Origin of the sequence: Phenylobacterium sp. (assembly GCF_037968635.1) — a bacterium.
In the GTDB taxonomy this organism is placed as follows: Bacteria; Pseudomonadota; Alphaproteobacteria; order Caulobacterales; family Caulobacteraceae; genus Phenylobacterium.
The window spans coordinates 1-51,637 of sequence record NZ_JBBKVV010000003.1 but is presented as its reverse complement, the minus strand read 5'-3'; the positions used below and the strand labels follow the sequence as shown (position 1 = coordinate 51,637).

General features: G+C 68.0%; 50 protein-coding genes. 16 read left to right on the top strand and 34 right to left on the bottom strand.

The window, feature by feature from the left end; genetic code table 11:
* The 4 genes from AAC997_RS00300 to AAC997_RS00285 form a co-directional block, all read right to left on the bottom strand.
* A partial coding sequence (locus tag AAC997_RS00300; RefSeq protein ID WP_340643698.1) for a hypothetical protein occupies positions 1 to 200 on the bottom strand: 200 nt, incomplete at its 3' end.
* 84 nt (positions 201 to 284) lie between these two features.
* Entirely contained in the window at positions 285 to 695 is a 411-nt protein-coding gene (locus tag AAC997_RS00295; RefSeq protein ID WP_340643695.1) for a hypothetical protein, read from the bottom strand.
* Positions 696 to 772: 77 nt separating this feature from the next.
* Positions 773 to 1,582, bottom strand: coding sequence for a YwqG family protein (locus AAC997_RS00290; protein ID WP_340643694.1), 810 nt, complete (start codon positions 1,580 to 1,582; stop codon positions 773 to 775).
* Between the two features lie 1,225 nt (positions 1,583 to 2,807).
* Positions 2,808 to 3,401, bottom strand: a complete 594-nt coding sequence (locus AAC997_RS00285; protein ID WP_340643693.1) for a thioredoxin domain-containing protein — start codon at positions 3,399 to 3,401, stop codon at positions 2,808 to 2,810.
* 159 nt (positions 3,402 to 3,560) lie between these two features.
* On the opposite strand from AAC997_RS00285, the gene AAC997_RS00280 reads away from it, so the two are divergent.
* From AAC997_RS00280 to AAC997_RS00265, 4 genes are all read left to right on the top strand, one after another.
* Positions 3,561 to 4,430 (top strand): alpha/beta hydrolase, encoded by an 870-nt coding sequence (locus tag AAC997_RS00280; protein WP_340643692.1) that lies wholly within the window; start codon positions 3,561 to 3,563, stop codon positions 4,428 to 4,430.
* 89 nt (positions 4,431 to 4,519) lie between these two features.
* Complete coding sequence (locus AAC997_RS00275) at positions 4,520 to 5,227, top strand: response regulator transcription factor (RefSeq protein WP_340643691.1); 708 nt, start codon at positions 4,520 to 4,522, stop codon at positions 5,225 to 5,227.
* The gene (locus AAC997_RS00270; RefSeq protein WP_340643690.1) at positions 5,224 to 6,534 is read left to right on the top strand and encodes a FecR domain-containing protein; all 1,311 of its coding nucleotides are present in this window, start codon (positions 5,224 to 5,226) and stop codon (positions 6,532 to 6,534) included. Before AAC997_RS00275 ends, AAC997_RS00270 begins: the two co-directional genes overlap by 4 nt.
* 59 nt (positions 6,535 to 6,593) lie before the next feature.
* A complete protein-coding gene (locus AAC997_RS00265) occupies positions 6,594 to 8,705 on the top strand; it encodes a CHASE2 domain-containing protein (RefSeq protein ID WP_340643689.1) in 2,112 nt (703 codons plus the stop codon).
* A 49-nt stretch (positions 8,706 to 8,754) separates the two neighbouring features.
* Here AAC997_RS00265 and AAC997_RS00260 read toward each other — a convergent pair whose 3' ends face one another.
* From AAC997_RS00260 to AAC997_RS00245, 4 genes are all read right to left on the bottom strand, one after another.
* Positions 8,755 to 9,231 (bottom strand): hypothetical protein, encoded by a 477-nt coding sequence (locus AAC997_RS00260; RefSeq protein ID WP_340643688.1) that lies wholly within the window; start codon positions 9,229 to 9,231, stop codon positions 8,755 to 8,757.
* Positions 9,232 to 9,469: 238 nt separating this feature from the next.
* Entirely contained in the window at positions 9,470 to 9,823 is a 354-nt protein-coding gene (locus AAC997_RS00255; RefSeq protein ID WP_340643687.1) for a hypothetical protein, read from the bottom strand.
* Positions 9,824 to 10,002: 179 nt separating this feature from the next.
* Positions 10,003 to 10,395 carry a hypothetical protein gene (locus tag AAC997_RS00250; RefSeq protein WP_340643686.1) on the bottom strand — a complete coding sequence of 131 codons (393 nt, stop codon included), beginning with the start codon at positions 10,393 to 10,395 and terminating at the stop codon, positions 10,003 to 10,005.
* Positions 10,396 to 10,583: 188 nt separating this feature from the next.
* On the bottom strand, positions 10,584 to 10,766 hold the full coding sequence (locus AAC997_RS00245) for a hypothetical protein (RefSeq protein WP_340643685.1): 183 nt from the start codon (positions 10,764 to 10,766) through the stop codon (positions 10,584 to 10,586).
* A gap of 325 nt (positions 10,767 to 11,091) precedes the next feature.
* Between AAC997_RS00245 and AAC997_RS00240 the strand changes: the two genes are divergently transcribed.
* Both AAC997_RS00240 and AAC997_RS00235 read left to right on the top strand, forming a co-directional pair.
* Positions 11,092 to 12,195 carry a cell wall hydrolase gene (locus AAC997_RS00240; RefSeq protein ID WP_340643684.1) on the top strand — a complete coding sequence of 368 codons (1,104 nt, stop codon included), beginning with the start codon at positions 11,092 to 11,094 and terminating at the stop codon, positions 12,193 to 12,195.
* A gap of 101 nt (positions 12,196 to 12,296) precedes the next feature.
* Positions 12,297 to 12,881, top strand: coding sequence for a DUF1003 domain-containing protein (locus tag AAC997_RS00235; protein WP_340643683.1), 585 nt, complete (start codon positions 12,297 to 12,299; stop codon positions 12,879 to 12,881).
* Between the two features lie 23 nt (positions 12,882 to 12,904).
* On the opposite strand, the gene AAC997_RS00230 is transcribed toward AAC997_RS00235, so the two are convergent.
* Positions 12,905 to 13,843: a GlxA family transcriptional regulator gene (locus AAC997_RS00230; protein WP_340643682.1), complete on the bottom strand. Its 939-nt coding sequence runs from the start codon at positions 13,841 to 13,843 to the stop codon at positions 12,905 to 12,907.
* 83 nt (positions 13,844 to 13,926) lie between these two features.
* Between AAC997_RS00230 and AAC997_RS00225 the strand changes: the two genes are divergently transcribed.
* Complete coding sequence (locus tag AAC997_RS00225) at positions 13,927 to 14,613, top strand: DJ-1/PfpI family protein (protein WP_340643681.1); 687 nt, start codon at positions 13,927 to 13,929, stop codon at positions 14,611 to 14,613.
* 3 nt (positions 14,614 to 14,616) lie between these two features.
* Here the strand turns inward: AAC997_RS00225 and AAC997_RS00220 are convergent, their stop codons facing one another.
* From AAC997_RS00220 to AAC997_RS00210, 3 genes are read right to left on the bottom strand one after another with little or no spacing between them, the layout of a single operon-like run.
* Entirely contained in the window at positions 14,617 to 16,155 is a 1,539-nt protein-coding gene (locus AAC997_RS00220) for a DHA2 family efflux MFS transporter permease subunit (protein WP_340643680.1), read from the bottom strand.
* A 10-nt stretch (positions 16,156 to 16,165) separates the two neighbouring features.
* On the bottom strand, positions 16,166 to 17,299 hold the full coding sequence (locus AAC997_RS00215; protein ID WP_340643679.1) for an HlyD family efflux transporter periplasmic adaptor subunit: 1,134 nt from the start codon (positions 17,297 to 17,299) through the stop codon (positions 16,166 to 16,168).
* A gap of 37 nt (positions 17,300 to 17,336) precedes the next feature.
* Positions 17,337 to 18,806, bottom strand: coding sequence for an efflux transporter outer membrane subunit (locus AAC997_RS00210; RefSeq protein ID WP_340643678.1), 1,470 nt, complete (start codon positions 18,804 to 18,806; stop codon positions 17,337 to 17,339).
* 111 nt (positions 18,807 to 18,917) lie between these two features.
* On the opposite strand from AAC997_RS00210, the gene AAC997_RS00205 reads away from it, so the two are divergent.
* A complete protein-coding gene (locus AAC997_RS00205) occupies positions 18,918 to 19,553 on the top strand; it encodes a TetR/AcrR family transcriptional regulator (RefSeq protein ID WP_340643677.1) in 636 nt (211 codons plus the stop codon).
* Positions 19,554 to 19,568: 15 nt separating this feature from the next.
* Here the strand turns inward: AAC997_RS00205 and AAC997_RS00200 are convergent, their stop codons facing one another.
* From AAC997_RS00200 to AAC997_RS00180, 5 genes are all read right to left on the bottom strand, one after another.
* Positions 19,569 to 20,552 (bottom strand): NADP-dependent oxidoreductase, encoded by a 984-nt coding sequence (locus AAC997_RS00200; protein ID WP_340643676.1) that lies wholly within the window; start codon positions 20,550 to 20,552, stop codon positions 19,569 to 19,571.
* Positions 20,553 to 20,654: 102 nt separating this feature from the next.
* Positions 20,655 to 21,500 (bottom strand): carboxylating nicotinate-nucleotide diphosphorylase, encoded by an 846-nt coding sequence (gene nadC, locus AAC997_RS00195; protein ID WP_340643675.1) that lies wholly within the window; start codon positions 21,498 to 21,500, stop codon positions 20,655 to 20,657.
* Positions 21,497 to 23,047 carry an L-aspartate oxidase gene (locus AAC997_RS00190; protein ID WP_340643674.1) on the bottom strand — a complete coding sequence of 517 codons (1,551 nt, stop codon included), beginning with the start codon at positions 23,045 to 23,047 and terminating at the stop codon, positions 21,497 to 21,499. The genes nadC and AAC997_RS00190 overlap by 4 nt, the downstream gene beginning before the upstream one ends.
* Positions 23,025 to 24,107, bottom strand: coding sequence for a quinolinate synthase NadA (gene nadA / locus AAC997_RS00185; protein WP_340643673.1), 1,083 nt, complete (start codon positions 24,105 to 24,107; stop codon positions 23,025 to 23,027). Before nadA ends, AAC997_RS00190 begins: the two co-directional genes overlap by 23 nt.
* 153 nt (positions 24,108 to 24,260) lie before the next feature.
* Positions 24,261 to 26,636, bottom strand: coding sequence for a PAS domain-containing protein (locus AAC997_RS00180; RefSeq protein ID WP_340643697.1), 2,376 nt, complete (start codon positions 26,634 to 26,636; stop codon positions 24,261 to 24,263).
* Positions 26,637 to 26,855: 219 nt separating this feature from the next.
* On the opposite strand from AAC997_RS00180, the gene AAC997_RS00175 reads away from it, so the two are divergent.
* Positions 26,856 to 27,965: a cell wall hydrolase gene (locus AAC997_RS00175; RefSeq protein WP_340643672.1), complete on the top strand. Its 1,110-nt coding sequence runs from the start codon at positions 26,856 to 26,858 to the stop codon at positions 27,963 to 27,965.
* On the opposite strand, the gene AAC997_RS00170 is transcribed toward AAC997_RS00175, so the two are convergent.
* From AAC997_RS00170 to trxB, 4 genes are all read right to left on the bottom strand, one after another.
* Positions 27,962 to 28,447, bottom strand: coding sequence for an N-acetyltransferase (locus AAC997_RS00170; protein WP_340643671.1), 486 nt, complete (start codon positions 28,445 to 28,447; stop codon positions 27,962 to 27,964). The two genes, AAC997_RS00175 and AAC997_RS00170, sit on opposite strands and share 4 nt — an antisense overlap.
* A gap of 17 nt (positions 28,448 to 28,464) precedes the next feature.
* A complete protein-coding gene (locus AAC997_RS00165; protein WP_340643670.1) occupies positions 28,465 to 29,292 on the bottom strand; it encodes an AraC family transcriptional regulator in 828 nt (275 codons plus the stop codon).
* A gap of 505 nt (positions 29,293 to 29,797) precedes the next feature.
* Positions 29,798 to 31,099, bottom strand: coding sequence for a UDP-N-acetylglucosamine 1-carboxyvinyltransferase (locus AAC997_RS00160; RefSeq protein WP_340643669.1), 1,302 nt, complete (start codon positions 31,097 to 31,099; stop codon positions 29,798 to 29,800).
* 66 nt (positions 31,100 to 31,165) lie between these two features.
* Positions 31,166 to 32,176 carry a thioredoxin-disulfide reductase gene (gene trxB / locus AAC997_RS00155; RefSeq protein WP_340643668.1) on the bottom strand — a complete coding sequence of 337 codons (1,011 nt, stop codon included), beginning with the start codon at positions 32,174 to 32,176 and terminating at the stop codon, positions 31,166 to 31,168.
* Positions 32,177 to 32,372: 196 nt separating this feature from the next.
* On the opposite strand from trxB, the gene AAC997_RS00150 reads away from it, so the two are divergent.
* Together AAC997_RS00150 and pseI are read left to right on the top strand one after the other, a co-directional pair.
* Entirely contained in the window at positions 32,373 to 33,896 is a 1,524-nt protein-coding gene (locus AAC997_RS00150; RefSeq protein ID WP_340643667.1) for an MFS transporter, read from the top strand.
* 67 nt (positions 33,897 to 33,963) lie between these two features.
* Positions 33,964 to 35,025, top strand: a complete 1,062-nt coding sequence (gene pseI / locus AAC997_RS00145; protein ID WP_340643666.1) for a pseudaminic acid synthase — start codon at positions 33,964 to 33,966, stop codon at positions 35,023 to 35,025.
* On the opposite strand, the gene AAC997_RS00140 is transcribed toward pseI, so the two are convergent.
* The 6 genes from AAC997_RS00140 to greA all read right to left on the bottom strand — a co-directional run bounded on the left by AAC997_RS00140 (position 35,022) and on the right by greA (position 40,387).
* Entirely contained in the window at positions 35,022 to 36,308 is a 1,287-nt protein-coding gene (locus AAC997_RS00140; RefSeq protein WP_340643665.1) for an FAD/NAD(P)-binding protein, read from the bottom strand. The genes pseI and AAC997_RS00140 overlap by 4 nt on opposite strands.
* Positions 36,309 to 36,382: 74 nt before the next feature.
* Entirely contained in the window at positions 36,383 to 37,444 is a 1,062-nt protein-coding gene (gene pseG, locus AAC997_RS00135; protein ID WP_340643664.1) for a UDP-2,4-diacetamido-2,4,6-trideoxy-beta-L-altropyranose hydrolase, read from the bottom strand.
* A gap of 66 nt (positions 37,445 to 37,510) precedes the next feature.
* Positions 37,511 to 38,275 carry an SDR family oxidoreductase gene (locus tag AAC997_RS00130; protein ID WP_340643663.1) on the bottom strand — a complete coding sequence of 255 codons (765 nt, stop codon included), beginning with the start codon at positions 38,273 to 38,275 and terminating at the stop codon, positions 37,511 to 37,513.
* A gap of 96 nt (positions 38,276 to 38,371) precedes the next feature.
* Entirely contained in the window at positions 38,372 to 38,836 is a 465-nt protein-coding gene (locus AAC997_RS00125; protein WP_340643662.1) for a GNAT family N-acetyltransferase, read from the bottom strand.
* A complete protein-coding gene (locus AAC997_RS00120) occupies positions 38,833 to 39,825 on the bottom strand; it encodes a mitochondrial fission ELM1 family protein (protein WP_340643661.1) in 993 nt (330 codons plus the stop codon). Before AAC997_RS00120 ends, AAC997_RS00125 begins: the two co-directional genes overlap by 4 nt.
* 88 nt (positions 39,826 to 39,913) lie before the next feature.
* Complete coding sequence (greA, locus tag AAC997_RS00115; RefSeq protein WP_215341421.1) at positions 39,914 to 40,387, bottom strand: transcription elongation factor GreA; 474 nt, start codon at positions 40,385 to 40,387, stop codon at positions 39,914 to 39,916.
* A 247-nt stretch (positions 40,388 to 40,634) separates the two neighbouring features.
* Here greA and AAC997_RS00110 point away from each other — a divergent pair, with 247 nt between their 5' ends.
* Positions 40,635 to 41,264 (top strand): glutathione S-transferase family protein, encoded by a 630-nt coding sequence (locus tag AAC997_RS00110; RefSeq protein WP_340643660.1) that lies wholly within the window; start codon positions 40,635 to 40,637, stop codon positions 41,262 to 41,264.
* Between the two features lie 50 nt (positions 41,265 to 41,314).
* On the opposite strand, the gene AAC997_RS00105 is transcribed toward AAC997_RS00110, so the two are convergent.
* From AAC997_RS00105 to AAC997_RS00085, 5 genes are all read right to left on the bottom strand, one after another.
* Positions 41,315 to 41,815, bottom strand: coding sequence for an ATP-binding protein (locus AAC997_RS00105; RefSeq protein ID WP_340643659.1), 501 nt, complete (start codon positions 41,813 to 41,815; stop codon positions 41,315 to 41,317).
* 10 nt (positions 41,816 to 41,825) lie between these two features.
* On the bottom strand, positions 41,826 to 42,626 hold the full coding sequence (locus tag AAC997_RS00100; protein ID WP_340643658.1) for a glucose 1-dehydrogenase: 801 nt from the start codon (positions 42,624 to 42,626) through the stop codon (positions 41,826 to 41,828).
* 210 nt (positions 42,627 to 42,836) lie between these two features.
* Positions 42,837 to 43,016 (bottom strand): hypothetical protein, encoded by a 180-nt coding sequence (locus AAC997_RS00095; protein ID WP_340643657.1) that lies wholly within the window; start codon positions 43,014 to 43,016, stop codon positions 42,837 to 42,839.
* Between the two features lie 173 nt (positions 43,017 to 43,189).
* Entirely contained in the window at positions 43,190 to 46,477 is a 3,288-nt protein-coding gene (carB, locus tag AAC997_RS00090; protein WP_340643656.1) for a carbamoyl-phosphate synthase large subunit, read from the bottom strand.
* 227 nt (positions 46,478 to 46,704) lie between these two features.
* On the bottom strand, positions 46,705 to 46,911 hold the full coding sequence (locus AAC997_RS00085; protein ID WP_340643655.1) for a cold-shock protein: 207 nt from the start codon (positions 46,909 to 46,911) through the stop codon (positions 46,705 to 46,707).
* A 247-nt stretch (positions 46,912 to 47,158) separates the two neighbouring features.
* On the opposite strand from AAC997_RS00085, the gene AAC997_RS00080 reads away from it, so the two are divergent.
* From AAC997_RS00080 to AAC997_RS00065, 4 genes are all read left to right on the top strand, one after another.
* Positions 47,159 to 47,578, top strand: coding sequence for a cupin domain-containing protein (locus tag AAC997_RS00080; RefSeq protein ID WP_340643654.1), 420 nt, complete (start codon positions 47,159 to 47,161; stop codon positions 47,576 to 47,578).
* Between the two features lie 71 nt (positions 47,579 to 47,649).
* A complete protein-coding gene (locus AAC997_RS00075) occupies positions 47,650 to 49,212 on the top strand; it encodes a methyltransferase domain-containing protein (protein ID WP_340643696.1) in 1,563 nt (520 codons plus the stop codon).
* A 280-nt stretch (positions 49,213 to 49,492) separates the two neighbouring features.
* On the top strand, positions 49,493 to 50,047 hold the full coding sequence (locus tag AAC997_RS00070; protein ID WP_340643653.1) for a sigma-70 family RNA polymerase sigma factor: 555 nt from the start codon (positions 49,493 to 49,495) through the stop codon (positions 50,045 to 50,047).
* Positions 50,044 to 50,757: an anti-sigma factor gene (locus AAC997_RS00065; RefSeq protein WP_340643652.1), complete on the top strand. Its 714-nt coding sequence runs from the start codon at positions 50,044 to 50,046 to the stop codon at positions 50,755 to 50,757. The genes AAC997_RS00070 and AAC997_RS00065 overlap by 4 nt, the downstream gene beginning before the upstream one ends.
* On the opposite strand, the gene AAC997_RS00060 is transcribed toward AAC997_RS00065, so the two are convergent.
* Together AAC997_RS00060 and AAC997_RS00055 are read right to left on the bottom strand one after the other, a co-directional pair.
* Entirely contained in the window at positions 50,754 to 51,095 is a 342-nt protein-coding gene (locus tag AAC997_RS00060) for an antibiotic biosynthesis monooxygenase (RefSeq protein ID WP_340643651.1), read from the bottom strand. The two genes, AAC997_RS00065 and AAC997_RS00060, sit on opposite strands and share 4 nt — an antisense overlap.
* Before the next feature lie 8 nt (positions 51,096 to 51,103).
* Positions 51,104 to 51,637 (bottom strand): isocitrate lyase/phosphoenolpyruvate mutase family protein (locus AAC997_RS00055; protein ID WP_340643650.1); only part of this gene is annotated, 534 nt, incomplete at its 5' end.

Here is a 51,637-nt window from a genome sequence, read left to right as displayed (position 1 = left end):
CCCAGCAGCACCTGGTCGCGCTCCTTGCCCTCCAGGCCGGCGACGAGGTCGGCGATGGCGGTGGGCTGGTCGCCGGCGGGCTCGTAATCGCTGACAAGCTTGAAGCGGCGCCCGCCCTCGGACTTCTGCGGGCGGTCGGGACGGTGCGGGACCCAGACGACCGGGCCGGCGGACTCGTCGTAGTCGAACACCGCCGACATGTCGGCGACGCCGGGCGCTTCGGCCGGGGCGGACTTCGTGGGACGGGGCATGAGGTCGAATTTAGGGTGCATGACCCCCGATGACTAGGGCGCCCTGGTGACAGGATGTGGCAGCAGGCGAACGCGCGGCGCGGCGGACGGGTTCACCGCCTTGCCGGGCTTGGCCGGCCGGGCCACAGTCGGTCGCATGAACACCTCCCGCCTGCTGGCCCTCGCCCTCCAGACCACGCGACGTATCACCTGCGCCACCAGGTCCGGCTCCGTCTGGGCGATGGCGTGACCGGACCGGGTGGCGATCACCGTCTCGCTGTCCGTGGACAGCGCCGCCAGCCGCGCCTGGCCGGCGCTCCAGCCGTCCTCCATCCAGGCCTGGGGCCCCGTGAAGGGCTTGCCGTGGGCGATCACGGCCAGGGACCGGTCGCCGAGGCCGCCGGCCACGCGCTGCTCTGGTGGGGCCAGCTCATAGGCCTCCACCTCGCCGGGGAGGGCGGCCATGTAGGCCGGGTGACGCCCTGGCCCGCGGAGCCGTGCGCTAGGGCTGTGGGTTTATTCGTCCCATCCTCGGGAACAACTTAGTTGGACTGCAGGATCACCCAGACCTTCGAGAAGTCTCCGGCTCTCGCGTCCTGTTCTCGAATCCAAAAGTAGAGCGATCCCACATCGTACCACATCATCCCTACGTCCTCGTCCGTGTCGAGTTGCAGCAGCAGCCGCCAGTCCGCAGGATCGCCGCCGCCATGGCCTAAGCGCCGGGCGATATTCTCGCATTCCGCCTCCATGTCGTCGCTTTGGACAGGAGCCGGATAGCCTCCGATCTGGTGCGCCGGGGCGGCGGGAGCCAAGTTCACCAGAGCCTCGTCCAGCGTGTCGGCCGATGCTGTGTTGAGGCGGCTCCAGTCGATCGCCGCTCTCTCCCCGCTCGGGTAGGAGGCGGTTGGCGCAAAGGTGATCGGGTAGGCTGGCAACTTGGCGTCGTCCGGAAGGTCGCCTGGCTCCGTTGCGGCGATTGGCGAACCCGCCTCATGGATCACGACCGCGCTTTCGGCGTCCTTCTCATCAAGGCCCCACGAGCCGTGCTCAAGCTCATAGAAAAACAGCAGGCGCCCGTGTCCAGGCAGCCATTCCGGCCCTCCAGCGGCTTGGATCTGGGCCAGATCCAGTTGCGCGACGCATGAGAGTGGTCGTCCTTGGTATCGCGGCCAGACGCCGGCCACCTCCGGCGTACCGCCAAGTCGTGACCGACCGTCGCCGCCCGAAACGAGCCGTAGGCACGATCGCGCCTGGGCCTTCAGCGCGGCGATGGACTCCGCCACCATCGGGGATATCCCGTCGTCGGGCGCGGCCTCAGGTCGTTGGCGAAAAAGCTTCCACAAGAACCGCATGCGCCAATCCCAGTTCGATCTGCCCAAGCCCACAGGTAGAACGAAAGGGAAACGTTGGTCAACGCTCCATGCCTTGAGGCAAGTGTTCACACGCCGCATTCTTGGTGTGTGCTGCCCGAGGCCATCTAGTCGGCGGCGGTGCATGTCCTAGGCAATGAGATCCTTTGGTAGCGGGTCATCGTCGCTAGGAAGCCCTGACATGTCATTCCAGAAGTGGATGGGCGTGTCGGTTCTGATGCGTCCGCTAAGCACTCCGGTCATGTTTGGTATCCATCCAAGTATTCCAAGCCCCCGCATGGTGGGAAAGCGGACAGCCTTCGATGAATTTGCCGGTGGCTCCACCCTGCCTCCGAATGCGCGGGCTATGCTGGAGCGACGTCCAAATCGTGCGTGGTCGCCGTTAAGTCGGTGTTGGGCCTTATGTTCATCGGGATGCATAGGCTGGATATTGTTCAGAGTATGGGTCCCGCCGTCGGCCACCGCTTTCGTGTGCGCCACATCAAAGTTGCGGCCGCCCGAAGTCTTCGGCCAGGGCCTCCCCTCTGCGCGTTCCCACTCACCGCGAAGGCGGCGATGGTGCGGGTTGACGATTTCCTGGAGGTCGCCGTCTTCGAGGGCTGCGGCGCTTTCCGGAAGGAACTCGGGGTAATCAGAAACCTCGGGCTCCATCGTGATCGGAAAATTGTCCGATCCGGAGCGCACGGTGCGAAAGCCGCCACGCCCGTCCGCGATCCAAAGTCTGTCATCGCGACCCGCAGCGAGGGGGCGTGCTCTCTCCGTGGATTCTCCGGCGGCAACGCGCCCGTTCACGCTCTGCCCGCGGCCGAAGAAGACCTGTTCGCGCCGGGCCTTCGGCCGCCTGTCGCTGCCGTTGAATTTCGTCCGGCGATCGCGAGTACCAGCGCCTAAGGGCTTCTCCATCCAGGCGCGCGGGATCGATCTGACGCTCAGCCATGCAGGCCTCCGTTCAATGAAAATTGTGCCCGGTCCGTAAACTCAGACGGGGCGATGACGCGGGGTTGGAAAGGGGATGAGCCCGGCGGGCCGAGCAGTCGCTCGGCCACGAGGGGTTACTCACCGTGCAGATATATTCACACGGATCAGGCCGAATGCAAAGAACAAAACAAGAACATTTTCAGCCTCGGACCTGGCGAGGTTCGCGGGCGGAACGATGCGAATCAGGGGCTGCCCTGCTGAGCTCTTCAGTTTTAGTCGGGGGATGACGCTAGCGCGTCTTCTTTCCCGCCGCCGCGATGGCCTTGTCGAGGTCGGCGAGGTCGACGCCGTCCACCTTCACGCCGTTGACGAAGAAGAACGGGGTGGAGTCCACGCCCCGGGCGACGCCGGCGTCCACCCGGGCCTCCAGGGCCTCGCGGTTGCCGGTGTCGGCGACGCAGGCGGTGACCTGGGCCTCGGTGAGGCCGGCGGTCTTGGCCACGTCGAGCAGGACGGGGCGCAGTTGGCCGGTGTCGAAGATTTCGGCCTGGCGGCGGAACAGGCTGTCGACCACCTGATAGTACTTGTCGGCCCCGGCGCAGCGGGCGGTGATGAAGCCGATGGCCGCCACGTTAACCGGCTCGGTGAGGAACTCATGCAGGGTGTAGCGGACCTTGCCAGTGTCGATGTACTTGGCCTTGAAAGCCGGGAAGACCTCATTGTTGAAGTGAGCGCAGTGATTGCAGCTCAGGGAGGCGTACTCCTCCACGTGGATCTTCGCCGTGGCCTTGCCCAGCGACAGGTCGCCGGTGGGATAGGCCGGCGCGGCGCCGGCGGCGCCGGCGAGGAAGAGCAGGGCGAGGCTGAGCAGGGCGTGACGCACGGGGGGAACTCCTGACGCGGGACGGCCTCAGGACACCGCCTGGCCCTCGCCTGTCAACTGAGGCGGTTGGCGTCGGGGCGCGTGAGCCGTCATAATAGGCGCAGGCGGGACTCATTTCCCGCCGATGTCATTTCAGTCGCGTAGATTCTTGGGGATTTCATGTCGGTTTCGACCGCGGCCGAACAGGTCGCACCGCCGCGCTGGCCCGACGGCTTCTTCACGGTCAAGGACGGGACCCGCCTGCACTATGTAGAGGCTGGCCAAGGCGTCCCGGTGATCCTGATCCACGGGGCGCGGGGCAGCGCCATCGGCAACTGGTTCTCCAACGGCATCGCGCCGAAACTGGCGCAGACCAACCACGTCTACGCCCTGGACATGCGGGCCCACGGCCTGTCGGGCGGATCGCGGCACAGCCACTTCAACATGGCTGACGACGTGCTGGAGTTCATGGACCAGATGGGCGTCTCCCGCGCCCATATCGCCGGCTACTCCATGGGCGGCGGGGTCACCCTGCAACTGCTGGCCCGGGCGCCGGAGCGGTTCATCACGGCCTGCTTCCAGGGCTCGGGGATCAGCGAGGTCGGCGAGTGGAAGGACAAGGTCCCGCCCGACGTCACCGGCGAGGCCCCCGACGAGGCCGCCGCCAACGCCCAGGTCAAGGCGCGACGGCAGGCCAAGGGCGAAGAGGTCGGCAACGACTTCGGCGACAGGATCCGCGCCAAGGTCCAGGCCGTGGCCGGCGCGGGCGCAGTGCGCAAGATGGAGGACATGGCCGGACGCATGATGGCGACCCTGACCAAGCTGGACCTGGCCAAGGTCGAATTCCCGGTGATGGCGATCAATGGCGAGTACGACCGCCCTAATGCCCGCACCCATCGAATGGCCCGCGAACTCGCGGATTTCACCAACCTGGTCCTGCCCGGCAAGGGCCACCTCAGCGCCATGATGGCCGGCTTCATTCCCGACGAATATGTCGACGGCTACGCCGCCTTTGTCGTCCGGAACAATCCGCCGGAGGCGAGAACGTAAAGGAATGTGACCGGGAGACGAATCCACGGGCCGGTTGGAACAGCGAAGGCTAAGCTTCCCGGCAATCGATTTGGGTGAGGGCCTAAGGCATGAACATCGCCGTCCTGGACGATGACCAAGCCCACAATGACCTGCTCGCGGCCATGCTGCGTCAGGCCGGTCACCGCTGCACTATCTATGAGCGCCCGCCGGCCCTGCTGGCCGACCTTCGCCGCCAGACCTTCGACCTGCTGATCATGGACTGGAACATGCCGGAGATGACCGGCATCGACGTTCTGGCGCGGCTGCCGGAGCTGCTCTCCACCACCCTGCCCGTGCTGCTGGTCACCAGTCGCTCTGTGGAGAGCGACGTGGTGCAGGGCCTGAACGCCGGGGCCGACGACTATCTGGTCAAGCCCTTCGAGCCCTCGATCCTGATGGCCCGGGTCGCGGCCCTGCTGCGCCGGGCCTATCCGGCGGCCCCGCCCACCAGCGGCGAGACCCACGAGGGCTGGACCTTTGACCCCGCCGCCGAGACCGCGAGCCGCGACGGCAAGACCGAACAGCTGACCTCCAAGGAGTTTCAGCTGGCCCTGACCCTGTTTCGCAACATGTCTCGGGCGCTCAGTCGCGACTACCTGCTGGAACGGGTCTGGGGGCATCGCGCCGATCTCGAGACCCGCACCCTGGACGCCCACATCTCCCGCCTGCGGGGCAAGCTCTCCCTGCGGCCCGCCAGCGGCTTCCGGCTTGTGACGGTCTACGGCTTCGGTTACCGCCTGGAACGCTGCCAACCGGTCCTGGAGGACGCTTCGTGAAGCTGCTGGCCCTGCTGCTCGCCCTCGCGCTTCCGAGCGCCGCCCTGGCCCAGCAGGCGCCGCCGCCCAGTTCGCCGGACGCCCGCTACGTGGTGCGCAAGGGCGACACCCTCTACACGCTCGGAACCCGCTACTTCGCCCGGCCCGGCGACTATCGGACCGTCCAGCGGCTGAACAAGATCCCGGACGCCCGGCGCCTGCAGCCGGGCTCGACGTTGGTTGTGCCCTATCGGTTGATGCGGACCAACGCCATCACCGCCGAGCTCGTGGCCTTCTCCGGTGCGGTGCGCATCGAGCGCAATGGCCAGCCGGTGGCGCCGCGCGTCGGCCTGCCGATTGTCGAGGGCATGCGGCTGACGACCCTGGCCAACGGCTTTGTCACCATCGAGCTGTCCGACGCGAGCCGCATCACCCTGCCGTCCAATTCCAGCGGCCTGGTGCGGCGCCTGCGGGAGGTCCCCATGACCGGCGGCCTGCTGCGGGTCTTCGACCTGGATCAGGGGCGCAGCTCCACCTCGGCGACCCCCAGTGACAATCCCAATTCCCGCTTCCTGATCCGCACGCCGCTGTCGGTGTCCGCCGTGCGCGGCACCGAGTTCCGGGTGGCGGCGCTGAGCGATGGTCAGGCCACCACCGAAGTGCTCAAGGGCCTGGTCGGCGTGGCGGGGAGCAAGACCGAGGTGGCGGTGGCCGAGACCTTTGGGGTCAGCGTCACTCCCGCCGCCGTGGGCGATCCCACCAAGCTGCCGCCGACGCCGAAACTGGTGCGCGGCGGCCGGGACCAGGAGGACGCGGTCGTGGCCTTCGAGGTGGAGCCGGTGGCTGGCGCGGCAGCCTACCGCCTGCAGTTGGCCAATGACGCCGGCTTCATCGACATCTTCAACGAGACCAAGACCGACAAGACGGCGGTCACCTTCGACAACATCCCGGACGGCGCCTATTTTGTCCGCGCCACCGCCATCGACGCTTTGGGCCTGGAGGGCCTGGCGTCCAACTACGGCTTCGCCCGCGACCTCAACGTGCTGGAGCCTGGCCAGGCTGCGGTGGAGCGGTCGGGCAAGGTGCGCAAGTACCTGTTCAAGTGGACGGCCACCGGCCAGGGCGCGCGCACCTTCCGGTTCCAGATGTTCGCCGACCCGCAGGGGCGCACCGCCCTGGTGGACCAGACAGGCCTGGAGGCGCCGCAACTGGTGCTGACCGACCTGCCGCCCGGGACCTATCACTGGCGGGTGACGGCGACGCGGCTCGCCAAGGGCAAGATCACCGAGAAGGTGGGCGGGCTTCAAGAACTCAACGTCGGGCAATAGCCGTGCCGGCTGCGGGGCGATCGCCGGCTGGCCGACGACTGCTCCTGGAGTGGCTGCTGGTGGCCGTGCTCGCCACCGCGGCGGCGGCTGGCTCGGCTGGTAGCGCGTTGCTGGCCCGAGCCGACGGCGCCGTCTATGACCTCCTCGCCGGGTTGAATGGCCGGCCCGCCGATCCCTCGATCATCATCATCGCCATCGACGACCGCAGCCTGGCCGAACTCGGACGCTGGCCCTGGCCGCGCGCACGCCACGCGGCGCTATTGAACACGCTCGCACCGATGCGCCCCGAGGCGGTGATCTACGACGTCCTCTTCACCGAGCCCGACCCGGCCGACGAAAGCCTGGCCAAGGCGATGGACGCGCTGGGCTCTGTCTTCCTGCCGGTGCTGGTGGCGCCGGGGCTCAATGGCGCCGACCTCAACCAGGTTCCACCGGCCGGTCCGCTGGCCCGCGCCGCCGCCGGCCTCGGTCAGGTGATCATCCGCCCCGACCCCGACGGGGTGGTGCGTCTCCGCGAACGTTGCCCCGCTCCGACCGCACGGCCGCTGGCCGAGGCGGTGCTGGGTCTGACAAGGCCGCTTCCAACGGACTCCTGCGTCGGCGAGCTGATCCCCTTCGCCGGGCCGCCTGGCGTCTATCGGACGGTGAGCTTTGGCAGCGTCCTGCGCGGCGAAGCGCCGGCCGAGTTCTTTGCCGGAAAACGCGTGCTGGTGGGCGCCATGGCGCTGGGCATGACCGACCACTTCCAGACGCCGTTGGGGGGCATGTCGGGGGTGGAACTGCAGGCCAACATCCTCGACGCACTGGATCGAGGCGTGACCCGCGCCGAGGCCGGCAAGCCCTTGCGGCTGGCCATCGCCATCCTGCCCTTGTGGATCCTGATGGCGGGGTTCCTGTTCCTCAAGCCGGCGCAAAACCTCAGCCTGGCCATCGGCCTGGGTGCGGCGACCATAGGGCTCAGCGCGGCGCTGTTTGGACTGGCGCACGTCTGGCTGTCGCCGGTGACCACCCTGGCCATCCTGCTGCTGGTCTTCCCGCTCTGGGGCTGGCGGCGCCTGGCCATGGCCAGCGACTATCTGAAGGCGGAGTTTGAGCGACTGGGTGGACGGTTGGCGGAGCCCGTGGCCAACGGGCCGGTGGCCGATGTGGTGGCGGCCCAGGCCCGCGCGCTCAGCGGGGCCATCTCGCGGATGGACGCGCTGAGGCGCTTTGCTGACGACATCCTGGCCAGCCTGCCCGACGCCACCCTGGTCACCGACGCCGACGGGATCGTCATCCAGGCCAATGGACCCGGCGAGGCGCTGCTGGGGTCAGACCTGGTGGGGGCGCGGGTCATCGACCTTCTGCGGCGCCTGGAGCCGATCGGGGACGCCAGTCTGACGGGGAGTCACCCCTTGGAACTGCGGGACGGCCGCACCCTGCTGTTGATGACTGCGCCACGGCGGGGGGAGGGCGGCGGTCAGGCCGGGGAGGTGATCAGCCTGGCAGACGCCACCGAACTGATGGCCACAGCCCGCCAGCGCGAGCAGGCCCTGCAGCTGCTGACCCACGATATGCGCTCGCCGCAGACCTCGATCCTGGCCCTGCTGCAACAGTCGCCCGGGCTGGAACCGACTGTGGTGGGGCGGATCGCGGCCAACGCCCGGCGCACCTTGGCGCTGGCCGACGGCTTCGTGCAGTTCGCCCGCGCGGAGGCCTCGATCCTCAACCGCGCGCCGGTGGACCTGTGCGACGTGATCTCGGAGATGGCCGACGAGCTCTGGCCCCAGGCCCAGCAGAAGAAGGTGGCGTTCGTCCAGGAGGGCTGCGAGGAGCCCTGCTTCACCATGGGGGATCGCTCCCTGCTGTCGCGCGCCTTCGCCAACCTGTTCCAGAATGCGGTGAAGTACAGCCCGGCCAGCGCGCAGATCGTCGTCGCCGTGGTCCGCGACAAGGGCCGGGTGCGCATCTCGGTCACCGACTCAGGCCCAGGCCTGTCGCGTGAGGAGATGGAGAGCGTGTTCGAGCCCTTCAAACGGTTCGCGCGGCCTCAGGCCGGCGGAGACCCCGGCGCAGGCCTGGGTCTGGCCTTCGTACGCTCGGTGGTGCTCCGCCATGGCGGCCAGGTCACTTGCGAGGCTGCTCCGGAGACCGGCGCCCGCTTCGTCGTTGACCTGCTGGAGTGTGAGTAGGAGCGCGGCCCCAGGCCATGACGATCAAGTGGAGGGGTAGGGGAGTCGGTTAGTCCGCCAATGCCGCGGTCACCAGCTGGTCGACGGCCTTAGCCGGATCGCCGTGGGCGTGGCCGGTAGCGGTGACGGAGAAGGCGGCCTTGCCGGTCTTCGTCTCGATGGCGGTGATGCTGACCACATAGGCGGGGCTGCGCATCCCGAAGCGGCGGCGGACCTCCGATAGCCAGCCCCCGGCGCCGTCACGCATGACGCCCACGCCCTTGGGAAGTTCGGCGAAGGCCACCTGCATCAGGTAGTCTGCGGCGGCCGGTTCGCCGAGCCGCGCGTCCATGGACTGGAGTTCGGTCATGACCCGCGCTGAAGCCTCGTCGTGGCGGGCTCGGTCCAGCGGCGTCGCCTCAGTGACAGCCATGGCCACGGTCTTGCCCGCGAAGGCGGGATCGCCGTTGCGCACGACCAGTGGCGGCGTGGCGCATCCGGCCACAAGGACGGTCACGGAGAGAAACAGAACAAGCTTGGCTGCCATCGGCGAAGTCTCCGGCGCGCCCGCCTCCGCGTCAATCTTTGAAGAAGGGCAGAACCACGGCGCGCAGGATGAAGACCCAGGCGGCGAGGTTCACCAGCAGAGCTACACCGAATATCAAACGTCGCAGCATCGGGCTCATGGCGTCAGACATGGAGCAGGGTCAGGCCCATGACGACGCCAAGGCAGAAGGCGCATCCCGCAATGGCCGAGGTCAGCGTCACCACGAACGGGATATGGGTCACAGGCATAGGGCCGACCGGCTCAGGGAGGAGGGGCCGTGTTCCAGAAAGCTCTGCGCGTCCTGAGTCAGGGACCAGCGGTGGGAGCCTTCGCCGAATGGCAGGAAGACCAGGGCCGGCTGGCTGGCCTGGGCCGCGCCTTCGCAGTGTGTGTCGAACGCCTCGAATATCTCCCGCTTGAGGCCATCGGAGATATGCTCGCTGGTGCGACGCATGGCGATCCGTTCGGCCACCAGGTTGCGGTGCGCCGAACCTCCGTAGATCAACAGAATCTCGACGATCTCCGCGATCAGCGGATTTACCTTCCAGGTCTTGGCGAATTTCATCCGCCGCGCCAGGGCGACTTCATCCATGTCCGTCATCTGCGTTCGACCGTGCGTTGAGGTTAATCCTTAGCCGTGTCATAGCAGAGCTTGGGCGTAGGAATCCCTGTGTCGGCCCCGATTTTACGATGGTTTACAGTTGGCCCGAAACGACGGTCCGGGGTGGTGCGCGCGCCTTGCGGAGCGAGGGCACGACTTTAGCGGGCGCCCTAACGCGCGGCTCGCCGCTCCAGGTCGTCGCACTTGGCCGCAGTCACGTCCGGCCAGGGGCCGGGGTCCGCGCCGATAACCCGCAAGGCTTCTTCTCGGGTTATCCGCTCGCGGCGGGCCAGCAGATCGGCGGCCCGATCGGCGAAGGCGCGACCTGACGCGATGGCGGTGGTGTAGCTGAACCGCGCGGCCGGCTCGATCCGCCAGACGGCGGCGGAAGGGTTTCCCTCGGAAACCTGAGAGGCGTCCCGGCCCCAGGTGTTGGCGAAGGCCGGGGTGGCGCCGAGGTAGCGCTTGAGGGCGCAAGACTGTTGCACGCGCCAAGCCGGTGCGGCGTGGGCCCCGGTGGCGCAGACAGCCACCAGGAGCGCGAGGGACAGTCTGCGCTTCATCGTCAGAGAGGATGCCCGCCCAGGACCGTGATCGCAATAACGGCGACCAAGGTCATGACGGCGAAAAATACATGTCCCACGTCCGGGCTCCTGAGAATCGCACTCTTGATACGACTCTAGTCAGGGCGAGGACGCGCACATGACGCAGTTGGACTATGGCCCCGCGAGGCGCGGGGCCAACGCCAATCCTACTTGTCGACAGCCTTGCTGACGACCGTACCAGCCGCGGCGCCGGCGGCGGCGCCAACGGGGCCGCCGATGACGGCGCCGGTGATCGCGCCGGTGGAGGCGCGCTGTTCGACATTGTGGCCACAGGCCGCCAAGGCCAGGGCAAAGCCCGTAAGGGCAAGAACGCTAAGGGTTTTCCGCATGACATAGCTCCGCTTCAGGATGTCTCGGCGGGAACAACGGCGGCGAACGGTGAAGGTTCCAGCGGGCCTGAGCCAGCGGCCATCCACAGGCCTGTCCTTGCTGCACTGCAATATGGGGTTGCGAATCTTGATTCTTCCGTTTAGAAGCACGCCAACTTCGCCATGGCCTGTCTTCCGACGTGTAAGGAGCAGGCCCGCCGCGGAACGCCGCCAGCAAGTGCAGGGGCGTCGAGCGGCAACGATGCCTGGGGGCGCTTTCGCCCTCGCCACACGGGACAACCACCCTTTGTTATCTAAACCTCAGGCGCGCGCCGATTGGCGTGCGTTGACCAGTGCTGTGCTGCTGGGTTCGGGCGTCGGCCTGGGCCTTGGCGCCGCCTATCTGGCCGGTGGGATGGCGAGCGCCACCGCCGACCACCAACGCAATGCCCGCCTGGCCGAAGCCGCCGCGGGCGGCTTCTCGGAGTCTGCTCTTCAACGCGAAGCCGCCGGTATGGATCCAGGGACGCTCAGCGTCGCGCGCCGGCATGACCCCTTCACCGTCGCCGGGGACGCCGAGCGCGATCGGCAGTCGTCCATCTTCGCGGCTCGCCTGGAAAAGCGCGACCGCAACCCGGCCTCGGCCGTCGTCCTGCGCGCCGCCTTCGCCGGCCCCCTGGTTCCTTCGGTCAGCCCTTTCCGCATGGCCGGCGTGCTGGAAAGCTCGCGTGAGCTTGAGTGCCTGACCCAGGCCGTCTATTTCGAGGCGCGGGGCGAGTCCGCGGTCGGTCAGCAGGCCGTGGCCCAGGTTGTTTTGAACCGCGTGCGCCACCGAGCGTATCCCAAGAGCGTCTGCGGCGTGGTGTTCCAGGGCGCGGCCCGGGCGCGCGGCTGCCAATTCAGCTTCGCCTGTGACGGCTCCATGCGTCGGGGCCGCGAGACCGCCGCCTGGAACCGCGCCCGCACGGTGGCTGAGCGAGCCCTCTCCGGCGCCGTCATGGCCTCCGTTGGCGACGCCACCAATTTCCACACCACCAACGTGGCGCCCAACTGGGGCCCGAGAATGGTCCGCGTGGCCCAGGTTGGAATGCATGTCTTCTACCGCTTCGGCCGTGGCGCGACGCCTGCGACCTATGTCGCCGACAGCCGGGCCGGGCATCATGAGGCGAGCGAGGGCGAGACCGTCTATGCCAGCCTCACGCCGATGCCGGCCCAGGCCGCCACCCCGTCCCCCGATTTCCGCCTGACCTCGGCCGTGATCGTCGCGGGTCCGGTCGCACCCGGCCAGAACAAGCCGGCCGACAAGACCATCGAGCACAACAAGGTCGCCGAGGCGGGCCCCACCGTGGCGCCCGCGGAGCCCAAGGCCGACGCCGGCAAGGCCAAGCTGACTCCGGTCAGCCAGAGCAAGCCAACCGAACCCGTGGCCAAGGCCGCCACCGCCTCCTGATCCGCCGCATTCCCGCCCTCCGACAAGCGCATTGCCGCTTGCGGTGGGGTTGGGCGCGCGATGATGCTCATCCTTCGCCGCTCTAGCGAAGGAGAACGCCGATGCAGGCCGGGGATCACAACGCCGAACTGGCCGAGACGCTGCTGGGGCGTAGCTACGACGTGCTGACGCCCGTCCAGCGCAGCGTCATCGACCTGATCGCGACGGAGTCCCCGAGCGGGCTCAGCCCCGAACTCTCCGGCGACGACCGCACCTTCTGGCAGCGGCTGGCCGACTCCATCGCCGCGGTGGGCGGCTCGTGGCGTTTCATCTTCAGCTTCCTGGGCATTCTGATCGCCTGGGTCACCTGGAACGCACTTACCAAGAAGCTGGCCTTTGACCCCTATCCCTTCATTTTTCTGAATCTGGTGATGTCGATGATCGCGGCGCTGCAGGCGCCGGTGATCATGATGAGCCAGAACCGCGCGGCGGCCCGCGACCGCATGAACGCCGAGCACGACTATGTCGTGAACCTGCGCGCCGAACTGGAGATCATGCATCTCCACGACAAGCTCGACGCCCTTCGCAATCAGGAGCTGGTGGAGGTGATCCGGGCCCAGACTGAAACCCTGAACCTGCTCAAGCACGACATCGCCGCGCTGAAGGCCAGGCGCGGCTGGAGCCGAATGGCTTCTCTCGAAGCCTGAATTCGACACTTCACCTTCGTGCTCTAGGCCCGCGCCGCCCGCCGCAGCGCCTGGGGCGGCTGACCGAAGGCGCGGAGGAAGGCGCGGCGCATGCGCTCGGCGTCGCCGAAGCCCACGGTTTCCGCCACCTGGTCGATGGGGTCGGAAGACGCCTCCACCCGCTCCCGCGCCGTTTCCAGCCGCAGGCGCTCCACGGCCTTGGCCGGCGTCATGCCGGTCTCGGCGGCGAAGGCGCGGGCGAAGTGGCGGGGGCTCATGGCCGCGCGACCGGCCAGCTGGTCGACGGTGAGCGGCTGATCCAGGTGCTCACGGATCCAGTCCAGCAAACTCGCGAACCGGCCGCCCTGGCCACTCATCTCGATCAGGGCGGAGAACTGCGACTGACCGCCGGGTCGGCGATGGTAGACCACCAGGGTCTGGGCGGTCTGACGGGCGATGTCCTCCCCGAGGTCCTCGGCGATCAGGGCGAGTGAAAGGTCGATCCCGGCCGTGATCCCGGCCGAGGTCCAGATCGGGCCTTCGCGCACGAAGATGCGGTCCGCCTCCACGCGGACCTTGGGATAGCGCTTCTGCAGCTCGGCGCTGCGGGCCCAGTGGGTGGTGGCGCGCTTGCCGTCCAGCAGGCCGGCCTCGGCCAGAAGATAGGCGCCCGAACAGACGCTGGCGGTGCGCCGCGCCTTGGCGGCGACCCGCTGGATAAAGGCCTTGGTGGCCGGATCCTTCGAGGCCTTGCTGGCCCCGATCCCGCCCGAGATCACCAGGGTGTCGAGGTTTTCGTCGAAGGCCTCCGCGCCCATGCCCGCGCCCGCGGAGCTCATCACCTGGCCCGGTTGCGCGGCCATGACCTTCAGGCTGTAGGCGCCGGGTGCATAGCGCCCCGCGATCTCGAAGGCGCCCAGCGGCCCGGCCGCGTCCAGCAACTGGAAGTCGGGGAAGATCAGGAAGCCGATCCTGCGGGTCATGGCTGAATCTGAGGTAAGATTGTCATTTCGGACGGAGGCTAGGCCTGACACCCTTCTGTAGTCAACTTCCAGGAAACCTCGCCATGTCCGACCTCGTCATCGTCTTCCCGCTCTATCCGGGCGTCACCCACCTGGACTTCACCGGCCCACAGCAGGTGATGTGCCGCATTCCTGGGGCGAAGATCATCGTCGCCTCCATGGGCGGCGCTGATATCGAGGCCGACGGCCTGACCTTCACCAACCTGGCTGACCTGGCGAAGGTCGAGGCCTGCGACGTGATCTGCGTGCCCGGCGGGTTCGGGACCAGCGCGGCCATGCTGGACGAGGTCTTCATGACCCAGATCAAGCGGCTGGCGGGCGGGGCCAAGTACCTCACCAGCGTCTGCACCGGGTCGCTGATCCTGGCGGCCACGGGGCTGCTGAAGGGCAAGCGCGCCACCTGCCACTGGGCCTGGAAGGATCAGCTCAAGCCCTTCGGCGTCATCGTCACCGAGGGTCGGGTGGTGCGCGACGGAAACATCATCACTGGCGGCGGGGTGACCGCGGGCCTTGACTTCGCCTTTACGATGGTCGCCGAGCTGGCGGGTGAGACCCTGGCGCAGTCCCTGCAACTGGGTCTGGAATATTCTCCAGCCCCGCCGTTCAACTCCGGCACGCCCGACACCGCCCCGCCTGAGATTCTCGCGGCGGTGACCGCGATGATGGCCGGGGCCATGGGCGACCGCCAGGCGGCGGCTGAGGAAGCCGCCCGCCGGCTTGAGGCTGTCTAGGGATTAGTGCGCTGCGCTGGTGTCCACCTCCCGGTTCGGCCGGGGGGTGATCCAGACCAGGGCTGCGGCGACGGCGAACACAATGGCGCAGGCCAGGAACAGCTGGTTGGTGGCCAGCATCACCGCCTGCTGGCCCACCAGGTTGTTCACCGTGGCCAGCGCCTGAGCCGGGCCCATCGCGGGAGACAGGGCGTCGACCGCGACCTGGGCGTTGGGCATCGCGCTGGCCAGGTCGGCGTGGTTGCTGGCGGCGTTGTTCTCCCACACCGTATTGACCACCGAGGTGGCTGCGGCGCCCGCGACGGTGCGGATGAAGTTCAGCAGGCCCGAGGCGTCGGCGGTCTCCTCCGGTTCGACGGCGCCCAGCGCGATGGTGGTCACCGGCAGGAAGAACATCGGCATGGCCGCACCCGCCACGAACAGCCACAGCGAGATCTGCCAGAAGGTCATCTGGCTCTCTCCGTGGCTGCGCATCAGGGTGGTGAAGGCCAGCCACGAGACCCCGATGAATAGAATCCGGCGCGGGTCGGTCCTGGCCATGGCCTGGGCGACGATCGGCGCGCTGAAGATCGCCAGGATGCCGATCATGCCGGTGACATAGCCCGCCCACGTGGCGGTGTAGCCCATGTTGGACTGCAGCCAGAGCGGGGTCAGGACATTGGTGGCGAAGAAGGCCCCCATCACCAGGGCCAGCGTCACCATCGAAGCGCTGAAGCCTCGATGGCGGAAAACCCTCAGGTTCACGATGGGGTTCTTCTCGGTGAGCTCCCAGATCAGGAAGGCCACGAAGCCCACCAGGGCGACCAGACCCAGCATCACGATGAGGGGCGACTGGAACCAGTCGTGCTCCTTGCCGAGATCCAGCATCACCTGCAGCGCGCCGACCCAGATGATCAGCAGGCCCAGGCCCACGCCGTCGAAGGGCATGCGGCGCAGGGAGCCCTCGTAGCGCGACAGGGTCCGCCAGACCATGACCCCGGCCAGGATGGCGACCGGCACGTTGACCAGGAAGATCGAGCCCCAGCCAAAGGTGTCGCAGAGATAGCCCCCGAGGATCGGTCCGCAGACCGGCGCCACCAGAGTGGTGACAGCCCACAGGCCCATGGCGGCGGGCCGCTTCTCCTCCGGGAAGATCTGCATCAGCAGGGTTTGGGACAGCGCCATCAGCGGGCCGCCGCAGATACCCTGCAGGATGCGGAAGAAGACCAGCATCCCCAGGGACGGGGCCAGGCCACAGAGCAACGAGGTGATGCCGAAGCCGATCAAGGCCGTGGAGAAGGTGCGGACCGCCCCGAACCGGGCGGCGAGCCAACCGGTCAGCGGCACGGTGATGGCCTCGGCCACCGCATAGGAAGTGATGATCCAGACGCCCTGGCTGGTCGACGCGCCCAGCGCGCCGGAGATGTTGGGCACGGAGACGTTGGCGATGCTGAGGTCCAGCACGGCGACGAAGTTGGCCAGGGCCAGCAGGATGCCGGCGCCCCAGAGGGCGGCGCCGGTCAGCGGCTGAACGCGACCGTTAGCGACAGTTGCGGTGGGCATGGGCTCGGTCCTAGCGGCCGGTGGTGATCTGGGCGCTCATGGACATGCCGACCCGCAGGGGATGGGCCTTGAGGTCGGCGGCGTTGATGGCGACGCGGACTGGCAGGCGCTGCACGACCTTGATCCAGTTGCCGGTGGCGTTCTGGGCCGGGATCAGGGCGAAGGCCGAGCCGGTGCCGCCCGAGACCCCCACCACTGTGCCGCGGTACTTCACGCCGCCGCCATAGAGGTCCGATTTCAGCTCGACCGGCTGGCCCACGCGGACCTTGCGCAGCTGCTGTTCCTTGAAGTTGGCGTTCACATAGGCCTGGTCGACGGGAACCACGCTCATCAGGGCCTGACCCACCTGGACCCGCTGGCCAACCTGGACGTCGTTCTTGGCGATGACGCCGGAGATCGGGGCGCGGATCACTGTGCGGGCGAGGTCGAGCTTCGCCTGGTCCACCGTGGCGCGGGCAGCGGCCACCTCGGGGTTGTCGGCCTGGCCGACGCCGGCGATGAGGGAGGCGTTGACCGCCCGCTGGCCCTCGGCCGAGCGCTGCTGGGCGACCGTGGCGGCGACGGCGGCCTGGGCGGTGGCGAGCGCGTTCTGGGCCTGGGTGAGTTCGTCGCCGGAGACCGCGCCGTTGGCGGCCAGGGCCTTGCGGCGGTCATAGTCGGTGCGGGCCCGGGCCAGATTGGCGTTGGCGCTGGAGACCTGGGCGGCGCGGGCCCCGACCTCGGCGCGCAGGGCGTCGTCATTGGCGTAATAGCCCACGACCCGGCGCTGCACCTGGGCCAGTTGCGCCTCGGCGCTCAACAGGGCCAGGCGCGCGTCGGCGCTGTCGAGGACGACCAAGGGTTGGCCGGCCTTCACCGTCTGGGTGTTGATCACCGGCACGGCAACCACGGCGGCGGCGGTCAGAGGCGTCACCTGGGCGGTGGCGGCGTCGACATAGGCGTTGTCGGTTTCCACGTGCTGGCCGCCGGCGATCAGGCTCCAGCCGCCGAAGACGACGGCGGCCACGGCCACCGTCCCGCCCAGCAGGGCGAACAGGCGACCGCGCTTGGCGGGGGCGACGGGCGGGGCGGAGACCGGAGGGGCGGTGTCGTTGGCGGGTTGCGCGAGGTTGGCTTCGGTTTGGACTTCGTCGGAATCGTACATGGCGGAGAGGCCTTGAAGAGGGGAGGAGAGAGGGAGATCAGGCGGCCGTGAATCCGCCCCCGAGGGCGCGGGTCAAGGCGATGTCGAGCAGGAAGGCGCGGGTCTGGAGGTCGGCCACCGCCCGCTGGTTCACGATCAGGGCGTCCTGGGCGGTGAGCACGTCGAGATAGGTGGAGAGGCCGCCGCGATAGCGGGCGACGGCGATGTCGTGCGCCTTGCGTGACGCATCCAGGGCCTGGCGGCTTTCTCCCAGGCGTTCGGTCAGGGCCCTGGAGCTGGCGGCGGCGTCGGCCACCTCGCGCAGGGCCTGGACCAGGGTGGCGTCATAGTCGGCGACGGCGGCGTCATAGTCGGCGCCCGCCGCGCCATAGGCCGAGCGCAGGGCGCCGCCGTTGAAGATCGGCAGGGTGATGGCTGGGCCGATGCCGCCGATGTCGGAGCCCTTCATCGAGAAGGCGTCCAGCCCCAGGCTCTGGCGGCCGAAATAGGCGGAGAGCTGGATGTTCGGATAGAAGTCGGCCCTGGCGGCCTTGATCTTCTGGCCTGCCGCCTCGGCGCGCAGCCGGGCCGAGGCGAGGTCGGGACGGCGGCCCACCAGGGCCACGCGAACGTCGGCGGGCAGTCCGAAGGCGTGAAGGTTGCTCACCTGGGGCCGGGCGATGGACAGGCCCCGGTCGGGACCAGCGCCCAGCAGCGCCGCGATCCGGTTGCGGGTCAGGGCGGCCGACTCCTCGATGGCGGCGACCTGGGCCTTGGCCGAGGCGACGCCGGCCTGGGCGCGCAGCAGGGCGCCGCGATCCTCCAGGCCACTGGTCAGGCGGTCGTCGATGAGGGTTGAGGTCTCCTGGCGGATGCGGAGGGCTTCGCGGGCGGCGTCGAGATCGGCTTCGGCCTGGGCGAGATCGCCATAGGCCTCGGCGACCGCGGCTGACAGGGCCAGCCGGGAGGCCTGGCTGTCGACCTCGGCTGCCCTGGCCTGACCCACGGCAGCGGCGAGGCTGGCGCGCTTGCCGCCCCAGAGGTCGAGATCGTAGCCGAGGTTCAGGCTGGCCCGGGCGCTGTTGTCATAGCCCTTGGGGACGAAGGCGGCGGGGAAGCCGTTGTTGTAGCTCTGCTTGACCGCCTGGACCTGGGCGGTGGCGTCGAGTTGTGGGGCCAGGGCCGCGCGGCTCTGGCCGGCAAGGGCCTGCGCCTTGGCGAGGCGGGCGCGGGCTGCGGCGATGTCGGGGGATCGGGCCAGGGCCTCGTCGATCAGGCCGTTGAGCTGGCTGTCGCCGTAGGCGCGCCACCAGCCATCGGCCGGCCAGGCGCCGTCCGTAGCGGCCAGGGTCTGGCTGGTGGCCAGGGCGTCGGACGCCAGCGGCGTGGCGCGCTGGGTGGTGGGGGGCAGGGTGGCGCAAGCGGCGAGCGCGGCGATCAACACCGCGGCGCTCGCCGCCGTCGCCAGTCGACGGCCTTGGAGCCACGCGCCGCCTTCGCGGCTGGGGAGGAGAGACAGGTGACGCATGGGGGAGGCTCGTTAACCAGGAACAAAACCGTACGGTACGGTTCATGTTTTCGCTGTTACGCCTCGCAAAGAGCTTGCGTCAAGGCAAAACTGTACGGTACGGTACGATTTATGAAACAAGGGATTGCGCAAAGCATCCGCGACCAGCGCCGGGACAGGATTCTGGAGACCGCGCGGGAGGTGTTCTTCGAACACGGGTTCGGCGCCTCGACGATGTCGATGATCGCCGAGCGACTCGGAGGGTCCAAGGCGACCCTCTATGCCTACTTCAAAAACAAGGAAGACCTGTTCTCCGCGATCATCACCGAGCAGTGCTCGGTGATCCAGAGCGCTCTGGTGATGGACGACGGTGGCGCGGATGTGCGCACGACGCTGACCAAGCTAGGGATCGAGTTGATGACCGCCATCGTGTCGGACCAGGCCGTCCGGACCATGCAGCTGGTGATCGAGGAAGGTCCACGCAACCCTGAACTGGCGCGCCGCTTCGACGAGGCCGGGCCGCAGGAGGGCGCCGCGCGGCTGGCGGCCTACATGGCTCAGGCCCACGAACGGGGCACGATCCATGCGCCCGATCCCCTGCAGGCCGCCCATGTGCTGAGCGGCCTGTTGAAGGGTGAAATGCATCTGCGCCGCATGTTGGGCGTCGAGCCCGAGCCCTCAGCTGAGCGCATCGCCCGGGAAGTGGACGTCGCGGTGAACGTCTTCCTGGCGGCCTACGGGCCGAGGTCGGCGTGTCCCTCCCCATGACGGTGAGGGAGGCTTCTAGTCGGCGATGTGGATCAGCATCTTGCCGTTGTTCTTGCCTTCGAACAGGCCGATCAGGCCCTCGGGCGCGCGCTCGAAGCCGTCCAGGATGGTCTCCTGGTACTTGATCTTGCCGGACTTCAGCCAGTGGGTCATGTCGGCCAGGAAATCGGCGTTGAGGTGCGGGAAGTCGCCGGCCACGAAGCCCTCCATGCGGATGCGGCCGTAGATCAGGTTGAAGAGGTTCTGCACGCCTTCGCCGTCGCCGTTATAGGTGGAGATCATGCCGCAGACCGGGATACGACCGCGCACGTTCATGCGAGGCAGGGCGGCGTCCAGGTGTGCGCCGCCGACGTTCTCGAAATAGACGTCGATACCCTTGGGCGTCGCGGCCTTCAGAGCCTCGGCCAGGTTCTCGGTCTTGTAGTTGATCACCGCGTCGATCCCGACCTCGTCGCGCAGCCAGGCGGCCTTCTCGTCGGTCCCGGTGGAGCCGACCACGTAGCAGCCCTTGATCTTGGCGATCTGGGCCACGACCGAGCCCACGGCGCCGCCGGCGGTGGAGACGAAGACCTGTTCGCCGTCCTTCAGGGCCCCGGTTCCCAGCAGCCCGCCATAGGCGGTGATGCCGGTGCCGCCCAGCGCATGCATGTAGACGCTGAGCGGTAGTTCGGGGTCGCGGTTCAGCACCGAGACGCCGCGTCCGTCGGAGACGAAGGTCTCGCGGAAACCGGCGCCGTGGCGGACCAGATCGCCTTCCTTGAACTTGGGGTTCTTTGACTGAGTGACCCGGCCGATGCCGCCGCCCAGCAGAGGCGCGTCCAGGGCCTGATCGGCGTCCAGGCGCGGGCGCATATAGGGGTCCACCGACATCAGCAGGGCCGTCACCTGGATCTCACCGTCAGCGGCGTCGGGCACGGCGGCTTCCACCAGGGCGAAGTCCTGCGCGACTGGCTTGCCCTTGGGGCGGCGGACGAGGTGGATCTGACGGGCGGTGGTCATGGGAAACTCCCTGCGGCGACTGGAATGAATTCAAACAATCGTTTGGAAGTAACTCCGCCGGGCGACCGGGTCACGTCAGAAAAACTCAAGCCGCCGGAAAGCTCAGACGGCGTCCAAGCCGATGTCGAGCACCGGCGCGGAATGGGTCAGGGCGCCGACGCTGATCACCTGGACGCCGCTTTCGGCGATGGCGCGGACCGTCTGCAGGTTCACCCCGCCCGAGGCCTCCAGAACCACCTTGTCGCCGGCCATCGCGACGGCCTTCTTCAGGTCGTCAGGGCTGAAGTTGTCCAGCATGATGACGTCGGCTCCGTGAGGCAAAGCCTCGGCAAGCTGTTCCAGGCTGTCGACCTCCAACTCCACCTTGGTCAGATGCCCGGCGAAGGCGCGCGCGCGCTTCAGGGCGTTGGCCACCCCGCCGCAGGCCGCGACATGGTTGTCCTTGATCAGGATGGCGTCATCCAGTCCGAAGCGGTGGTTGACCCCGCCGCCGCAGCGCACGGCGTACTTCTCCAGGTGTCGCAGGCCGGGCGTGGTCTTCCGGGTGTCGACGATGCGGGCGGCTGTGCCCTCCGTGCGGTCGACATAGGCCCGCGTCAGGGTTGCGACGCCCGATAGGCGGCCCATCAGGTTCAGCGCCGTGCGCTCGGCCGAGAGGATGGCGCGGGCATTGCCGGTGACCTTGGCCAGGATCGCGCCGGCCTCGACCGTGGAGCCGTCGGCCACCACGGCCTCGAAGCTGGCCTGAGGGTCGAGGGCCAGGATCGCCAGTCGCGCGCAGGCCAGGCCCGCCACCACGCCGCTCTGACGGGTGGCGAAGACCACGCTCATGACAGTCTCGGCGTCGATACAGGCCTGGGCCGTGACATCACCCGCCCGGCCGAGATCTTCGGCAAGGGCGGCGCGGACGGTGGGTTCGATCAGCAGGTCAGGAAGGGGTTGGATCATTCGGCCGCAAAGCTGAGAGGGTCATCCGACTTGAGATCGGCGAAGGTGACGAAGGTCCGCTTGGGCGGCAGGGACTGCGGGAAGTCGGAGCGGTAGTGGCCGCCACGGCTTTCCTTGCGGTCAAGGGCGCACTGGGCGACCAGGCGGGCGGCCACCAGGGGACCCGCGCGGCCGTGGTCGGCCTCGAACCGGTCGATCTCGGTCAGGAGATTGGTGAGGCCCTTGGCGTCGCGGACCACCCCCGCGTCACGGCTCATGGCGATGCGCAGGGCGGCGAGGGCGTCGGAGGGCAGGTCCGGTGTCAGGATGCGCCGCAGGGGCCCGCCGACGGCGTCACGCTGCTCGCGGGCCGCCGTGCCGGCGCGAGCTCCGAAGACGGCGGCCTCCAGCAGGGAGTTGGACGCCAGGCGATTGCCGCCATGGACGCCGGTCGAGGCGCATTCCCCGGCGGCGAACAGGCCCTCCAGCGAGGTCTGGCCGTTGGCGTCGGTGACAATGCCGCCCATGTGGTAGTGGCAGGCTGGCGCCACCGGGATCGGCTGCACGCGGGGATCGACCCCGCCCGACAGGCAGGCGGCGAAGACGGCGGGAAACTCCTCGGGGAAATGGACGCCGACGGCGGCGCGCGCGTCGAGAAAGGCGCCTCGTCCGGCGGCCAGTTCGGCATGGATGGCGCGGGCCACCACGTCGCGGGGCGCCAACTCGGCGTCCGGGTGGTAGGCGGCCATGAAGAACTCGCCGGCCGTGTTGATCAATCGGGCGCCTTCGCCGCGCAGAGCCTCGGTGGCCAGGGGCGCGGGATCGCGGCCAATGTCGATGGCGGTGGGATGGAACTGCACGAACTCGGGATCGGCGATGGTGGCGCCGGCCAGGGCCGCGAGCGCCAGGCCCTCGCCCTGCAGTTCGGGGGGCGTGGTCGTGACGCTGTAGAGCCCGCCGATGCCGCCCGTGGCGAACAGGGTGGCGGGCGCGGTGATCTCGACCAGGCGACCCGCCTGTTCGGCGACCACGCCGCGGAGTCGGCCACTGGCGTCGTGCAGCACGCCGCGCAGACGCATCCCGGCCCGGACTTCGATGTGTCGCGAGGACAGGGCGGTCTGGACCACAGCCTCCATGATGGCGCGGCCGGCTTGGTCCCCCTTCACCCGTGCGACGCGGCTGCGGGAATGAGCGGCCTCCAGGCTGGTGGCGAAGGCGCCGGCCGCATCCCGGTCAAAAGGCGCGCCGAGATCGGCAAGATGGCGCACGGCGGCCGGGCCTTCCTTGGCCAGCAGGTGGGCCATGGCGGCATCCACCAGGCCCGCGCCCGCCGCGATGGTGTCGGCGGCGTGCAAGGCCGGGGCGTCGTCGTCGGAAAGCGCCGCCGCCATGCCGCCCTGAGCCCAGGCCGACGAGCAGCCCTGGTTCAGAGGCGCGCCGGTGAGCAGCAGTACGCTGCGCGGCGCGGCGGCGAGGGCCGCACTCAGGCCCGCCAGGCCCGCGCCGACGATGAGGACGCCGTCATGGTGGATGCGGTCGACCACCTCAGATGAGCTCCACGTCCACATGGTGGCGGGCTTTCACGAGATCGTAGCGGGCCGGGACCAGGGGCGGCGGAAGGTCGATCATCCGCTGCACCGCCACGCGGGCGCGGGCGGCGATCGCCGGATCAACCGTGACCTCGTAACGGTCGTGGATCAGGGTCTCGTAGATGTTCTCCAGCGTGATCCGCTTCATGTGCGGGCACAGGTTGCAGGGGCGCACGAACTCGGTGTCCACCGCGTCGACGGCGACGTTGTCGGCCATGGAGCATTCGGTGATCAGCACCACCTGCTTGGGTTTCCGCGTCAGGACGTAGTCGTTCATGGCCGCCGTCGAGCCGGCGAAGTCGGAAACCTCCAGCACCTCGGCCGGGCACTCGGGGTGGGCCAGGATCTGGGCGTTCGGATAGGACGCCTTCAGCTCCAGGATGTCGGCGGCGGTGAAGCGCTCGTGTACTTCGCAGCGGCCCTGCCAGGCGATGATCTTGATGTCGGTCTGACGGGCGACGTTGCGGGCCAGGAACTCGTCGGGGATCAGGATCACCCGGTCGACGCCCCACTCGCGCGCCACATGCTCCACCACTTGGACGGCGTTGGCGGACGTGCAGCAGACATCGGTCTCGGCCTTCACGTCGGCGGTGGTGTTGACGTACGTGACCACCGGCAGGCCCGGGTAGCGCTGCTTGATCAGGCGCACGTCGGCGCCGGTGATCGAAGACGCCAGGCTGCAACCCGCTCGCAGGTCGGGGATCAGCACGGTCTTGTCAGGGGACAGGATCTTCGAGGTCTCGGCCATGAAGTGCACGCCGGCCTGGACGATGATCTTGGCGTCCGACTTGGCGGCTTCCTTGGCCAGGCCCAGGCTGTCGCCGACATAGTCGCCGACCCCGTGGAAGATGTCGGGCGTCATGTAGTTGTGGGCGAGGATGACCGCGTTCTTCTCGTGCTTCAGCCGGTTGATCTCGGCGATCAGCGGGGCCTGCAGCCGCCATTCCATAGGCGTAATGTGACCCTTCACCTTTTCCCAGAGGGGCAGGGTGGCCTTGTCGACTTCAGGCGTGAACGCGAATTGGAACCCGTCGGCCACTTGGCCCTCCTTATGCTCACATTGAGCATTTCTTCCGCCTCAAAAAACGCCGGAGAACGCTTTCGGCTCCCTCGACGCGATGGATATGCTCACTTCGAGCAAAACCCAGTAACAGACATATAGACCCGTGTTCGCGCGTCGACAAGAGGTTCTTCAGCCTGCCGTTGCGACAGGGGCGGGGCTCGCCATCACATCCTGGATGGCCTGGGCCAACGCGTCGGCGGCGTAGGGCTTGCGCAGCAGGGGCCACGGCGCGCCGTCGGCGCTGGCCAGGGCCTCGCCCGTATAGCCGGAGGACAGGATCACCGGCAGACCGGGTCGGGCTTTCACAGCGTCGTGCGCCAGGTCCACGCCGGTCTTGGCGCCAGGCATGATCAGGTCGGTGATCAGCAGGTCAAAGGCCTGGCCGGTTTCCATGAACCGCGCAAAAGCCGTGGCGCCGTCGGCACGGAACACCTGATGGTTCAGGTCCTCCAGCATCATGGCCACCAGGTCGCCGACCTCGGTGTCGTCCTCCACCAGCAAAATCCGCAGCGCTGGACCCAGGGCGACGGCGACGGTTCCCGGCTCGGCTTCCAGCGGAGAGATGGTCGACCGCGGGAGGTATAGCCGCACCGAGGCGCCCTTGCCCGGGGCGGAGTCGATGGACACGCCGCCGCCGCTCTGGCGGGCGAAGCCGTAGACCTGGGACAGGCCCAGACCCGTGCCCTTGCCGATCTCCTTGGTGGTGAAGAAGGGGTCGAACACCCGGGCGACTGTGGCCTCGTCCATGCCGACCCCGGTGTCGTGGACCCCAACGCGGACATAGGGCCCCGCTTGGATTTCTGGGACTTCGCCCTCGGTGAGTTCGCAGACACCGGTCTCCAGCCGGATCGAGCCACCGCTGGCCACCGCGTCGCGGGCGTTGACCACCAGGTTCATCACCGCGGCCTCGAACTGCCCGGTATCGATCATGGCGACCGCGCCCGGTGCGGCGGGCGCCACAGACAGGCTGACCGCCTCGCCCACCGCACGGCGCAGCAGGGGCTCAGCGTCCACCAGCAGATCGTCGATGACGATGGCCTCGGGCTTCAGAGCCTGGCGGCGGGAGAAGGCCAGCAACTGACCGGTCAAACGCTCGCCCCGACGGGCCGCGCCCAGCGCCGCGTCGATCATCCGCTCGCGACGGTCGGCGTCGGCGGGATGGCGTTGGATCAGGTCCAGCGCTCCGATGATCACAGTCAGCAGGTTGTTGAAGTCATGGGCCACCCCGCCGGTGAGCTGACCGACAGCCTCCAATTTCTGGGCGTGGCGCAGGGCGGTCTCGGCCTCGTCGCGCTCGGCCAGCGCGGCTTTCACGGAGTCGGCCAGCAGTTGGTTGATGTGCTTGAGATCGGCCTCGGCCTGCTTGGCGTCGGTGACGTCGAAGGCGATGCCGATGAAGCCGATGAAATCCCTCTCCGGCCCATAGCGCGGCTGGGAGTAGGAGCGGATCCAACGCCAGGCGCCGTCGGCCTGCGTGTAGCGGGCCTCCAGGGTGAACAACTGCCGCGAGGCCTCGCCCGCCACCTGTTCCTGCATGATGCGGGGCAGGTCGTCTGGATGCAGTCGGTCGCGCCAGTCGAAGTGCAGCGCCTGCTCATAGGTCGTCCCCAGGAAGGCGAGATAGGCCTGGTTGACGAATTCCCGCTGTCCGTCGGTCTTGGAGACCCACAGCAGCACCGGGGCGCTATCGGCCAGCGCCCGGAACCTCGCCTCGCTTTCGCGCACCTGCTCAAAGGCCATCCGGCGCTCGGTGACGTCGATATTGACCCCGACGGCGCGAACGATCACGCCATCATCGTCGCGCAGCATCTCGCCTCGCGACAACAACCAGTGGATCGAGCCGTCGGGCCAGACCACCCGGTACTCGATGGGGTCCATGCGGCCTTCCTTCACCGCGATGATATTGACCTGACGAACCTTCTCCCGGTCGTCGGGATGGATGATGTCCAGCAGGCTGCGCACATTGGCGTCGCGCACGGGATCCAGGCCCAGGTTGCGGTACAGGGTCGGCGACCAGACGCCCTCCCCGGTCGCCACGTCCCAATCCCAAAGGCCGACGCTGCCGGCGTCCTGAGCCAGGCGCAGCCGCACTTCGCTGCGGTCGAGGGCGCTCTGAGTCAGGTTCTGGTCCAAGCGGGCTTCCTCCAGCCGCACCAGCGTGTCGCGCAGCGCGCCGGCCACCACGACCGTGATCGCGCCGGACGCCGCGAACAGGAAGTAGATGCCTTGTTCGGAGACCCCGGTGGGGAACGCCATGCGGTTGCTGAGGCCGAGCGCCAGGGAGATGGCCAGCGTGGCCCAGCCCCAGCGCCGGCCGCCATAGAGGCTGGCGACGATATAGACCGGGAAATAGGTGGCTGAGAGGCTGGCGCCATTGGGCCACCCCAGGAAGGCGCCGCGCGCCAGGATGGCCAGGACCATGGCGGTGCTGCTCACCGTCAGGGCCGCCAGGAAGGAGGGCGAGCGACGCGGAATGAAGCGCAGCGTCCACTCGACGGGCGTCATCGCCAAGGATCGGCTCCCGTGGTCGTAGGGGTGGTTCGGTGTCGAGCATGGGACCGCTGGCCGTCACGCGCAACCGAGGATAAATGCTGCACGCAGCCTTTCCCGCGTTTCGCCCGTTCCGGGTCGAACCGCCGCTCTGCTAAACTGGCCGCCCGGAAACGACCGAAAGACCTGACGCTGAGCCTCCGCCTCCCTCCCCATGGCCGTGCCGGCCTCGCCTTGGCCGCGACCGCGAGCCTGCTGGCGGCGTGCGCGACCACCTACTACCTGCCGCGCGGCACGGGGCGCTTGCAGGGCATGGCGACGGTCAGTGAGAACCTCTCGGACAAGGGCCTGGCGCGGCTCACCGCCGACATGGACCCGGCCATGCTGGCGCTGGCCCGTCGGCACGACCCCCGTCGGAGCCCTGACCTCTGGGGGCGGCCGCAGGGCTGGGCCAGCCTCGATATCCGCACCCCGCCCGACCTCGGCTTCGGCACGGCGGTCGCCGCCATCGCCGAGGACATCAACGCCCTGCGGCCCTTTTCCACCCTGCCGATCCGGCCGATGAAGCCCTTCAGACTTCAGGTGGAAAGCCAGGACGGGGGCCGGGCGCTCAGGTGCCTGGCCCAGGCGGTCTATTACGAATCCGCTCGTGAACCGCAGCTCGGCCAGGAGGCCGTGGCCCAGGTGGTGCTGAACCGGCTGCGCCACCCGGCCTATCCAAAATCAGTCTGCGGCGTGGTCTATCAGGGCGCGGCGCGGACCACCGGCTGCCAGTTCACCTTCACCTGCGACGGGTCGCTTTCCCGGGCGCCCCAGCCCGACCTGTGGCTACGCGCTCAGGATGTCGCCCGCCACGCCCTGAACGGCTTCGTGGCCAAGGGGGTCGGCTCGGCCACACACTATCACGCCCAGTATGTCGCCCCGTATTGGGCGCCGACCCTGGTGAAGATGCGGCAGATCGGCCAGCACATCTTCTATCGCTGGACCGGACCCTGGGGCGAGCCGCCAGCCTTCACCGGCCGCTATGCCGGGGGCGAGGCCTATCTGTCGGCGGCCATCCTCGGCAGCCTGGACGAACGGACCCAAGGGTTGCTGGACCCCGAGAACCAGGGCGTGCCCGCCGGCCGCAAGATCACCCTCTCGGTCGGCGGCGAGGTGCGCACCTACAATGTCGTCGACCCCCTGGCGGTGGGCGGCGAACGCACCCGCGTCCTGGGTACGATCTTCGCGCCGCGCCGCAAGCCGACCCCGGAAGAAATCAAGAAGATCAACGAGTCGCTGGCGGCCATGGAGGCTCCAGTGGCGACGGAGCCCGCGCCGCTGGCCGTGCCCGCGCCAGACTAGCTGCCGAACGCGTCGGGGTAGGCCACCAGGACCGGCTCGGCGAGCGCGCCGTCCTCGATCTCCAGGGCCATGAAGGCGGGGCTGCCGGAATAGGGGGCCTTCACCTTGGCCGCCGCCTGCGGCGTGAAGCCGAACTTCGGATAGTAGGCCGGGTGGCCCAGGACGATCACGGCGTGGGTCCCGAATTCGCGGGCGGTGTCGAGGGAGGCCTTCACCAGCTTGGAGCCGATGCCGGACTTCTGCAGGTCGGGGCGCACGGCCATGGGGGCGAGCGCGGCATAGAGGTGGACACTGTCAGCCCACAGCCGGCTGTAGAAGATGTGACCCACGACGGCCCCGTCCTCGTCGGCCACCAGTTCGAAGACCTTGTCCCCGTCGGCGCGAAGGCGTTCGATCAGGTCGGCCTCGGCGGGTTGGCCGAAGGCGGCGATGTTGATCTCGCGGATGGCGGCGTGGTCGGCGGGCTTGGCGTGTCGGATCATGCCGCCAGCTTACCCCCTCAGGATTTGAGGGGAAGGCACAGCTCCGTCAGCAGGTCGGCCGGCGCGGTCTTGCGCGGATCGTTCAGGTTGACCTCGACGCAGGGGGCGTGGGCCGGCTCCTCGCCGCTGGTGGACAGCCAGCCGAACAGCGCCTCATAGCCCTTGCCGATCTGGGCGTAGGGGCCGCGATAAAGCAGCACGGCGTAGCGCCCGGCGGGGAGCTCGTGGATCGTCACGGTGTCGTCGCTCTCCACCTCGGGTCCGACCGTGATCCCCGCCAGCGCCCGCTGGTCGGCGGGCGGGACCACCGACATGTCGTCCAGATAGACCGCGACGCCCACGGCGGGCGGCATGACCACGCCCTTGGGTCCGGCCCAGGCCATCAGCCGGTCGAAGGCCTGGCCGATCTGCTGTGGTGGTCCGCGGTGCGGCACGGTGGCGATGCGCATCGTGGGGCGGTCCTGGATCTCGACGGGCATGGGATCGGCTCCGGGTTCGGCGCGCCGGGCGGCCCGGAAGGCGGCGGGCGCGAGGTCATAGGCGGCGCGGAAGGCGCGGGTGAAGGCGGGGTTGGAGGCATAGCCGGCCCGCCGGGCGATCTCGGAGATGGGCGTGGCGCTCCGCGCCAGCTCCATGGAGGCCCGCTGCAGCCGCAGGCGGCTCACCGTCTCGGTGACGGTCTCGCCGATCAGGACGCGGTAGATGCGGTGGAAGTGGAACGGCGACAGGCAGGCGACCTCGGCCAGGGCCGCGAGGTCCAGGGGCTCATCCAGATGCGCCCAGATATGCTCGGCCACCCGGTTCAGGCGGCGGGCATAGCTCTCGCGGGTGATGGGCCGGTTCATGGAGAGAGGTTAGCGCAGGGTGGGTTGATCGCGCTTGCGGAGTTCGCGCCGTCAACAATGGAGTTGACGCCACTCCATTGCTAAGCTTGGCCCCGGTCATGGAGGGGGTCGAATGCTAGGCAACGCGTGGGTAAGGCGAGGCTTGGTGATGGTCCTGTTCGGGCTGGCTGGAGTCTTGGTGATGGGACCAAGTGTCCAAGCGATCTCATTCCTGGGTCCGGTGGTCACACTCCTGTGCCTCCGAGCCATTTGGCCGCCACTCCGCGAGACGATTGCGTTCTCCGCCCGTCAACGCGGAATTGTCCCCGCCCCAACAACACCGCAGCTCCCAAAACGTGGCTACGCCATATTGGCCACGATCCTCGTCGCTTGCCTGAGCTTCCCGCTTTGGGTCCTCTGCTCGCGGGATGCGATCTTCGCCGCCGTAACCTTGATCCCCGCGCTCGTCTTCATTTGGCTAGGAACGTGGTTTGTCCGCGGCACGTGACATTGGGGATGACCTGACTTAGTCCCCGGCCACCCACGACACATCGGCCCCCAGCGCATTCAGGTTCTCCACGAACTTCGGGTGGGCCCGCTGGATGGGGGTGGCGTTGAGGATGGTGCTTTCGCCCTCGATGCTGGCGGCCAGCATGAAGAGGGCGATCGCCACCCGGATGATGTAGGGGCTCTCCACCTCGGCCGGGACCAGGGGCTTGCCGCCGAAGGTGATCAGGCGGTGCGGGTCGCAGAGCAGGGAGTGGGCGCCGAACTTGCCCAGTTCCGAGGACCAGCCGAGCGCGCCCTCATAGACCTTGTTCCAGAACATGCACTGGCCCTCGGAGCGCACACCGAGCGCCACGAAAATCGGCAGCAGGTCGGCGGGAACGTAGGGCCAGGGTGCGGCCTCGACCTTCTGCAGGATATTGGCGGTGAAGGGCTGGCGCACCCGCATGCCGCCGCCGTCGACCTTGGCCCGGCTCCAACCGTCCTTGTGAGTGATCTCCACGCCGAACTTGGCGAAGGTGCGGTCCAGCAGGGGGAACTGGTCCACCGAGCCGTTCTTCACCGCGATGTCGCCGCCGGTCATGGCGCCCATGGCCAGGAAGGTCGCCACCTCGTGGAAGTCGTCGGCGAAGGTGAACTCCGCGCCCTTCAGGCTCGACACGCCCTCGACGATGATCCGCGAGCCGCCGACGCCCTCGAGCTTGGCGCCCATCATGGTCAGGAAGCTGCAGAACTCCTGCACGTGGGGTTCGCAGGCGGCGTTGGTGATCTGCGAGCGGCCCTTGGCGGTGGCGGCGCAGAGGATGAAGTTCTCGGTGGTGGTGACCGAGGCGTAGTCCAGCCAGTGGTCGGTGGTGGCGAAGCCCTTGGGCGTCTTGATGAAGATCGCCTCGGGCTTACGGTCGATCTGGGCGCCGAAACTCTCGAAGACCTCGATGTGTGGGTCGATCTCGCGGACCCCGAGCGTACACCCGGTGACATCCTCCTCGATGCTCGCGGCGCCGAAACGGTAGAGCAGGGCGGGGATCAGCATCAGGGTGGAGCGCATGCCCAGCGGCAGGTGCGCTTCCTTGGGGTCCAGACCCTCGCCATGCCGCAGCCTGAGCGTGCCGGTGGCGTAGTCCATGTCCACGGAGGAGCCAAGTTTCCCGAAGAAATCCAGGATCTTGCGCACGTCTGTTATGTCCGGAACCCGGTGCAGGATGACCGGCTGGTCGGTCAGCAGGGTGGCGCACAGAACCGGCAGCACCGCATTCTTGTTGGCCGAGGGGGTGATGGTTCCGCGCAGGGCGCGTCCGCCTCTCACGATCAGGTTGGTCATGGCCGGCGGCCTCGTCTCTTCGGGGCGGAAATGGAAGTCGTCGAGTAGATCAGGGCTGTGGGCCCGTCACCAGGTTCCGATCTTCTCCGCCTCTTGGTGGCTGATCGGATGGTGGGCGCGGGCGTGGTCTTCTTCGGCCAGCAGCCGCACCGCTTCAAGGGCGGCCATGCAACCCATGCCCGCCGCCGTGACCGCCTGACGATAGACATCGTCGGTGACGTCACCGGCGGCGTAGACCCCCGCCACCGCGGTCGAGGTCGTGCCGGCCTTCACCTTCAGATAGCCTGATCCGTCCATCTCCAACTGACCCTTGAAGAGCTCGGAGGCGGGCGCGTGGCCGATGGCGATGAACACCCCGTCGCAGGCGACCACTTGGGTGGCGCCGGTCTTGACGTTCTTCAGCCGCACGCCGGTGACGCCCATGGGATCGACAGCGCCCAGGACCTCGTCGATTGAGTTGTCCCAGATCACCTCGATCTTGGGATTGGCGAACAGGCGCTCCTGCAGGATCTTCTCGGCGCGGAACTCGTCCTTGCGGTGGACCACGGTGACCTTGGCCGCGAAGTTGGTGAGGAACAGGGCCTCCTCCACCGCGGTGTTGCCGCCGCCCACCACCACCACGTCCTTGCCGCGATAGAAGAAGCCGTCGCAGGTGGCGCAGGCCGAGACGCCGAAGCCCTGATATTTCTGCTCGCTCTCCAGGCCCAGCCACTTGGCCTGGGCGCCGGTGGCGATGATCAGGGTCTCGGCCAGCCAGACCTCGCCGCTATCCGTCGTCAGCCGGAACGGCCGCTGCGACAGGTCGGCGGTCAGCACGATGTCGTTGATGATTTCTGTGCCCACATGCTCGGCCTGGGCCTGCATCTGCTCCATCAGCCAGGGACCCTGGATGACGTCGGCGAAGCCCGGATAGTTCTCCACCTCGGTGGTGATGGTCAGCTGGCCGCCGGGCTGGATGCCCTGGATCAACACGGGCTTGAGCAGGGCGCGGGCGGCGTAGATCGCAGCGGTGTAACCAGCCGGGCCGGAACCGACGATCAGGCAGCGGGTGGTGCGGGGGGCTTTGGTTTCGGACATAGAGCCTATGTAGGTGAGATTCCGCGTTCGCGCACCCTGGGGCGACGATCGCCCCGCGCCTGAAACATCCCCGCAACATGACGCAACGACACCTTGGCCAAAACGCCCTCGGTCGCAGATGCCGTGGCGCCAGAAAGTGACTTGGTCAGACCGCGCAATTCAGGCGAGGTCTGGCTGGCCCCAGGAGGAATGCCCAATGAGTGACGTCCCAGCCCAACGGCCGGCCCTGACCCTACCGATCAAGCTGGCCTATGGCTTCGGGACCGTGGCGTTCGGGGTGAAGACCCAACTCATGGGTCTGTTGCTGCTCTACTACAACCAGATCGTCGGCCTCCCGCCGCACTGGGTCAGCATCGGCCTGGCGGTCACCATCTTCTTCGACGCCCTCTGGGACCCCTTCATCGGTCAGATTTCCGACAACTGGCGCTCGCGCTGGGGGCGCCGCCATCCCTTCATGTATTTCGCGGCCATACCGGCCGCCGTCACCCTGGTGGCCCTGTTCAACCCGCCCCAGGGTTGGTCCGACGGCGCGATCACCGCCTACATGATCATCATGGTCATCGCCGCCAAGGCGACCATCAGCCTCTATGAGGTGCCGGCCACGGCGCTCACGCCCGAACTGGCGCCCGCCTATCACGACCGCACCCAACTGCTGACCTTCCGCTACTTCTTCGCCATCTTCGCCAGCAGCGCGGCGGCGGTCATGGGGTGGGTGATCTTCCTCAAGGACACGGTCGGCCCCAACGGCGAGCGGGTCCGCGGCCAGCTCAATCCCGACGGCTACGGCCCCTATGCCCTGGTGGTGGGGGGGCTGATGATCTTCTCGATCCTGGTGGCCTGCCTGGCGACGCAGAGGTTCATCCCCTTCCTGCACAAGCCGGCGGTGCGCAGCGTCAGCGTCCTGGACGTCATCAAGGAGATGCTGGTGACCATGTCCAACCGCAACTTCCTGGTGGTGTCGCTCTCGGCCCTGTTCGTTGGGGTTGGCGCTGGGCTCAGCAACGGGCTCAACATCTATTTCCAGACCTACTTCTGGGGCATGGGGTCGGCCAACCTGGCCTTCATTGTCGCCGGGACCATGCTGGGCAGCCTGCTGGCCCTGATCCTCGCGCCCCTGGTGTCGCGCCTCTATGGCAAGAAGCGGGCTTGCGCGATCCTTATGGGTCTGGCCCTGGCCACGGCGCTTACCCCGATCAGCCTGCGGTTGCTGGGGATCATTCCCCCGGACATGAACGGCTCCAGTGGCCTGACGGCGATCCTGCTGCTGGATCGGACCCTCTACGGCGCCTTCGCCACCGCCGCCGCCATCCTCACCGCCTCGATGATCGCCGATGTGGTGGAGGAATCTCAGCTCGCCACCGGACGCCGGTCGGAGGGCCTGCTGCTATCGGCCGATAACGTCCTCCAGAAGATCGCCGGGTCGGTGGCCAGCATCATCCCGGGCTTCCTGCTGCTGTGGGTCGGCATGCCCGAGAAGGCCAAGCCGGAGAGCCTCGATCCGTCGGTCATGACCAACCTGGCCCTGCTCTATCTGCCGGCCACGGCGCTGTTCGCCCTGATGGCCATCAGTGCGATCATGTTCTACCGCCTGGACCGCGCCGGCCACGAGGCCAACCTCGCCAAGCTGGCCGAGGCTGCGGCGCTGGGCGCGGTGGTGGTGGAGACCGAGGGCGGGGTCGATGGCTCTGACCTTGCGGCCCCGGGCGCCAAGCCTGTCTAGGGCGCGTGGTTAACGCCTGCTTCAGGGCGCACGGCTAGGATCGCGCGCCAGAGGTCTTCGGTCACCCATGCCCGCCAACAGCGCCCCACATGTCGAGATCGCCGGCCGCAGGATCGGGGCGGACCGCGAACCCTATGTCATCTGCGAATTGTCGGGCAACCATAACGGCAGCCTGGACAGGGCGCTCACCATGATCGACGCCGCCGCCGACACCGGCGCCGACGCCATCAAGATCCAGACCTATACCGCCGACACCATCACCATGGATGTCGACCGGCCCGAGTTCAAAATCCACGGCGGGCTGTGGGACGGGCGTAGCCTGTACGAGCTCTATCAGGAGGCCCAGACCCCCTATGCGTGGCATGCGGCGCTGTTTGAACGGGCGGCCAAGCGGGGGGTGACCCTGTTCTCCAGCCCCTTCGACGAGAGCGCCGTGGACCTGCTGGACGCCCTGGGCGCGCCGGCTTTCAAGATCGCCTCCTTCGAGGCCGTGGATCTGCCGCTGATCGCCTATGCGGCGGCCAAGGGCAAACCGCTGATCATCTCCACCGGCATGGCCAATCTGGCCGAGATGACCGCCGCCCGCGAGACTGCTTTGACCGCCGGGGCGCCCGGCGTTGTGATGCTCCACTGCGTGTCCAGCTACCCGGCCGCTCTGGAGGACGCCCACGTTCGCACCGTGGCCGACATGGCCACGAAGTTCGACAGCCCCATCGGCCTGTCTGACCACACCCACGGCACGGCGGCCTCGGTGGCCGCCATCGCTCTAGGCGCCTGCGTGATCGAGAAGCACTTCACCCTGGCGCGGTCTGACGGTGGCCCCGACGCCGCCTTCAGCCTGGAGCCTGTGGAGTTCGCCGCCCTGGTCCGCGACTGCAAGGATGCCTGGAGGGCCCTGGGCCGCGCCCACTACGACCTGCTGGGCTCGGAGAAGGCCAACCGCCAGTTCCGCCGCTCGCTCTATGTCAGCGCCGACGTGAAGGCCGGCGAGGTCCTGACGCGCGCCAACGTCCGCTCCATCCGCCCGGGCAACGGCCTGCCGCCGGCCGATCTGGAGAAGGTGCTGGGCAAGTCCGCCGCTCGCGACCTGATCCGGGGCGAGCCCTTGGCCTGGGACATGTTGGGCTAGGCTGCGACCGCCTCGGCCTGTTCGATCGCCAGAGCCGCGGTGAGCGACAGCGAAATCTCCGACAGTGAGGCGCCCAGAGTCTGGGCCTCCCAGGCGCCGGCGATGAAGTTGGCGCCCTGGTGCTTGGTCAGCGCCGCATGCAGGCCCGAAAGCTTGCGCGCCGCGTCCAGCGAATGCTGGGACCAGCGCGGCTCGACCTGGATGGAGAGGGTTTCGTCCAGGTGCAGCGACGCGCCGCCGAAGCCGGACATCAGCCTATGGATTTCCCGGCGCAGTTCGCCGTCGGAAATCTCCGAAACGCACTCGGCGCTCAACAGGGCTTGGCCGCGGCACTCGTAGAGGTGGACGCGGAACACCGAGCCCTCCGCGGTGAAGTTCCGGACGTGGAAGGGCAGGGGGCCGGCATAGCGGGCCTTGAAGATGTAGCTGGTCAGACTCTTGGCCAGGCGCTTGGGCGGCTCCAGGTCCAGAGGCGCGAACAGAGGGGACGGGTCTGCGGCCCAGACCACGATGTCGCCGGCCTCGCGGGCCCGGAAGGCTTGCTGGGGCGAGAGGAAGGAGGATGTCAGGATGGTGACGCCCAGCCGCTCCAGCGCGCTCTGGCAGCGCATGAAGAAGGTCTGGAAGCCGCCGGCCGGTAGGCTCGCGGTCTGGTTCTGCAGCCGGCCCCAGAGGGCGCGGGGAATGCCGTAGAGGCTGTCATAGACCGGGTCGGCGCGCTTGGCGCGGGCCAGGTCGCAGGTGTCGATCTCGGTGGCGTAAACCCGCTTGATACCCAGCGGAACGGCTGCGCCGGCGTCCACCTCGTCCAGCCAGGAGCCCAGCGCCCACTGGCAATAGCGAGTCAGATGACCCGAGATATCATGCGGATAGGCGCGAATTCTATCGGCCAGGCTGCCGCCGGTGATGGGGCCCAGGCCCAGCTTGCGGGTGCGTAGGGCCGGGCCTTCGAAGTCGTGGGTGAAGGCCAGGTCGCCGCCGGGGGCAGGGCTGACGGAACCATAGCGGTTCTCGAAATCCTCGAAGACCAGGCCATTTGCTTCCAGCAGGGTCCGGGTCGCATCGCCCTGGGCGCCGAAATGGCGGCGGTCGGCGCGCAGTTCCAGGCCGTGGTCGCGGCGCGGCCAGGCGCTCCCGCCCAACTGGTCGAAGCGTTCATGAAGTTCGATGTCGCGGCAGCCGAGCCTGTGGGCCTCGAAGGCGGCCAGGATTCCCGTGAGTCCGCCGCCGATGATGCGGACTGTCGGAGCGTTGGAGCCCCGGATTACGCCAAGCTGTCGCATGCCGACTGTCTTATGAGCGCGTTCGGCGCCCTCCCCGTTTCGCCAAGGCTACGCTCTGGGTTGCGAAAGGACCGTTAAGGCGGCGGGGTCTGAGGGTGAGGCAGCCTGTCGCGGGTAGCGATCAGCTTCAGAAACGCTTCGGCCGTGCGCCCAGCGCCGAGTCCGTCGCAGATCGCAGCGCTGGCGGCCGACAGGCGGGCGCGAAGGGCGGCGTCGGTCAACAGCCGCACGATGGCGCGGTCGAGCCGGGCGTGCAGGTCCTCGGCGGTGGCGTCGATCACCAGGGCGGCTTCACGCTCAGACAAGGCCGCAGCGGCGCCCTGCTGATTTGGGGCCAGGACCAGCATGGCGCAGGGCAGGCCAAGGACGCAGCGTTCCCAGATGCTCGATCCGGCCGCGCCGATGGCGATGTCGGCGTTGAGGATGAGGTTGGCCATGTCCTGGCTGTCGACATGGATGGTCATGCGCGGGTCGCGGCTGGCCACCTTGGTGAGGCCCGGAAGGCTCGGTGCGCCGGCGCCAAGAACCACATCCAGGGCGACGTCGTGGAGCCGCATCCGCAACCGCTCCACCACCTGGGCTGTGAGCCCCCCCAAGTCCGTGAGACCAAGCGTCACCAGCACGCGGCGCACATCACCTCCGCAGCGTGAGAGGGCTGTGTTGCGCAGGTGGGCGAACTCGGGACGGACGGGGGCGAACTCCGGCCCGAGAAGCAGTTGGGCCTCGGTGAGCAGAGCGTAGTCGCGGGGCTGTCGGCCGGGACCGGAGTCCAGCACCAGGTTGGCGGCCAGCGGGCGGTCGGCCAGGTCGTCGATCACCAGAGTGGTGCGGCCCTTGGCGAGCGCCTCGTGATGCTCAAGGGCCAGACCGTAGTGGTCAAACACCACGGCGTCGAAACGCACCCCCGTCAGGGCGTCGGCGATGTGGTCAGGTTCGAGGCCGGTGGCGTCCTCACGCACGATCTCCGGGCCGAAGACCTCCAGCAGGGCGGCCACTTCCGGCGTGCAGGCAAAGGCGCAGTCGGCGCCCCGCTCGCCCAGGGCGCGGGCCAGAGTGATGCAACGCATGACGTGGCCGCCCCCGACCTCGGGGCCGGCGTTGGCGACGAACAGAATGCGCGGGCGGGCGGGAATCATTTCCCGTGCATGGAAGGCTGAAAGCGGGGCGCTGGGAAGGTGGCTCTATGGCGCAGCCGTGCAGGATCAGGTCCGGGTGATGGAGACGCCGCCATCCACCAGCATGGCCGTCCCGGTCATGAAGCTGGAGGCGTCGGAGGCCAGGTAGAGGACCGATCGGGCGATCTCCTCCGGCTCGGCCAGGCGCTTTAGGGCGTTGAGACCGGCGATGAAGGCCCGCGCCTCGGGCGTGCTGGCCACCTCGCGGCCCGCCGCAGTGTCGGTCCCGCCCGGCAGGATGGCGTTGGCGCGCACCCCCTGGGCGCCGAATTCGGCGGCGATGACCTGGGTCAGACCCACCATCCCGGCCTTGCTGGCGGCGTAGGCGGCCATGCCGGGGAAGCCCACAGTGTGGCCCACGAAGCTGGAGGTGAAGATGACCGAGCCGCCGCCGCGCGCGACCATGGCGGGGATCTGGTGCTTGGCGCAGAGGAAGGCGCTGGTGAGGTTGTTATCCAGGGTGGCGCGCCAACCGTCGGCGGAGATGTCCGGCGCTGGCGCCATTTCGCCGAGGGCGCCGGCATTGTTGAAGGCGATATCCAGGCCGCCGAAGCGGGCGATGGCGGTCTCCACCAAAGCGCGGGCCACCGCCTCGTCGCGAACGTCGCCGGGTACGGCCACGGCCTGGCCCCCGTCCCGGGTGATCTCGCCCACCAGGGCGGCCAGTTCCGGCGCCCGGCGGGCTGTAACCACCAACTTCGCGCCTTCGCGGGCGAATAGCCGGGCGACGGCTTCGCCGATCCCGGAACTTGCGCCCGTGACGATGGCGACCTTGTTGGTGAGTGTGGTCATGGGATGTCCTCCGACAGGAGCGGGCCGCAGCGGCCCGCCGAGGCGGTGGTCATAGGGGTCGTAAGGGTCAGGGTCTGGCGGTGGCCGGACCCGGCATCAGGCGTTGGCGGCCTCAATGGCGGCGTCCAGGGCGTCGCGGAAGATCACGAAGAACAGTTCCGGATCGCCGGGATCCAGGTTCTCCACCATGCCTGAGACCTTGTAGCCGCGCGCCACCAGCAGGGTGCGCATGGCGTTATTGGACTCGTTGCAGGAGACGAACATGCGGTCGCCCTCGAACAGGCCCTCGATGTTGGCCATCAGGGCGCCGGCCACGCCGCGGCGCAGGAAGGCCTCGCCAGTGCAGATGCGCTCCAGGAAGGGGTGGCCGAAGAACTCCGCCATGACCGCATACCCCGCGACCCGATCGTCCAGCACCAGGACGCGGACGTCCATGCCCCGATCGCCGGCGATGGCCTTGCTCATATAGTCGTGGCGGCGCTCCTCGCGCCGAGCGACGGGGTCGAGCGCCAGGATGGTGGCCAGATCGCCTGGCGCGGCGGGGCGGATGGTGACGCTCATGCCTGGCTCCGTTGGTCGTAGCGGCGCAGCACCTCGGCGGCGGCGCGGTCGGTCTCGGCCAGCGGCGGGTACTTCCACTTATGGAAGGCGCCGCCGAAGGGCCGGGCGGCGCCCAAACGCTCCAGGTCCTCGTGGAACAGGCGGAACTTCAGGCTGTCGCCCTCCATCTTCAGGATGAAGACCGGCTTGCCCGTGCTGGCCGCGTCTGTGGCCATGTTGGTGGAGTCTTCGGTGACCAGGATGTAGTCAGCCGCCGCCAGGAAGGCGAAATAGGGATTGTCGCCCTCTCCGTCCCAGATGATGCCGGGCATATGCCGCAGGCGCGCGGTCAACAGAGCGCGGGCCGGTTCGGGGGTGCGGCGCGAGAAACTCACCATCACCGACCCGCCCTCCTGGGCGATGGGCAACTCGATCTCGTGGGCCAGGGCCGCAGCGCGCTCCACCGACATGTTGTGGGCCTTGGACTTTCCACCGATCACCACCGCCACGCGGGGGCGGGGCAGGGCGTTGATCTGCTTCTTGAAGCGCCCCAGTTCGGCCTTCAGGCGCTTGGCGTTGACGCCGTTGGGAGAGCCGGTGATCGAGAATACGTTGTCGCCCTGCAGCCGGTCATGCTTGGGCGGGATGACCAGGTCGAACAGGTTGGTGGGCATGCGCGGGTCCTGGGTCTGGACCACAAAGGCGGCGTTCTTCGTCCAGGCCTTCAGTCGGATGGAGAGCGGCAGGGTGGCGCGGCCTGCGGCCAGCCAGATGTCGGGCCACGGCGGCGCGATCCCCGTGTCGGACGCCAGCGACTTCAGCGGGAAGGGGTTCAGCCACCAGGGCAGGCGGCCGATGCGCCACTTCCAGGCCACGCGCTTGACCACCACTTCGGCTTGCCGCCTGGCCGCGATGGCGTTGGCCAGACCCACGACCTGGCTCTCCATTCCGGCGCGTCCGTCGGAAACGGCCCAGATCACGAGCGGCGGCTGGTCGGGAGATTTCGCCAAGCTGGAGGCTTCCGTCTGCAGGCGTGAGTCAGGGAGCCGACTCTCGCCGGCCACCATAACGACCTTGTCTGTCTCGGCTAAGAGCTAGCTAGACCCACTCGACCTTGAGGATCTCGTAGGCCTTGGTGCCGCCGGGGGTGGGGACCTCGACGACGTCTCCCATTTCCTTGCCGATCATCGCGCGCGCGATCGGAGAGGCGATGGAGATCTTGCCCAGCTTCACGTCGGCTTCGTGCTCGCCAACAATCTGGTAGCGGGCCTGGTCCTCGGTGTCCTCGTCGACGACGGAGACCGTGGCGCCGAACTTTACCTGACTACCGGAAAGTTTGGACACGTCGATGACCTGTGCGCGGGCCATCCGATCTTCGATGTCGGCGATCTGGCCTTCGATCCAGCCTTGGCGCTCCTTCGCAGCGTGGTACTCGGCGTTTTCCGAAAGGTCGCCGTGCTCGCGAGCTTCCGAAATGGCCGCGATCACTGCTGGTCGCTCCAGGGTTTTCAAACGCTTCAGGTCTTCGTCGAGGGCGTGATAGCCCTCGGCGGTCATTGGGACTTTTTCCATGGCAGATAGGTGACTCGGGTTCGCCCTTGGGTTTGTGTTCCGGCCGCGGGCGCAGGCGACCGGGGGGATAGAGGATAGAAGCCAGACTGTGAAAACTCAAGGGGTGCAATGCAGCAATCACATTGCTGGGCGCGGCAGGGACCGCAACTGGGTCCCGAACTCTCGGCCAACCAGACCGTTCCCTCGGCCGTCAGTGGCGCGGAGCCTGCCGGGCGCCTAGATTGCCACTGCAACGGGAGACCACGCCATGGCCGCCAAGCGGGGCATCACCCTCTACCACTCCCCCGCTAGCCGGGCGTTCACCGCCTACTGGCTGCTGGAAGAGCTGGGCGTGTCGTTCCAGGTTCAGACGGTCGACATCGCCAAGGGCGACCAGAAGAAGCCGGAATATCTGAAACTGAACCCTTCCGGGAAGGTGCCCACGCTTACCGACGGCAAGGTCGTGGTCAGTGAGAACCCCGCCATCTGCCTCTATCTGGCCGACCGCTATGGCTACGGCTCGCTCGCCCCCAAGATCGATGAGATCGAGCGAGGAGCCTATCTGAAATGGATGGTCTATTCGACGGCGGTGCTCGAGCCCCTGCTGGTGCTGCACGGCAAGCATATCGACCTGCCGGGACGCGAGACCGGCTTTGGCGCCTATGACGACGTGATCGGTGTTCTCACCGAGAGCCTGAAGGGCCGCAAGTATCTGCTGGGGGACCGGTTCTCGGCGGCGGACGTCATGCTGGGCTCGGTGATCTCGACCTCGCTCTACCGCAAGGAACTGCCCGAGCACCTGGTGCTGATGGACTACAACGCCCGCTTGACCCACCGCCCGGCCTATCACCGGGCGGCCGACGCCACCTGGCCGGCGCACCTGTTCCCGCAGGCGTAGTGGGATGAGGAAAAGTGGGAACCGGTTTTCCGCCCGCATCCCACTGAAGTCTAAGTGCTCTCCGAGATGATCGCGTCTCTCAATTCAGCCGCGTCGGGGGCTTCGTAGACGCCCTCGATGAAGTCGAACATGTCGGGGTTGACCTCGATGGCGAAGGTCTCGCCGCGCACCTCATTGCGCTCCAGCACGCGGGCACGGCGGACCTCGGAGCTGGCGGTCACGAAGTGGAACTGGAGCGGTAGCTCGCAGGCTTCGGCGATCTCCGCCACACGGGCCCGGTCGGACTTGCGCATCAGGCCCAGATCCAAGACCACGGAGGTCCCGGCCGCCATGGTCGCGGCGGCGACGGACCAGATCTGCGCCTCGCAGCGCTCGACCCGGCTCATCATCCACTCGAACTCCAGCGGCTCGGGCATGTCGGCGGCGAACAGTCGGGCCATCCAGTCGTCGATGGCGAAATGCACGGCGGGCTCGCTGCGCGCGAGCTGCTGAGCGTAGGTCGACTTCCCGGCCCCCGAGGGGCCAAAGATCACGTGCAGGATTGCGGTCATGGGCCGCCGGTTACTTCACCGAGAGGCCGCCGTCGATGACCAATTCCGCGCCGGTGACATAACGACTTTCCTCAGACGCCAGCCAGAGCACGCCATTGGCGATGTCCAGGGGATAGCCCTTGCCGCCCAGCGGCACGGCGTCGGCGCTCATGGCGTCCAGCACCTGTGGCCGAGGCGGGCGGGCGTTGTCGCCGGGTTCGCCGGTGCCGATGATGTCGTCCCAGATCGGGGTCTCGATGATGCCGGGATGGACCGAGTTCACCCGGATGCCGTCCTTGGCGTTCCCGCACTCCATGGCGACGGCCTTGGTGAACAGTCGCACCCCGCCCTTGGTGGCGCAGTAGCCGGCCAGGATGGCTGAGCCCTTGAGGCCGGCCACCGAGGACATGTTGATGATGGAGCCCCCGTCGCCGCTCACGCGCATCAGCGGGATGGAATGCTTCACGCCCAGGAACACACCGTCGAGATTGATCGCCACCTGCCGCTGAAAGTCGCGGAGCGCCATGTCCAGCACCGAACCGGAGATGCCGATGCCGGCGTTGTTGACCAGGATGTCGAGGCGGCCGTGGTCAGCCTTCACGGCGGCCACGACATCAATCCACTCCTGTTCGGAGGTGACGTCCTGGTGGCGGTACTGGGCCTTGCCGCCCTTGCCGACGATCTCGGCGGCCAGGGCCCGGCCCTTCTCGTCCTGGAGGTCGGTGAGGATGACGATGGCGCCTTCCTCGGCCAGCCGCTCGGCGCAGGCGCGCCCGATGCCGCTGGAGCCGCCGGTGACCAAAGCCACCTTGCCCTGAACCCGTCCCGCCATGTCGTTTCCCCGTGGCCTTGTTGTTGGATGTGGCGAGAGGCCTAACCCAGGCCCGGCGCCTTGCCCAGCATCACGCTGCGTCAGTTCGGGGGACGGGCGCTACAATCTTCCAAGCCCGCCTGGATCTCGTCGAGGCGGGGGAGGCAGGTCAATGACAGCCTTGTGCTGGCGCAGACGCCACACGGCGTCCGGCCAGCCCAGGGCGGGCCCTTAGCGCATCCAGGCGGGCGTCGAGTCGCCGGTGGTGACGACGCCGTAGATCAGGCCGATGGCCAGCACCACGATAGCGGCGACCATCAGGACGCCGATCAGCCCTTCGAAGCGTTCGTAGAGATGCCTGTTCTTGTGGTGACGGACGGCCGTTTCGCCGGTCTTCAGCTCTTCTGACATGGCGTTTCCCTCGCATTCTGTTGGGGGATCAAGTCCCCACGCCAGGCTGCGACAGGCGCCCTACTGGGCTCGTCCGGTCAGTCTTCAGGGGCCGCCGGAAGCACGCCCACTTGCGCCTGCGTTAGCAAGGCGACGCGAGAAGAGTGATCCGAAAACGCGGTTCGGTCAATAAATCAGGCGTAACTCTGCAGCGGCCGGACTTCGAGCGGCGCCTTGGCGGTCTCGGCGATGGCCTGGGCGGCGGCCAGGGCGCCGGCGGCGGTGGTGAAGTAGGGGGTCTTCATCATCAGGGCCGTGCGGCGGATCTCGAAACTGTCGGCCACCGACTGCTTGCCCTCGGTGGTGTTGAAGACCAGCTGGACCTCGCCGTTCTTCATGGCGTCGACGATGTGCGGACGGCCTTCAAGGACCTTCTTCACGTGCTCCACGACCAGGCCCTCGCCGGCCAGGAAGGCGGCGGTGCCGCCCGTAGCCAGCACCTGGAAGCCCTGGCCCAGCAGCAGGCGGATCGGCTCGACGATCCAGGGCTTGTCGGCCTCGCGGACCGAGACGAACACGCAACCCTCCTTGGGCAGGGTGACGCCGCCGCCCAGCTGGGCCTTGGCGAAGGCGCGGGCGAAGGCCGGGGCCAGGCCCTCGCCCTCACGACGCCAGTCCAGGCCCATCACCTCCCCGGTGGAGCGCATTTCCGGACCCAGGATGGTGTCGACCCCGGCGAAGCGGGCGAAGGGGAAGACGGCTTCCTTGACTGCAATATGGTCGTAGGGCGGTTCGCTGGTGTCGAAGGACGACAGGGGTTCGCCGGCCATCACCTTGGCGGCGATGGCGGCGAGCGGCTTGCCGATGGTCTTGGCCACGAAGGGCACGGTGCGGCTGGCGCGGGGGTTCACCTCCAGGACGAAGATCCGCGGGTTGTCGGAGTGCGGCTCCTCGATGGCGAACTGCACATTCATCAGGCCCTTTACATTGAGGGCCAGCGCCATGCGCACCGTCTGCGCCTTCAGCTCGGCGATGGTCTCGGGCTTGAGCGAGAAGGGGGGCAGGGAGCAGGCGCTGTCGCCGGAGTGAACCCCGGCCTCCTCGATGTGCTCCATGACGCCGGCCACGAACACGTCCTTGCCGTCGCAGATGGCGTCGACGTCCACCTCGGTGGCGCGGCTGAGGTACTGGTCGATCAGGACCGGGCTGTCGCCGGACACCTGAACCGCAGTGTTGACGTAGCGCTCGAGCTGCTCGTCATCGCGAATGATTTCCATGGCCCGGCCGCCCAGCACATAGGAAGGGCGGATCACGATGGGATAGCCCACCGCGTGGGCGCCGGCGAAGGCCTCGTCGCGGCTGCGGGCGATGGCGTTGATCGGCTGGGCGATCTCCAGCCTGTGCAGCAGCTGCTGGAAGCGCTCGCGGTCCTCGGCCAGGTCGATGGCGTCGGGGCTGGTGCCGAGGATCGGGATGCCGGCGTCTTCCAGGGCCTGGGCCAGCTTCAGCGGGGTCTGGCCGCCGAACTGGACGATGACCCCCAGCAGGGTCCCATTTCGCTGTTCAACCGCGATCAGCTCCAGCACGTCCTCAGCCGTCAGCGGTTCGAAGTACAGGCGGTCGGAGGTGTCGTAGTCGGTGGACACCGTCTCCGGGTTGCAGTTGACCATGATCGACTCGATGCCGAGGTCGGCCAGGGCGAAGGCCGCATGGCAGCAGCAGTAGTCGAACTCGATCCCCTGGCCGATCCGGTTGGGACCGCCGCCCAGAATGATGGCCTTGCGGGCGGCCGTGGGCGCGCTCTCGCACTGCGGCTCCTGGCCCACCGAGCCGGTTTCGTAGGTGGAGTACATGTAGGGGGTGGCGGCGCGGAACTCGCCGGCGCAGCTGTCGATCCGCTTGTAGACCGGCCGCACGCCCAGCTCCTGGCGCAGGGCGCGAACCTTGGCCTCGGGGGTATTGGTCAGCTTGGCCAGGCGGGCGTCGGAGAAGCCCTGCGCCTTCAGGGCGCGGAAGCCCTGGGCGGTGACGGGCAGGCCGGCGGCGCGAATGTGGCCCTCGGTGCGGACCAGGGTCTCGAGCTGGCGCAGGAACCAGGGCTCGTAGGAACAGGCGCCGTGAATCTCGTCCACCGACAGGCCATGGCGGAAGGCCTGGGCTATGACCCGCAGGCGATCGGGGGTCGGCATCGCCAGGGCGCGCAGGACGGCGGCGCGGCCGGTGTCGGGATCCTCGGCGCCCTCGACATCGATCTCGTCCAGCCCGGTCAAGCCGGTTTCCAGGCCTCGCAGGGCCTTCTGCAGGCTCTCGGCGAAGGTGCGGCCGATGGCCATGACCTCGCCCACCGATTTCATGGCCGTGGTCAGGTGGGGCTCGGAGCCCGGATACTTCTCAAAGGCGAAGCGCGGTATCTTGGTGACGACATAGTCGATGCTGGGCTCAAACGAGGCCGGCGTCGCACCGGTGATGTCGTTCATCAGCTCATCGAGAGTGTAGCCCACCGCAAGACGGGCGGCGACCTTGGCGATGGGGAAGCCGGTGGCCTTGGAGGCGAGCGCCGAGGACCGCGACACCCGCGGGTTCATCTCGATCACCACCATCCGGCCATCGGCGGGATTGACCGCGAACTGGACGTTGGACCCACCGGTCTCCACCCCGATCTCCCGCAGCACGGCGATCGAGGCCGTGCGCATGATCTGGTATTCCTTGTCGGTCAGCGTCAGGGCCGGGGCGACGGTGATCGAGTCGCCCGTGTGCACGCCCATCGGATCGATGTTCTCGATGGAGCAGACGATGATGCAGTTGTCGGCCTTATCGCGGACGACCTCCATCTCGTACTCCTTCCAGCCGAGCACGCTCTCCTCGATCAGCACCTCGGTGGTGGGGGAGAGATCCAGGCCGCGCTCCACGATCTCGCGGAACTCCTCGACGTTGTAGGCGATGCCGCCGCCGGTGCCGGCCAGGGTGAAGGACGGGCGGACGATGGCCGGCAGGCCTACGAACTCCAGGCCCTCCAGCGCCTCGTCCATCGAGTGGGCGGCCTTGGACTTGGGGCTCTCGAGGCCCAGCTTGTCCATCGCGTCGCGGAATTTCTGACGATCCTCGGCCTTGTCGATGACGTCGGCCTTGGCCCCGATCATCTCAACGCCGTACTTGGCCAGCACGCCGGACGCTTCCAGGGCCAGCGCGGTGTTCAGCGCCGTCTGGCCGCCCATGGTCGGCAGCAGGGCGTCGGGGCGTTCCTTGGCGATGATCTTCTCGACCATCTCAGGGGTGATCGGCTCGATATAGGTGGCGTCGGCCACGTCCGGGTCGGTCATGATCGTGGCCGGGTTCGAATTGACCAGCACGATGCGGTAGCCCTCGGCCCGCAAGGCCTTGCAGGCCTGGACGCCCGAATAGTCGAACTCGCAGGCCTGACCGATGATGATTGGGCCGGCGCCGATGATCAGGATCGAGGAGATGTCTGTGCGTTTGGGCATCGTTCGGTCCGCGCATAAGGGCGGCTGCGCGTTGCCGCGCGCCGTTCCCGTTCAGTCTGTAGGTTAAGGCGCCCGTTTAGAGAGGGAGTCGGGCGGGCGCAAGCGGGCAGGGCACCCCGGAGGGAGACTCTCGAGAGCGCGCCTGCGCCTCCTCCCAAGGAAAATGGGCTGGCGCGTGCGCCGGCCCATTCCTGGCGCTGGTCTGGACCCGAAGGCCGGAAGCGGGATTAGACTTGCAGATTGCCCGCGGACATCTTGCCGCTGCGCTGGTCGCGCTCGAGTTCAAAGGTGACTTTCTGGCCTTCGTCCAGAGAGCGAAGGCCGGCGCGTTCAACGGCGGAGATGTGCACGAACACGTCCGCGCCGCCTTCATCGGGTTGAATGAAGCCATAACCCTTGGTGCCGTTGAACCATTTCACGGTGCCGGTAGACATAGAGATATTCGTCCTTGGATAGACATTTCCCCGCCCGAAGCGCTCGGACAGGGGGCAAAAATCGGACAGATCGGAACGCGAATCCGGCGCGCCTGGGGACGCGTCGAAGGCCTGTCGAACCTGCGAGTTTGACGCGCCCATCTTCGCCGAATTGCGCGCTGAAAGCAAGATTAGGGACCGTTGCTGTCTAGGGGCTGTTACAGAGAGCAACGCGCGTTCGCGCCGACCCAACCGGAGACGCCTGCACATGAATTTCCTTCATCTGGCCGCCGCGCTCGCCCTGGTCTCCGCGCCGGCCGCCGCCCAGGCGCCCCCCGGCTCTGTCGCCAGGCCGGTGGCGCAGCTGGATGCGACCCAGTCGGGCCAGCAGATTCTGCTGCCGCAAGGGCCGGTGCGGGTCACGGTCACCGAAACCAGTGTGCCGGCCGGCGGCGCCATCACCCCCCACAAGCATCCGTTCCCGCGCTACGCCTACATCATGGAAGGCGCGCTGAAGGTCACCAACCTGGACACGGGCACGGTGACGATGCTGAAGGCTGGGGACTTCGCGGTGGAGGCCTTGGATCAGTGGCACAAGGCAGAGCCGCTGGATGGTAAGGGCGCCAAGCTGCTGGTCATTGATCAGACCCCGCCGGGCCAGGCCAACATGGTCCGCGAGGCGCCGTAGGTCCTTCCAAACCTTCTGGGTTCTTGCCGACCCGCGCAGCGACCTGGCGCGCCGGCGGCGCCATCGTCGGCGTGAGGGTGCGGCTCAGACGCCGCGTTAACCATGATTTCATAGCCAAGCCTCAGCCTCGAGACAGGACAACTCCGGCTGGGGGATTCGCCATCTCTGCTTTCGCACGCGCGCTCGGGCTTCCGCCGACAGACGCCGCGTCCCTCAAGGGGGATGCTGGCGGCGGCGCCCCCACCTCTCTCGTCGCCCTGACTCGCTACGGGCTGGAAAGACAGGCCAAGGGCGACTTCCAGGCGGCCGTCGAGGCCTTCCGGGCCGTGGCGGATGTTGCGCCGCGTCAGGCCCTGGTCTGGAACAACCTGGCCCTGGCGCTCGGCGGGTTGGGGGATCATGAGCAGGCTGTCCTCGCCCTGCGCAAGTCGCTGGATATCGACGCCAGCCAAGTCTCGGCCTGGGTGAGCCTTGCCGCCTCGCTCCTGCAACTGGGCCTGCCGGAGGAGGCCGAAAGCGCCTGCGACGGCGCCATCAACCGCGACCCGGGCAATGGCGACGCCTGGCAGATTCGCGCCATGGTCCTGGCCGGCCGCGACGATTTCGTCGGCGCGGCGGCAGCCTTCGCCCGCACCATCGAGATCGCGGGCGAGACCGGCGCCCTGCGCGCCAACCTCGGCGTGTCCCTGTTCAAGTCCGGCGCCTTCCACGAGGCGCAACGCAACTTCGACGCCGCCATGGACCTGGAGGCCGACGCCGCCGAGATCGTTGAGATGGCGCGACTCTGCCGGTGCGTTGTGGCGGGCCTCGACGGAGACATGGCCCGAGTCACCACCATCAGCCGGGAACTGACCGGCGCGGCGGAGACCGACACCTTCTTCAAGACGGCGCTGCTCTGCCTGGACTGGGCGGGACACAAGGGACCCGCGGCCTTGATCGGCCAGACCTGGGCCGCCCTGCGTCCTGGAAACCTCGAGGCCCGGCATATGGCCGACGCCACGATGGGCCGCCCGGTGGAGCGCCAGCCGGCGGCCTTCGTGGCTCAGCACTTCGACGGCATGGCCGACCAGTTCGATCAGAAACTCGTGGGCCGCCTGGGCTACCGGGGGCCGGAGGAAATCCGTAGCCTGATGGCCGCATGGATTGAGGCTGACGGTTCGCTCGACGTGCTCGATATCGGGTGCGGCACCGGTCTCTGCGGTCCGGTCCTGCGCTTCTATGCCCAGCGTCTGACCGGGATCGACCTGTCGGACGGCATGTTGGCCAAGGCCCGCGAAGGCGGCCTCTATGACGAACTTCGCTGCGCCGACCTGGTCGACACCTTGCGTGAGCCAGGCGCGCGCTGGGACATGATCGTTGCAGGGGACAGCTTCCCCTATGTCGGGACCTTGGGTGACGTCTTCGACGGCGCCGCGGCGACGCTGCGGCCCGGCGGTTGGTTGATCTTCTCCACCGAGGCGGCGGAAGGCGACGGCGTCACGCTGCGCGGCAACGGGCGCTACGCCCACGGGCGCGGCTATATCGCCGACCTCGCCGCCGGCCGTTTCGAGATCCTCGAGCGCAGGTCCTCGATGCTCCGTCGCGAGGCCGGCGTGGCGCTGGAAGGTGACTACTTCCTGATGCGCAAAATCTGACTCGAGCGACCAGGGGCGTCAGCGGCTGCCGACTTCACGCGCGGTTCGCACGGCATCCTTGAATTCAACAGCCGGCGTCTCGTCTGCGGTGGCGCCCGCTGTGTCTGAGCGGTCGTCATCCTTGGCCTTCGACAGCTTGACCTCGACGCGACGGTTCTTCGCCTTTTCGATGCGCCGACAGGTTGCATCCGAGGTCGTCGGCGCAGGCCTTAGCGCTTGCCACCGACCTACGGCTTGAGGCAGCTTCGCCGCCAGCCCTCCGCCGGAAAAGATCTCACACTTGCCCGCGACCTCTGCGATCGATCCCCTTACCGAGTTGATGCCGAGGATCGCCGCAGGCGACCGCGCGGCCCTGCGACAACTTTACCAGGCCACCTCCGCGAAGCTTTTCGGCGTCTGCCTTCGTATCCTCTCCAACAGAGATGAAAGCGAAGACGTGCTGCAAGAGGTCTACATCACGATTTGGCGTCGCGCCGACCGCTTCGAGGCGGGCCGGGCCAGCGTGATGACGTGGATTTCGACGATCGCCCGGAACCGCGCCATCGACCGCCTGCGGGCCCGCGGGCCTCTGGCCTACGCCGAGCAGGTCGAGGAACTGGAGATCGACGACGGCATGCCTCGCGCCGACGCCCTGTTGGAGGCCGCCCAGGATGGCGAGGCCCTGGGCAAGTGCCTGTCGGAATTGGACGAGCGCACCGAGAAGGTGATCCGCACCGCCTTCTTCGAAGGTGTCACCTATGAGGCTCTGGCCGCGCGCATGGAGGCGCCGCTGGGTACGGTCAAAAGCTGGATCCGCCGGGGCCTTGCCAAGCTCAAGGGGTGCCTTGAGTCATGAGTGAGCCCCTGATCCCCGACCTGCCCGAGGACGAGGCCTTCGCCGCCGAGCATGCCCTTGGCGTGTTGAACGCCGGTGAACGCGCCGTCGCCGAGCTGCGCATGGCTCGCGACCCGGCCTTCGCGGCCCATGTCGAGGCCTGGCGCCACCGCCTGGCGCCCATGCTGGCCGCTATTGCGCCCGTGGAGGCGCCCGCGGGGCTGTGGCCGCGCATCGAGCGCGGCCTGCCGGCCAACGACAACGACGGGCGCGGGGTGAAGTTCTGGCGCGGCTGGGCCATGGGTGGCATGGGACTGGCGGCTGCGAGCATGGCCGCCGTGGTGGTGCTCGCAACCCGACCACCTGAGATGATCGCGCCGCCCACCCCGGGCCAGTTGCTGAATGCCCGTCTCGACACCAGCGGTGGTCAGCACCTGTTCGTCGCCGCCTACGACCCCGTGCGCGAGAAGCTGATCGTCACCTCGCTGGTGGCGCCAGGGACCGATCCGGTCCACGTCCACGAACTGTGGTTGATCCCCGCTGATGGCAAGCCACGCTCCCTGGGCCTCATCGCGCCAGGGACATCGAAGACCCTGCCCATGCCACAGGGCCTGCCGGCCCTCACCACCGAGGGGGCGTCGATCGCCGTCTCCGTCGAACCGCCCGGCGGCTCCAAGCAGGACGGCCCATCGGGTCCGGTGGCCGCCATCGGCAAGTTGGCGAAGATCTAGCCTGACTCCAGGTTGAACCCGTAGTCGGCTTCGACGCGGGCGATGCGGGTCATGGTGGGGCCGAACCAGGCCGACTTGGCCAGGGATTTGGCCTGCCCGTGCAGTGGATGGTTCCGCCAGCGTTCGATGGCGTCCAGGCTTTCCCAGTATGACACCGCGATCGAGGCGCCGCCCTCGAAGAAGGCCTCCAGCCCCAGAAAGCCCGGTATCTCGTGCGCCTTGCCGTAAAGCCGCGCGCCGAGATTGAAATAGGCGCTCTCGTCAAAGGCGGATGAAAGCTGGGTCGTGGTGGTGACGGCGAAGTAGGGCGGCTTGGGCGTGGCGGCCACGCGGTTCATGGCATGGCTCATGCGCGCGCCCGCGTCGCAGCGAAGAGGGCGTTGAGGTCCGGCCCGGAGATCTCGCCGTCGGTGAAGGCGACGCTGCCGGTCTCACGCAACAATTCGGCGGACCGGCGAACGAAGCCCAGGGCGGCGCGGGCCAACGCGCCGCCGACGCTGATCCGCGCGACGCCCGCCGCCAGCAGGTCGTGGGCGTTCCCCCCCGAACCGCCGAGACCCAGCACCAGGTTCACGGGACCGGCGATTTCCCGCACCAGTATCCGGACCGTCGGCAAATCGATCACCCCGGGGACAAAGACGCAGTCGGCCCCGGCCTCCAGGTACCGGTTCGCCCTCTGGATGGAGGCGGTCAGCGGATCGTCCTCGCCGACCAGCCAGGCGTCGGTTCGGGCGTTGATGACGAGGTCGGCGCCCTGGCCGGCCACGGCCTGCCGCGCCGCCGCGATGCGCTCCGCCGCCAGGTCGGGCGCATAGAGCCGCTCCGCCTCCATCCAGAGGGCGAACCGGTACCTGGAGGCCGGGGCCGACTGCGTCTTTGT

Excerpts from the sequence above, each read along its gene's own strand:
- AAC997_RS00255 (WP_340643687.1), bottom strand. The coding sequence starts at position 9,823 with ATGGATGAAGTCGCCCTGGCGCGGCGGATGAAATTCGCCAAGACCTGG.
- AAC997_RS00260 (WP_340643688.1), bottom strand. The coding sequence starts at position 9,231 with ATGGCAGCCAAGCTTGTTCTGTTTCTCTCCGTGACCGTCCTTGTGGCC.
- AAC997_RS00170 (WP_340643671.1), bottom strand. The coding sequence starts at position 28,447 with ATGATCCGACACGCCAAGCCCGCCGACCACGCCGCCATCCGCGAGATC.
- AAC997_RS00245 (WP_340643685.1), bottom strand. The coding sequence starts at position 10,766 with ATGCGGAAAACCCTTAGCGTTCTTGCCCTTACGGGCTTTGCCCTGGCC.
- AAC997_RS00180 (WP_340643697.1), bottom strand. The coding sequence starts at position 26,636 with ATGACGCCCGTCGAGTGGACGCTGCGCTTCATTCCGCGTCGCTCGCCC.
- AAC997_RS00060 (WP_340643651.1), bottom strand. The coding sequence starts at position 51,095 with ATGAACCGCGTGGCCGCCACGCCCAAGCCGCCCTACTTCGCCGTCACC.
- AAC997_RS00225 (WP_340643681.1), top strand. The coding sequence starts at position 13,927 with ATGTCCGACCTCGTCATCGTCTTCCCGCTCTATCCGGGCGTCACCCAC.
- AAC997_RS00110 (WP_340643660.1), top strand. The coding sequence starts at position 40,635 with ATGGCCGCCAAGCGGGGCATCACCCTCTACCACTCCCCCGCTAGCCGG.
- nadC (WP_340643675.1), bottom strand. The coding sequence starts at position 21,500 with ATGATCCAACCCCTTCCTGACCTGCTGATCGAACCCACCGTCCGCGCC.
- AAC997_RS00100 (WP_340643658.1), bottom strand. The coding sequence starts at position 42,626 with ATGGCGGGACGGGTTCAGGGCAAGGTGGCTTTGGTCACCGGCGGCTCC.
- AAC997_RS00200 (WP_340643676.1), bottom strand. The coding sequence starts at position 20,552 with ATGACCACCGCCCGTCAGATCCACCTCGTCCGCCGCCCCAAGGGCAAG.
- AAC997_RS00105 (WP_340643659.1), bottom strand. The coding sequence starts at position 41,815 with ATGACCGCAATCCTGCACGTGATCTTTGGCCCCTCGGGGGCCGGGAAG.
- AAC997_RS00235 (WP_340643683.1), top strand. The coding sequence starts at position 12,297 with ATGCAGGCCGGGGATCACAACGCCGAACTGGCCGAGACGCTGCTGGGG.
- trxB (WP_340643668.1), bottom strand. The coding sequence starts at position 32,176 with ATGTCCGAAACCAAAGCCCCCCGCACCACCCGCTGCCTGATCGTCGGT.
- AAC997_RS00095 (WP_340643657.1), bottom strand. The coding sequence starts at position 43,016 with ATGTCAGAAGAGCTGAAGACCGGCGAAACGGCCGTCCGTCACCACAAG.
- AAC997_RS00080 (WP_340643654.1), top strand. The coding sequence starts at position 47,159 with ATGAATTTCCTTCATCTGGCCGCCGCGCTCGCCCTGGTCTCCGCGCCG.
- AAC997_RS00190 (WP_340643674.1), bottom strand. The coding sequence starts at position 23,047 with ATGTGGACGTGGAGCTCATCTGAGGTGGTCGACCGCATCCACCATGAC.
- AAC997_RS00125 (WP_340643662.1), bottom strand. The coding sequence starts at position 38,836 with ATGAGCGTCACCATCCGCCCCGCCGCGCCAGGCGATCTGGCCACCATC.
- AAC997_RS00065 (WP_340643652.1), top strand. The coding sequence starts at position 50,044 with ATGAGTGAGCCCCTGATCCCCGACCTGCCCGAGGACGAGGCCTTCGCC.
- AAC997_RS00280 (WP_340643692.1), top strand. The coding sequence starts at position 3,561 with ATGTCGGTTTCGACCGCGGCCGAACAGGTCGCACCGCCGCGCTGGCCC.
- AAC997_RS00140 (WP_340643665.1), bottom strand. The coding sequence starts at position 36,308 with ATGCGACAGCTTGGCGTAATCCGGGGCTCCAACGCTCCGACAGTCCGC.
- AAC997_RS00205 (WP_340643677.1), top strand. The coding sequence starts at position 18,918 with ATGAAACAAGGGATTGCGCAAAGCATCCGCGACCAGCGCCGGGACAGG.
- AAC997_RS00275 (WP_340643691.1), top strand. The coding sequence starts at position 4,520 with ATGAACATCGCCGTCCTGGACGATGACCAAGCCCACAATGACCTGCTC.
- AAC997_RS00165 (WP_340643670.1), bottom strand. The coding sequence starts at position 29,292 with ATGAACCGGCCCATCACCCGCGAGAGCTATGCCCGCCGCCTGAACCGG.
- AAC997_RS00130 (WP_340643663.1), bottom strand. The coding sequence starts at position 38,275 with ATGACCACACTCACCAACAAGGTCGCCATCGTCACGGGCGCAAGTTCC.
- AAC997_RS00290 (WP_340643694.1), bottom strand. The coding sequence starts at position 1,582 with ATGCGGTTCTTGTGGAAGCTTTTTCGCCAACGACCTGAGGCCGCGCCC.
- AAC997_RS00295 (WP_340643695.1), bottom strand. The coding sequence starts at position 695 with ATGGCCGCCCTCCCCGGCGAGGTGGAGGCCTATGAGCTGGCCCCACCA.
- AAC997_RS00250 (WP_340643686.1), bottom strand. The coding sequence starts at position 10,395 with ATGAAGCGCAGACTGTCCCTCGCGCTCCTGGTGGCTGTCTGCGCCACC.
- AAC997_RS00210 (WP_340643678.1), bottom strand. The coding sequence starts at position 18,806 with ATGCGTCACCTGTCTCTCCTCCCCAGCCGCGAAGGCGGCGCGTGGCTC.
- pseG (WP_340643664.1), bottom strand. The coding sequence starts at position 37,444 with ATGATTCCCGCCCGCCCGCGCATTCTGTTCGTCGCCAACGCCGGCCCC.
- carB (WP_340643656.1), bottom strand. The coding sequence starts at position 46,477 with ATGCCCAAACGCACAGACATCTCCTCGATCCTGATCATCGGCGCCGGC.
- AAC997_RS00085 (WP_340643655.1), bottom strand. The coding sequence starts at position 46,911 with ATGTCTACCGGCACCGTGAAATGGTTCAACGGCACCAAGGGTTATGGC.
- AAC997_RS00220 (WP_340643680.1), bottom strand. The coding sequence starts at position 16,155 with ATGCCCACCGCAACTGTCGCTAACGGTCGCGTTCAGCCGCTGACCGGC.
- AAC997_RS00215 (WP_340643679.1), bottom strand. The coding sequence starts at position 17,299 with ATGTACGATTCCGACGAAGTCCAAACCGAAGCCAACCTCGCGCAACCC.
- AAC997_RS00230 (WP_340643682.1), bottom strand. The coding sequence starts at position 13,843 with ATGACCCGCAGGATCGGCTTCCTGATCTTCCCCGACTTCCAGTTGCTG.
- AAC997_RS00160 (WP_340643669.1), bottom strand. The coding sequence starts at position 31,099 with ATGACCAACCTGATCGTGAGAGGCGGACGCGCCCTGCGCGGAACCATC.
- pseI (WP_340643666.1), top strand. The coding sequence starts at position 33,964 with ATGCCCGCCAACAGCGCCCCACATGTCGAGATCGCCGGCCGCAGGATC.
- greA (WP_215341421.1), bottom strand. The coding sequence starts at position 40,387 with ATGGAAAAAGTCCCAATGACCGCCGAGGGCTATCACGCCCTCGACGAA.
- AAC997_RS00150 (WP_340643667.1), top strand. The coding sequence starts at position 32,373 with ATGAGTGACGTCCCAGCCCAACGGCCGGCCCTGACCCTACCGATCAAG.